The sequence below is a fragment of the Azonexus fungiphilus genome (assembly GCF_003634965.1).
Lineage (GTDB): Bacteria > Pseudomonadota > Gammaproteobacteria > Burkholderiales > Rhodocyclaceae > Azonexus > Azonexus fungiphilus.
The window spans coordinates 1-55,409 of sequence record NZ_RBXP01000005.1 but is presented as its reverse complement, the minus strand read 5'-3'; the positions used below and the strand labels follow the sequence as shown (position 1 = coordinate 55,409).

The following is a 55,409-nucleotide window of genomic DNA, read 5'->3' as shown; positions in this document are numbered from 1 at the left end:
GTTCGGCTTGCGGTTCTTCAGCCAGCGGTGCGTCAGCGTATAGCTCTTCGGATGCAGCCCGAAAACCCAGGGGGCATCGTGGCGCAGCATCTCGTTCATGCGGCGGATGATGCGCAGCCGCTCCGGCGTGTTCTCCATGTTCTTCATCTGCAGGAACAGCCGGTCGTACTCGGGATTCTCGTAGTTGGCCGAGTTGGCACCGCCCTGCAGGCGCCCTTCCGGACCGTGGAGCAGGAACAGGAAGTTATCGGGATCGGGATAATCGGCGTTCCAGCCCAGGTAGAAGAGCTGGAAGGCGCCCTTGCGCAGCTTTTCCTGGAAACGGTTGAAATCGGTCGTGCGCACCACCAGTTGGATGTCGATCTTGGCGAACTGCCGGGTCAGCCAGTCGAGGCGCGACTTGTCGCCCATGCCACCGCCCGTGGTGTCGAGATTGAGCACCAGCGGCTCGCCGGTCCTGGCGTCGCGGCCGTTCGGATAGCCGGCCTCGGCGAGCAGGCGGCGCGCCGTCTCGACCGGCTTGCGCACGGCCTTGCCGTCGATCCAGTCGTAAACCACGCGATTGATCCCGGCCTCGCCCTCCTCGTAGCCGAAGATGCCGGGCGGAATCGGCCCCTGCGCGGCGATCCCGCGGCCATTCTGGAAGATCGAGATGAACTCCTCCTGGTCGAGGGCGATCGACACCGCCTGGCGCAGCTTGGCCTGGCGCTCGGCGAGGCCGCCGACGACGCCGTCCTGCATGTTGAAGCCCATGTAGAAGGTGGAGGTGCGGACCGAGGTCAGCAGTTCGATGCCCTTGTCGCGCATTTCGTCGGAAAGGGCGACGTCGCCGCCGACGTTGACGCGTACCGCCTGATCGAAACTGTCGGAGGAAATCCCCGAGGCGTCGTAATAGCCTTGCAGGAACTTGTTCCAGTAAGGAATCGCCTCCTTCTCCCGGGTGAACACCGCCTGCTCGATGAACGGCAGCGGTTTGCCGCAATCGGCCAGCAGACCGGCCTCGGCATCGCCGGGGTCACCCTCGCAGGGATAGGTTTCGCCACGGAAGTTGGGATTGCGGCTGAGCACCATGCGCCGGTTCGGGTCGTTCTCGGTCAGCATGTAAGGCCCGGTACCGACCGGCCACCAGTCGAGCGTCAGGTTCTTCTCGCGCATCCCCGGCTGGGCGAAGAAGCGGTCGACCTCGCGCGGCACCGGCGCGAAGAAGGGCATCGCCAGCCAGTAGGCGAACTGGGGGTACTTGCCATGGATGCGGATGCGCCAGGTCAGCGCGTCGACGCGCTCGACGCCGCTCAGCGGATAATCGTCGAGATCGATCCAGGCGTCGTCGGGCAAGTCCTTGGCGACACTGCGCAGGCGGTCGCCGAGTTCCTTCAGGCCGACGATCTTCTCGGCCATCATGCCGTAGATCGGCGAATGCAGGCGCGGATGCGCCAGGCGCTTGATCTGGTAGAGGTAATCGTCGGCGCGCAGTTCGCGGCTGCCGGTGTGCGGAAAATCGGCAATCCGCTGGCGACCCTCGGCGGCATTTTTGCCCAGATACAGGGGTTGACCGTCAGCGCCCACGGCAAAAGCCGGGTGCGGCTGGTAAAGGATGCCCGGCTTCAGCCTGAGTTCGTAGACGCTTTCGGCGATCTGCCCGGCCGGCGCGTCGGCCGGCAGCTCGCGCCCGTCGGCGGCAAAGAAGCGCGGCTGCGGCAGCGCCTCGACGGTCGCCGGCACCAGCTGGTAGGGGCGCTTGAGGTAATGGTACTGGAGCGGCGGCTCGTAGATCTGGCCGGTGAAAGTGGCCTCGTCCTCGGTGTAGGACTGGGCCGGATCGAGATGCTTGGGGCGGTCGGTGAAGGCGGTGTAGAGGATGTCGCGCCCGGCGTCGCCAGCCGGATAGGGCGAGTTCCAGGTTTCGCCGCAGCCGGCGAGGCAGGCACAAAACGACAGGCAGGCGATGATTTTACGCATGGACGCGAGTTTAACAAAGGCTTGACCGGGCCAGCAGGCTCCGAACAAAATGGCCCGGAACCCACAACAGGAAGGCACCATGCTCGATACCAAGGTCCCCGACTTTTCCCTGCCCGCCACCGGCGGCCAGACCTTCCGGCTCGCCGAACAAGCCGGCAAGATCGTCGTCATCTACTTCTACCCCAAGGACAGCACGCCCGGCTGCACCACCGAGGGCCAGAACTTCCGCGACCTGCACGCCGACTTTCTGACGGTCGACGCCGTGATTCTGGGAATTTCCCGCGACAGCCTGAAAGCGCACGAGAACTTCAAGGCCAAGCAGTCCTTCCCCTTCGAGCTCGGCTCGGATGCCGACGAAGCGGTCTGCCAGCTGTTCGACGTGATCAAGCAGAAGATGATGTACGGCAAGCCCTGCCGCGGCATCGAGCGCAGCACCTTCGTCATCGACCGTGCCGGCGTGCTGCGGCGCGAATGGCGCGGCGTCAAGGTCGCCGGCCACGCCCAGGAAGTCCTCGATTTCGTCAGAACGCTGTAAACCTTCCCCACTCCCCACGCAAAGGCCCATCTCATGCCGCGCCAGCCAGCAGCCGCCAAGAAGCCCGCCGTCACCAAGATTTTCGTGCTCGACACCAATGTACTGATGCACGACCCGAGCTGCCTGTTCCGCTTCGAGGAACACGACATCTTCCTGCCGATCATGACGCTGGAAGAACTCGACAACCACAAGAAGGGCATGTCGGAAATCGCCCGCAACGCCCGCCAGGCGTCGCGCACGCTCGACGAGATGCTGGCCAGCGACAATGTTGACATCGACGAAGGCATCGACCTCTACGGGCCGTCGAGCAAGCTGGCCAGCGGCCGCCTCTACCTGCAGACCGAGGCGATCAGCGCCGAGCTGCCGCAGGGCCTGCCGACCTCGAAGGTCGACAACCAGATCCTCTCGGTAGTCATCCACCTGCAGAAGAAATTCCCCAAGCGGCCGGTGATCCTGGTCTCCAAGGACATCAACATGCGCATCAAGTCGCGCGCGTTGAACCTGCTCGCCGAGGACTACTTCAACGACAAGGTGCTCGAGGACACCGACATCCTCTACGCCGGCACCCGCGCCCTGCCCGACAATTTCTGGGACAAGCACGGCAAGGGCATGGAATCCTGGAAAAAGGACTCGAAGACCTACTACAAGGTCACCGGCCCGCTCTGCCCGCAGCTTCTGGTCAATGAGTTCGTCTGGCTGGAAAAGGACGGCTTCGCTGCGATCGTCAAGGAAACCGCCGGCAAGACCGCGGTACTCGAGACGCTGATCGACTACACGCACCCCAAGAATGCCGTCTGGGGCATCACGGCGCGCAACCGCGAACAGAACTTCGCGCTCAACCTGCTGATGAATCCGGACATCGATTTCGTCACCCTGCTCGGCCAGGCCGGCACCGGCAAGACGCTGCTGACGCTGGCTGCGGGCCTGACCCAGACGCTGGAGAGCAAGCAGTTCGCCGAGATCATCATGACCCGCGTCACCGTTCCGGTCGGCGAGGACATCGGCTTCCTGCCCGGTAGCGAGGAAGAAAAGATGGCCCCGTGGATGGGTGCGCTCGAGGACAACCTGGAAGTCCTCACCCACACCGACGACAGCAGCCCTTACGGCGGCGACTGGGGCAAGGCGGCAACGCACGACATCATCCGCTCGAAGATCAAGGTCAAGTCGCTCAACTTCATGCGCGGCCGAACCTTCCTCAAGAAGTATCTGATCATCGACGAAGCCCAGAACCTGACGCCGAAGCAGATGAAGACCCTGGTCACCCGCGCCGGCCCTGGAACCAAGGTGATCTGCCTGGGCAACATCGCGCAGATCGATACGCCCTATCTGACCGAAGGCAGCTCCGGCCTGACCTACGTCGTCGACCGTTTCAAGGGCTGGGCACATTCCGGGCACATCACGCTGCAACGCGGCGAACGCTCGCGTCTGGCCGACCACGCCGCCGACGTGCTATAGTCGTTTCGACGCAACAGGGCCGTGTCAGCGCGACACGGCCCTTTCTTTTCGACCCGACTCCTGACCGAGGACAGCCTTGAAACGCAGAGATTTTCTTGCCGCGTCCGCCCTGCTCTCCCTGTTCGCCGGCGAAGCCGCTGCCGCGCCGCAAAAGAAGGCGAGCACGACCAAGAAAAAAACCACCGCTGCCAAACCGAAACGCAGCACGAACACCCGCAGTAGCCGCAACGCCGTTCAGCAGTCATCGCGACCACCAGTCCACAGCGCCGCCACACCGCTGATCGACCACCCGCCGGAAGGCACTTCCGCCTCCCGCCTGCCGCCGGTCCGAGCCCCTGAATTGCCGAGCGAGTGGCGGACCTACGAAATCGTCACCACGCTGACGCTGAAGGCCGCCGGCCAGTCGCTCCGCTTCTGGCTGCCGCTACCGGCCAGCCAGGACAGCCTTTACCAACGCAACCTGGGCTACAGCTGGCAAGGCAATCCGGACAACGCCAGCATCGTCCGTCGCCCGGATGGGCAACTGGAGGCCCTGCATTGCGAATGGCGGGACGCCGCGAACGCCAGCCTGCGCCTGGTCACCCATGTCAGCACCGCCGACCGCCACTTCGACATTACCCGGCGCAGCGTCGCGCCCGACCGCGACGACATCCTCCGCCACAACCTGCAGGCCAGCACCCTGATCCCCAACGACGGCCTGGCCAAGCAACTGGGCGAACGCATCGTCGGCCGAATCAAGGACCCGGTCGCCCAGGTCAAGGCCATCTACGACTGGATCTGCGACAACACCATCTACGACCCGTCGCTGCCCGGCTGCGGCAACGGCAATGTGCACAAGCAACTGATCTCCGGTCAGTACGGCGGCCGCTCGGCCGACATCAACGGTCTGTTCGTTGCGATCTGTCGCAGCATCGGCATTCCGGCACGCTGTGTCTATGGACTGCGCATCGCACCATCGCGATTGTTCCGCAGCCTCGGCCTGCGCAGCAACGATGCGACCCAGGCCCAGCATGTCAGGGCCGAGTTCTACTTGCCCGGTTACGGCTGGATTCCGGCGGATCCGAGCGATGTGCGCCGCGCCGCATCCTACGAGTTGCTGCAGGAACAGGATAGCCGCCTGGCCTCGCTGAAACGCGTCCTCTTCGGTGTCTGGGAAATGAACTGGGTGGCCTGCCATGTCGGCAACGACCTCGATCTGCCCGGGCAAAGCGGACGGCGCCCGTTCTTCGTCATCCCGGAGATCGAGATCAACGGAAAGATCCAGGAAGAAAGACATCCGGCACAGATGCCCTACGCCATCAGCGCCCGCCAGATCGAGCTTTGACAGGCCCCGGCCAGGCGTCGAACGGCAGACCTAATCCCGCGCGTCCTGGAAGCCTCCGGACGCGAGGTTCTCGAAGCGCGTGTACTCGCCGAGGAAGGCAAGACGAACGGTGCCGGTTGGGCCGTTACGCTGCTTGCCGATGATGACTTCGGCCATCCCCTTGTTGTCCGGGCTTTCCTTGTTGTAGTACTCGTCGCGATACATCATCAGGATCACGTCGGCATCCTGCTCGATGGCGCCGGATTCGCGCAAGTCGGACATCATCGGACGCTTGTCGGTGCGCTCTTCGACCTTGCGCGACAACTGTGACAGGGCAACGATCGGCACCTGCAGTTCCTTGGCCAGCGACTTGATCGAACGCGAGATCTCGGAAACTTCCGTCGCCCGGTTCTCGCCGGCCTTGTTGCCGCTCATCAGCTGGATGTAGTCGATCACCAGCAGGCCGAGCTTGCCGCCGTACTGGCGGGCCAGGCGGCGGGCGCGGGCACGCAGGTTGGCCGGGCTGAGGCCGCCGGTCTCGTCGATGTAGATCGGCGCCTCGTGCAGCTTGCCAAGCGCGAACGAAAGCTTGGACCATTCTTCGTCGCTCATCCGGCCGGTACGCAAGCTCTGCGAATTGAGCCGACCGATCGAGGCCAGCATCCGGGTAGCCAGCTGGGCGCCGCCCATTTCCATCGAGAACACACCGACCGGCAAGCCCGTATCGACGGCGACGTTCTCGGCGATGTTAAGAGCGAAGGCCGTCTTGCCCATCGACGGTCGACCGGCCACGATGATCAAATCTCCGGGCTGGAAACCCGAGGTCTTCTGGTCGAGGTCGATGAAGCCAGTCGGAACGCCTGTGATGTCGGACGGGTTGTCACGGTCGTGCAGTTCCTGGATGCGCTCGACCACCTGCGTCAGCAACGGGTTGATGTGTACGAATCCCTCGCTGTGCCCGGCACCGGCTTCGGCAATGCGGAAAATCTTCGATTCAGCCTCGTCAAGCAGCGAAGCGGCATCGCGCCCGAGTGGATTGAGGGCATCGGCAGCGATTTCGTCGGCTGTCGCAACAAGCTGGCGCAGCACGGCACGCTCACGAACGATCTCGGCGTAGCGCCGGATATTTGCCGCCGAGGGTGTATTCGCCGCCAATTCGCCGAGATAGGCAAGACCACCGGTCTGCTCGCCCTCACCGGCGGCATCCAGGGCTTCGGCTACGGTAACGACGTCGGCCGGCTTGGCCTTTTCCAGCAGATTGCGGACCTGCCGGAAAATCCGCCGATGCTCGTCGCGATAAAAATCGGTTTCGGCGACCATGTCGCCGATCCTGTCCCAGGCCTGATTGTCGAGCAGCAAGCCGCCAAGGACCGACTGCTCCGCCTCAATCGAATGCGGCGGCACGCGCAGCCCGTCGAGTGAAGGGTCGGAAATCCTGGGCTTGTTCTGGCGCTGGTTCATGGTCACGTTCAAAGTAAAAAGGCCTCGCATTTGCGAGGCCTTGAAGCGTAAGTTAAAGCGACTTACTCGGCAACCACGGCCACCGAAATGTTGGCCACCACATCGGTATGCAGGGCAACATCGATCGGGAACTCGCCGAGTGCCTTGAGCGGACCTTCCGGCATGCGGATTGCCGACTTGTCGACATCGAAACCGGCGGCCTTGAGGGCATCGGCGATGTCGGCATTGCCAACCGAGCCGAACAGGCGGCCATCCATGCCGGCCTTGCGGGCGACGGAGACAGCGGTACCGTTCATCTTGTCGGCGACGCCCTGGGCGGCAGCCAGCTTTTCGGCAGCGGCCTTTTCCAGCTCGGCGCGACGAGCTTCGAATTCAGCCATGGCAGCCGGCGTGGCACGCTTGGCCATGCGTTGCGGGATCAGGAAGTTACGGGCGTAGCCATCCTTGACCTTGACCACGTCACCGAGATTACCCAGGTTGACAACCTTTTCGAGCAGAATGATTTGCATGTTTCGTCTCCCCGGAAATTATTGATGGTTGTCGGTGTAGGGCAGCAGGGCCAGGAAGCGGGCGCGCTTGATCGCGGTGCCCAGCTGGCGCTGATAGCCGGCCTTGGTGCCGGTCAGGCGAGCCGGCATGATCTTGGCGTTTTCCTGGATGTATTCCTTGAGGACGTCAACATCCTTGTAGTCGATCTGTTCGACCTTTTCCGCGGTGAAGCGGCAGAACTTGCGACGCTTGAACAGGCTGTTGCCGCGACGCTTTTTCTTGTCATCAACCTTCTTCTTGAAGAATCGTGCCATTTTCGTTTCCTTCCAAATATTCGATAGTGTTCGCGTGAATCACGGGGGTTCTGCTGTTTCGCCCCCTCGCGGCAACGAATCCTTCGATTCGTACCATGCCGCCGAGCGGAGCTGCTTCCAGCCAGCGCGCTGCGCTACCCAAGGCCAGGACTGCCATTTCAACTTCCACCTGTCGCTCGCTGCCGTTTTCGATCAGCGTCGAGTGGTGCTGCAGCCTGCCTTCGCTGACCGGGATACCCGCCGGGGTGTAGCGCAAGGGCTTGCGCTCAACCAGGCTACCCGACAGCGTGATGGTATTCAGTACGCGCTTTCCCGTGAAACCCGGATCAGGCAGCAGCGGTTTCGGCTGCGGCTTCGGTTTCGCCAGCCAGCAGCGACTTCGACTTTTCTTCCTTCATCATCGGGGAAGGCGTCGTCACGGCGGACTTCATCTTGACGGTCAGATGACGCAGAACCGCGTCATTGAACTTGAAGGAATGCTCGAGTTCGCCGAGGGTTTCGCCGTCGCATTCGATGTTCATGAGCACATAGTGTGCCTTGTGGATCTTCTGGATCGGGTAAGCCAGTTGACGGCGACCCCAGTCTTCCAGACGATGCACCGAACCACCCTTGGCGGTGACGATGGAACGATAGCGCTCGACCATGCCGGGCACTTGCTCGCTCTGGTCCGGATGGACGATGAAGCAGATTTCATAATGGCGCATGCAAACTCCTTTTGGGATAAACCCTCCGTCATGCGTTAGCGGTAGGGCAAGGTGGAAAAGCCCGCGACTATATCACAAATCGCGGGCTTTACGAAAACGCTGCAGCAGATTGGCAAATCTCAGGCTTGCGCTGCCTTTTCCTTTTCCATCCGGTTCGCCGTTTCCTTCAGTTCGATCAGGAAAAGAATTTCCTCGACCACCGGCAACGGGAAGCCAAGGCGCTGCCCTCCGCGGTTATCGCGCAACAACTGATACATGTAGGCGACGACATCCTCTGCTTCCCACATCCGGACGATGCTGGCCATGATACGCGGCATGTCCTCGACGCCCTGCGGCTTCTGCACCCCTGGCACAGCCTCGGGCTGCGGTTCGCCATCAAGCACCAGATCCACAGGCGCGGCCGGCACCTCCCACGGCTGAATCTCGACATTGAACTGTTGATTCAGGTTACGGGCGAGCACATCGAACTCCTCGCGCATGCCTGCCATCCGATAAACATCCATCAGGCGAAGCCAGGGCTGCAGGGCTTCCGAAGGATTGTTGTCGACATACTCCTGAAGCGCCTGGGCCGCCCCCTTGACCCGGCCAAACGACAGCATGATGTCGGCCAGCTCCATGACGGGATTGGCCTCAAAGTGCTCATCGAGGGTCGTTGCGTTGATCGACAGCACCGAATCGCCCGGACGTGCCTGGGCAACAGGCGGTGTGGCGGGCTCATTTCCGCCACCGTCCAGCTCAACATCGACCGATGGCGCGTTACCGACGGCCGAATGATCAAGATGGAGATCGACGGCTGCCGTTTCCTCGAGTTCTTCTCGCCGGGGAGCATCAACCACCGGCTCAGGCGACGCCGCAACAAACCCGGCATCTTCCTCTTCACGAACATGCTCGCGGCGATTGCGCCAGAACAACCAGCCAACCAAACCAAGCAGCACGCCCAGAAGGAGGCCGTACAAGCCCCACTCCGAGAGAAGAGAATCTTCTTGAGCAACCGTCGCCGGCACAGTCGCCACAGGCTGCTTGTCGACGACGGCGGGCGGAGTGGCAGCCAGACTGGCGTTGGCACTATCACTCAAGGCCAGCGCCCGCCCCTGAAGATCGCCCAGCGCCGACTCCATCTTGCGCAATTTTTCCGCAGCCTCCAATTGGCTACTGGCTTGCTCATGCAGCGCGGAAAGCATGCGGAATTCAAGGCGCAGAATCTCCCGCTGCGCCTCAGCCAACTCACTGGCCAGCATCTGTTCGCCAAGCACCGTCGCCAGTCTCAGCGACGATTCACCGGTTCCTTCGCCTGCCGACAAGAGCAGGCGATCGCCAACGGCGGCATCAACCGCGGCTGGCGCCACAGGCGCTTCTGTGGACTTTCGCGGAACCGGCTTGCGCACCGGCGCAGCAGCCTGGACGGACGGACGCCGCGGCGCCGTAGAAGCCGGCGCCTTCTCAACCCGGCGCGCAACCGGCTCGCCGGCGCTTGCCACCAGGCCCTGAGGCTCCTGGCCATCGATTCTTGGCGAGCCGAGCAAGACATACTCACGATAAACCTCATTGCCGCAGCCAAGTTGGACGGCAACCCGCATCACCGGCTCGCGCAGAATCATTGAAGATCCGACATGCAACTGCGGCGGCTGCCCTGGCCGCACCTGCAGATCAGCCTGCCTCAACCAGGGCAGATCATCTTCCGAGCGGGGCTTGACCAACCGAAAGCAACTCGCATCCGGTAAGGATTTGTCGACACCAAGGATTGCAACCGTCAGATCCAGGCGTTCCCCAAGAATGGCCTGCCCACGCAACTCTCCCAGCCCGGCAGGAAAAGCCGACGAGGAAATTGCCAAAGCCAACGCACCCAGCGTTACGCGAAACCCTAGTCGATTCAACGACGCCCCCTAATGACGTTCAAATATTCGGATTGTAGCGCTTATTTATCGGAAAGATAACGAGAATCGTCGAAAGATTCCACCCATTGCGGCCGATAGACGACAAAGAGTGTGATCACCATCCCGGACAGCCAAGCCTCGGCAAATGCCAGCAACAGATAATACGGAAAATGCTCGGAAAACAGGAACTCCCAAGCATAAGCCCCGGCGACGCCCAAGAGTACGGTCGACGCCAATCCGACGCCAAGAACCACCACCCCGCCGGCGATGAAGGCATTGACGAATATGTAGATGAAGAAATGGCGCGGCAGGATGCCGGAGACGATCCTAAACAGGCATTGGCTCAAAGCGGTTGCCAGCCCGGCAAGCAGCAGTGCATTCATGGCATAGGCAAGAATGCCGTCAGCACCATTGAGCGTCACTCCGAGCGTGACCAGCGACAAACCGACAAAAGCGAGATGCGGACCGAAAGCCAGCGTGAAGACGTTGGCACCGAGGAGATGCAGGGAAAGCCCCGGATTGACGCCGGCTTTCATGCTCCATACGAAAACCAGCAGAACGATCATACCCAGCCATAGATTCGACTGCTCCGAGTCCCTCAGGCGGCGCCAGGGAGCAAGCCAGACGCTGCGGGCGAAAAGCGGCAGCCAGGCAGCCCAAGCTACCCAGTACCACATTTCGCCCAGCAGATCGTCGGTGAGATTCACCCCGGCATTTTAGCCGAGTGCGCTCTCCAGTTGCGGCACGGTTTCAAACAAGTCGGCGACCAGGCCGTAATCAGCCACCTGGAAGATCGGCGCATCCGGATCCTTGTTGATGGCGACGATCACCTTGGAGTCCTTCATCCCGGCCAGATGCTGAATGGCACCGGAAATACCAACCGCTACATACAACTGCGGTGCCACCACCTTGCCGGTCTGGCCAACCTGATAGTCGTTCGGCACGAAACCGGCATCCACCGCCGCCCGGCTGGCGCCAAGCGCAGCGCCCAGCTTGTCGGCAAGCGGTTCGAGCAGCTTGTGGTAGTTCTCGCCGCTGCCCAGGCCACGACCACCGGAAACGATGATCTTGGCAGCACCCAGCTCAGGACGCTCGGACTTGGTCAGTTCGCGACCGAGCAACTGCGTCGCCCCGGACTCCGCAGCCGCGGCCAACGCCTCGACCGGGGCCGAATTGCCGCTGGCGACGGCATCGAAGGCCGTGGTCCGGACGGTGATGACCTTGACCGCATCGGCGCTCTGCACCGTCGCCATGGCGTTGCCAGCGTAAATCGGGCGGACGAAGGTATCGGCCGATTCGACGGCGGTGATTTCGGAAATCTGGGCGACGTCGAGCAGCGCGGCGACGCGCGGCAGGACGTTCTTGCCGAACGTGGTCGCCGGCGCAAGGATGTGCGAATAGCCACCGGCACTGGCAACCACCAGGGCAGCAAGGCTTTCGGCGGTCTGCGCAGCATACTGCGGAGCATCAACGACGAGCACCTTGGTCACGCCCTGCAGGGTCGCCGCCTGGGCAGCGGCGGCTGCACACGCCGCGCCGGCAACGAGCAGATGAATGTCGCCACCGATCTTGACGGCAGCAGCAACGGTGTTGAGCGTCGCCGACTTGAGGGTTTGCTGATCGTGCTCGGCAATTACGAGAATGGTCATGTCAGATCACCTTCGCTTCGTTCTTCAGTTTATTCACCAGTTCGGCCACATCGGCCACCTTGACGCCAGCCGAACGCTTGGCCGGCTCGACAACCTTGAGCGTTTTCAGTCGCGGCGCGACGTCGACCGCCAGATCCTCCGGCTTGACGGTATCAAGCGGCTTCTTCTTGGCCTTCATGATGTTCGGCAGGGTTGCGTAGCGCGGCTCGTTCAGGCGCAGGTCGGTGGTCACCACAGCCGGCAGCGGGAACTGCAGGGTTTCCAGGCCACCGTCGATTTCGCGGGTGACCGTCGCCTTGCCCTCGGCTACCACCACCTTGGAGGCGAAGGTCGCCTGCGGCCAACCGGCCAGCGCTGCCAGCATCTGCCCGGTCTGGTTGGCATCATCGTCGATCGCCTGCTTGCCACACACGACCAGTTGCGGCTGCTCCTTGTCGCAGAGCGCCTTGAGCAGCTTGGCCACGGCCAGCGGCTGCAGCTCGACATCGGTTTCAACGAGGATGCCGCGATCGGCACCGATGGCCATTGCCGTGCGCAGGGTTTCCTGGCATGCCGCCGGGCCGCAGGAGACCGCAACGACTTCGCTGGCGATCCCGGCTTCCTTGAGACGAACCGCTTCTTCGACGGCGATTTCGTCGAACGGGTTCATGCTCATCTTTACATTGGCCAGATCGACGCCGCTGCCATCGGCCTTGACCCGAACCTTGACGTTGTAGTCCACCACCCGTTTCACGGGAACGAGAATTTTCACTGGCATCTCCTTTTATCGATCGATGTTTTTCGAAACTGTCGCCGTTTGACAGACGACTTGGCAAACCGCACAATCACCATACTGTGTCGTATGGAAAAGAGCATACGGTAGTGTATGGAAAATAAAGCTGTCAAGCCCCAGACCGGAACCGGCGTCGTTCGCAGCCCCGGGAAGGCTGCCCCTGCGCGCAGCCAGCTTGATCCGGCACGCTGGGTCGACGCGGCAATCGACGTTCTTGCCAAGGACGGCATCGCCGGTCTGCGTGTCGAGCTCCTGGCCAAGCGTTGCGGTGTCACCAAAGGCAGTTTCTACTGGCACTTCAAGGATCGTCAAGCCCTGCTCGATGCCGTACTCGAACGCTGGCGCGAAGGCCGCATCCGTGATATCGAAAAAACCACCTCCGTCCAACCGGGCCAGGAGCGCCAGCAACTGCACTATGCAATCGAGGTGTACGGTGCCAGCCGCAACCGTAAAGGCATGTCGATCGAGCTTGCCGTCCGCGACTGGGCTCGTCACGACGCCCGCGCCGCCGCAGTGGTCGAAGCCGTCGATCTCTACCGGCTCGAATGCACCCGGCGGCTGTTCGTCAGTTCCGGCATGGACGATGCCGAGGCGCGTAGCCGCAGCCTGCTGCTATACGGCTGCGTATTCGGACTGTCGCTGATGCACTTCTCCCGTTTCGAGACCAACCCGGGCGACCTCAAGAAGCGCATCGCCGAACACATCGTTGCTGACTGACTCCTGCGTCAGCGCAGGGCACGGACGACAAACTCGCGGCCGATCTGCCGCCAGACAATGGTTTCCTCCCCCAGTGCTGCGGCAGTCCAGGGATTTTCCGCCAGCCATGCCTCAGGCAACTCGAGCAGGAAACCGCGTTCGGTAAGCGACACCCGCCACGCCGGCATTGCCCGATCGTCGCGGGTACGATGCAGCGAGACCGCCAGGCGCAGACAGAAAATCAGCGTCCAGATGCTGTCGACCGTGGGCACCCCACCCAGTTTCTCGAGCTTGCCGCGGTGCCCCAGAACCAGCATCGCCAGACGCGCCTGATCCTTCTTCGAGAAACCGGGCATGTCGGCATAAGTCAGGATGTAGGCACCGTGCTTGTGGTAGGCGTTGTGCGCCACTGAAATACCGATCTCGTGCAGACGGCAGGCCCAGGACAGGTACTGTAAGTCGACCTCATCGGGATCGCCAGCACTCAGCTGCGTCAGCGCCGACAGGGCGGCGGCCTCGACGCGTTCGACCTGATCGCGCTCGACCTGATAGCGCTTGCGGAAGCTGGCAACCGTCGCATCGCGCATGTCGTGATGATGGAAGCGGCCGAGCAGGTCATAGAGCACGCCCAGGCGCAACGCACCATCGGCGTAGGTCATCCGCTCGATGTCCAGTTCCTCGAACACCGCCGACATGATCGCGATGCCACCGGGCAGAACCGGCAAGCGATCACCCTTGACACCCCGCAACTCGAGCGCATCGGCCGACCCTGCCTTGACCAGCAGCGAGCACAGACGCTCCAGGCCGACCCGGGTGATGCCACTCTCGCCGCCGGGGTTCATTTCGTTCATTTCGAGAATATCGGCAATCGCCCTCGCCGACCCCGACGAACCGACTGCCTCCTTCCAACCCAGGCGCTGGTAATCGTGGGCGATCAGCTCGATTTCCTTGGCCGCGGCGACCTGGGCTTCGCGCAAGCGACGCTTGTCCACCTTGCCGCCCGGAAAATAGCGCATCGTGAAGCTGACGCAGCCCATGTACAGGGACTCCATCAACTGCGGATCGTGGCGCTTGCCGATGATGAATTCGGTCGAACCACCACCGATATCGACGACCAGGCGCTTGTGGCTTGCCGTCGGCAGCGAGTGCGAAGCACCGAGATAGATCAGGCGCGCTTCTTCGCGGCCGGCGATGACCTCGATCGGAAAGCCGAGAGCCTCCTCGGCCTGCGGCAGGAACTGCGATACGTTCTTGGCAACGCGCAGGGTGTTGGTCGCCACCGCTCGCACCGCGCCTGCATCGAGGCCGCGCAAGCGCTCGCCGAACCGTCTCAGTGCCGCCAGTGCCCGCGACTGGGCATCGGCATCAAGCAGCTTGTCGGCAGTCAGCCCGGATGCCAGGCGGACCGGCTCCTTCAGCGAATCAAGCGGATAAATCTGGTCGTCCACGACGCGACCGACCTGAAGGCGAAAGCTGTTTGACCCGAGGTCAACGGCGGCTACGGTTTCATAAATCATTGCTGTGGATCATCGCAGAAAGCGGGTGGGCAAGCATTTTAGCACCCGCCCCCGGCGCCGATTCTTACAACTGCGGGCATAAAAAAACCCGCCGCACTCAGGCGGCGGGTTTGATCCGGAATACCCGGCTCAGCCGGCGAGCAACTTCTTGATGTTTTCCAGCGTCGACGGATCCTCGATCGTCGTCAGATCGCCCGGATCACGGCCTTCGGCCAGCGCCTGCAGGGAACGGCGCAGCATCTTGCCGGAACGGGTCTTCGGCAGGCCAACGACGAAATGTACGCGGGCCGGACGGGCGATGGCACCAAGGATACCGTCAACGGTGGCGAAGACTTCCTTTTCCAGTGCCTTGACCAGCTCCGGCGTGGCGATCTTGGACGCATCCTTGACCACGGCGAAGGCCATCGGCATCTGGCCCTTCAACTTGTCCTCGACGCCGACCACGGCGACTTCAGCGATGGCGGCGTGATTCTGGATCGCTTCCTCGATTTCGCGAGTGCCCAGGCGATGGCCGGCGACGTTGATGACGTCGTCGGTACGACCGAGGATGGTGAAGTAGCCTTCGTCATCCTTGATCGCCCAGTCGTAGGACGAGTAGACCAGCGGTTCCTTGAACAGCGTGAAGTAGGTGGAAACGAAGCGGTCGTCCTGGCCCCAGACGGTGGACAGGCAGCCCGGCGGCAGCGGCGGCACGACGGCGGCGATGCCCTTCTCGTTCGGACCGCATTCCGAGCCGTCCTCGCGGAAGATCTTCAGGTTGTAGCCATAGACCGGGAAGGACGGCGAACCGAACTTGATCGGGGTCTTCTCGACGCCGTGCAGCGCGGCCAGCATCGGCCAGCCGGTTTCGGTCTGCCAGTAGTTGTCGATGACCGGCTTGCCGGTTTCGTTCTGGAACCACTCGTGCGTCGGCTGATCCAGCGGCTCGCCGGCCATGAAGATGTGCTTCAGCGACGACAGGTCGTATTTGTGCATGTACGCCGGGTCCTGCTTCTTCAGCACGCGGGCGGCGGTCGGCGCGGAGAACATCACGTTGACCTTGTACTTCTCGACGATCTGCCACCAGATGCCCGGGTCGGGGCGCAGCGGCGTGCCTTCGTACATGATCGTGGCCATGCCGGCGATCAGCGGGCCGTAGATGATGTAGGAGTGACCGACCACCCAGCCGATGTCGGAGGTGGAGAAATAGGTTTCGCCCTCGCCGCCGCAGTAGATGTGCTTCATCGACGAGGCCAGCGCCACGGCGTAGCCGCCGGTATCGCGCTGCACGCCCTTCGGCTTGCCGGTGGTGCCGGAGGTGTAGAGGATGTAGGACGGCTCGGAGGATTCCAGCCATTCGCACTCGACGCGAGCATTCAGGTGCTGTTCGCGCAGCGTCGCGTAATCGACGTCGCGACCTTCAACCTTGTTGAACCCCTTGTCGAGGCCGCGATCGACCATCAGCACCTTGGCCGGCTTGTGTTCGGCGATCTCGATCGCTTCGTCGAGCAGGTGCTTGTAAGGAACCGCCTTGCCGCCGCGCATGCCGGCGTCGGAAGAGACGATCAGGGTCGGCTTGGCATCGTCGATGCGCGTCGCCAGCGAACCGGAAGCAAAGCCGCCGAAAACCACCGAGTGGATCGCCCCGATACGGGCTGCCGCAAACATCGCGAATGCTGCCTGCGGGATCATCGGCATGTAGATCAGGACACGGTCGCCTTTCTTGACACCGAGACTCTTGTAGATCGCCGCCATGCGCTCGACCTCGGCCTGCAGTTCGGCGAAGGAATAGATCCTTTCCTCGTCGGTTTCGGTCGAAATGTAGATCAGCGCACGCCCATCCGGACGCTTGGCGGCGTGACGATCGATCGCGTTGTGACACAGGTTGGTCTTGCCGCCGACAAACCACTTGGCAAACGGTGGGCGCGAGAAATCGCAGACCTGGGTAAACGGTTCTTTCCAGTCGATCAGCCCGGCCTGTTCGGTCCAGAACGCATCGGGCTGCTCGATCGAATACTGGTGAAACTCCTTGTAAGTTGCCATAAAACTCCCTCTAGCTAATGGTTTCCTGCACTTCAAAAACGAAGGAACGGATTATTTTTGGCCTGCTTTCCGTTCTTCCAGATAACGCTCGATCTCCGCAACCGGGAGAGTCAAATCGAGTTTTTCGTCGATCAGGCTGAGCAGCGGCAGCAATTGCGCCAGCAAGGCATCCAGATGCGGCAACACCGGCCCCTGGCGATTGGCCCGCAGCAACTCCAGCGCATGCTGCAGCGAAATCGGCCGGGTTGCTGGCAGACTGCCCCCGGCTTCGGTGCGGTTGCCCCCCGCCTGCATCGCCTGCTGCATGCGCTGGGTCGCCAGATCGAGCAGCGCCCCGGCGGAGCTGACGACATCGGTCGGCACACTGGCCAAACCGATGCTGACGGTCAACGCCAGTGATTGCCCCTGAACCGACAGCCGGGACACCTCGACCGCCTGCCGCACGCGCTCGGCAAAACTGGCGCAGTAATTGGGCGCCGTCCCCGGCGAGACGACGGCAAACTGGCCTTCGGCAACGTGACCGAGACTGTCCTCCTGGCGCATCTTGCCAGCGAGCATCCGGGCGAAGCGGTTGCCAACCTCCTCGGCCAATTGCGGGCCAAGCCGGCGCGACAATTCGCCGTAGCCATCAAAACCCAGCACCATCAGACTGACATCGATTCCATGCCGGGCCGAATGCGACAGGGCCTGCGCCGCCTGCAATTCCAGATACTTGCGGGTGAACAGGCCGGTCGCCGGATTCTGGACCATCTGCTCGCGACCGTTGTCCAGATTTTCCTGAGCCTGCTGCAAGGCAAGAAGGTTGCCAAGACGAGTCAGTATCTCGATCGCGCCGCTGCCTTTGGTAATGAAGTCGGACGCGCCGAGACCGCGTGCCTTGCCGCGCTCCTCTTCGGTTTCCTCGCCGGAAACGAGGATGAAGGGCATCTGCTGCAAACGGCGCAGGCGCGAGGAGCGCAAGCGCTCAAGCAACTCGTAGCCGTTCATCTTGGGCATCTGCAGGTCGGAAACAACGGCCCTGATCGACTGGTCGAGAACCAGCGTCTGCCAGGCGGCATCGCCGTCGGCTTCCTCGCGGACCTCGTATTGCGACCGGATATGCTGGACCAGCGAGGCGCGCACCAGACGGGAGTCGTCAACAACCAGAACGCGCGGCAGATCGGACATGTCAGCCACCGGCAATATCGACGACGACGCGCCCCTTGGCGCGACCACCTATGTATTCATCGAAAGTTGCCGGCAGATCGGCAAACGGGATCGCGCGCGACATCTGCCCCAGATGCGGCGGCCGCAGATCGGTTGCCAGACGCTGCCAGACGCCGCTGCGGTAAGGCTCACCGATGTAACCCGAATCGATGCCAAGCAGCGAGACACCACGCAGGATGAACGGCGCCACCGTGGTCTTCAGCGACATGCTCGCGGCCAGACCGATGCTGGCGATGGTTCCACCCTGCTCCATCGTGCTGGCGATCCAGGCGAGAACATCGCCACCGAGGTTGTCCACCGCACCCGCCCAGCGCGCCCGATCAAGCGGACGAATCTTGCTCAGGTCGAGGCTCTGACGCAGCATCACCTCGGCAGCCCCCAGGTTGCGCAGGTAATCGGCTTCGCTCTCCTTGCCGGTCAGGGCGACGACGCGATAGCCGCGCTGGGCCAGCATGTCGACCGCCAGGCTGCCGACTCCGCCGGTTGCACCGGTGACAATGACCGGCCCCTTGTCCGGGGTAAGGCCATTCTCTTCCATGCGCACAACGCCGAGCGCGGCGGTAAACCCAGCAGTACCGAGTGCCATTGCCTCATGCAGGCTGAGACCGGCGGGCAAGGGGACGACCCAGTCGGCGGGTACGCGGGCGTATTCGGCATAACCGCCATGATGGGCGACGCCGATGTCGAAGCTGGTCGCAATGACCGGATCACCGGCCTTGAAACGGGCATCGGCGCTCGACACCACGGTCCCCGAGAGATCGATGCCGCCGACGCAGGGAAAACGGCGAATGATCTTGCCGGCGCCGGTCGCAGCCAGTGCGTCCTTATAGTTGATGCTCGAATAGGCGACCCGGATGACCACTTCACCGGCATCGAGATCATCGATGCCCATGTCGACAAAACGATGGCCAACCTTGCCTTCGTTTTCCTCGATCAGCAGTGCCTTGAAGGAATTCATCGTGGTCTTCTCCTCGCTCCTAGGGGGTGAAATTGTATTCATAATTACGGACTATGAACATAGTTACATCAGCTGTTGCCATTCGCATGAACACAGGACAACGACTTTACAGACAGATGAATTTCAAATAGATTACGCGCCCATGTCCCGTCGCATCGCTTCTTTCCTGGCCGCCTCCTGCATTGCCCTGTCCGCCTTCGGACCGGCTGATGCCGCTGAGACCCTGCGCCCGCTGGAAGCGCCGCTGTCCTTCGTCGAACGTTACACCAACGCCACGCAGGATGTCATCCTCGAAGGGCTGAAGCTGGTCGGGGTGCGCTACAAGATGGGTGGCAACAGTGCAGAAGCCGGTCTCGACTGCAGCAGCTTCGTGCAAACCGTGTTCAAGGAAAGCATTGGCGCCTATCTGCCGCGTACTGCGCGCGAACAGAGCCAGCTTGGCGAACAGGTGGATCTCAGCCAGCTGAAACCGGGCGACCTGGTGTTTTTCAACACCATGCGCCGGACCTTCTCGCATGTCGGCATCTATCTCGGCGATAACCATTTCCTGCACGCCCCGCGTGCCGGCGCCGAAGTCCGCGTCGAGAACATGAACAACAGCTACTGGATGAGCCGCTTCAACGGCGCCCGCCGGATCATCGAAGCCCGCTGACCCCGAAACGACCGCCCGGTCGTTTTTTATTGCCCGCTCGCAATAACCGTTCTCATTAACAAGTTTTTACTTTAGACTGGAATGGTTCTCATACAACCATGCACAGGAGTCCATCCATGAAGTTGAAAGCCACGCTCGTCGCGCTGTCGGTTGCTGCAGCCCTCCAGCCAGCCATCGCCCAGGAAAAGGTGCTGAATCTCTATTCAGCCCGTCATTACCAGACCGACGAAGCGCTGTACGCCGACTTCACCAAGCAGACCGGCATCAAGATCAACCGCATCGAAGGCAAGGAAGACGAACTGCTGGAGCGGATCCGCAACGAAGGCGCCAACAGCCCGGCCGACGTGCTGCTCACCGTCGACGCCTCGCGCCTGGCCAAGGCCCGCGAGCTTGGCCTGTTTGCACCGCTCAGCTCGCCGGTACTGGAAAAACGCATCCCGGCCCACCTGCGTACCGCCGAATGGGCATCGTTCTCGACCCGCGCCCGCGTCATCGTCTATAACAAGGCGCGCGTCCAGGCCAGCGATGTTCAGAACTACGCCGACCTCGCCGATCCGAAACTGAAGGGCAAGTTCTGCTCGCGCTCCGGCTCGCATCCGTACAACCTGTCGCTGCTCGCCTCGGTCATCGCCCACGAAGGCGAAGCCAAGGCCGAAGCCCTGGCCCGCGGCATGGTCGCCAACTTCGCCCGCGCACCGAAGGGCGGCGATACCGACCAGATCAAGGCAGTTGCCGCCGGCGAATGCGGCGTCGCAATTTCCAACAGCTACTACGTTGCCCGACTGATGCGGTCGACCAAGCCGGAAGACCAAAAAACGATGGAGCAGGTCGGCGTGGTCTGGCCGAACCAGGCGACCACCGGCACCCATATCAACGTTTCCGGCGGTGGCGTCCTCAAGCACGCACCGAACAAGGAAGCCGCGATCAAGTTCCTCGAATACCTGGCCTCCGATTCCGCCCAGCGCTACTTCGCCGACGGCAACAACGAATGGCCGGTGGTGGCCTCGGTCAAGGTCGACAATCCGGCGCTGAGCAAGCTCGGCAAGTTCAAGGCTGACCAGTTGCCGGTCAACAGCCTGGCGATGTACCAGGTCAAGGCGCAGATGATCTTCGACCGCGCCGGTTTCAAGTAAGCCAGCCTCTCGCCAAAGCGCTTGGCATCCCATAGAATCGTTGCCAATTCAGGGGAAACGAACCATGGGAACCAACCGCTTTGGCGCCAACGAACTGATCGAGGCAATCCGGGCCAACAGCCTGCACCGGGTTGTCGCCGCCCTCGACGACGGTGCCGACATCGAAGCCGCCGACATCCACGGCATCGCCGGCCTGCCGCTGCGTACGGCCTGCTTCACCGGCAACGTGCCGATCATCCGCGAACTGATCAACCGCGGCGCCGACATCAACGCCCCCACCACCGACGGTCCCGGCGCCCCCTTGCGCCTGGCGTTGCGCGCCGGACACACGGAGATCGCCGCACTGCTGCTCGCCCATCACGCGCAGATCCCCTTCGATCTCGACATTCCCCCGTCGATTTTCGAGCGCGCCAAGGAAATCTCTTCCGGCGGCGTCGAAACCCTGGATGTGCCGATGCTCGAGTTCGAGCGCCACGATTTCCCGACACCTGCGCCGGCCGCCTCGCAGCCTGCCGCCGAAGCGCACGGCAACGTGATCGAGTTCGTCAACGCCCTCCCCGAGGAAGCCATCGAGCAGGTGGACATGAAGGGTGTCTATGGCGTGGACACCAACATCCTGGCGGTCGATTTCGAACGCAACAGCGGCGCCTGGGAAAAGGTGGACAGCGCCACCGAAACAAAGAAACTCTGAGTCTCAGCCGCGCCGGGCGGCGCTGATCTGGCGTGACAGCAGGATCAACGGCAGCAGGCCGACGACGACGATGGCCAGCGCCGCGGTCGATGCTTCGGCCAGACGCTCGTCGGAAGCCAGCGTGTAGGCCTGGGTGGCCAGGGTATCGAAGTTGAACGGCCGCATGACCAGCGTCGCCGGCAACTCCTTCATGACATCGACGAAGACCAGCAGACCGGCGGTGAGCAGACTGCCGCGCAGCAAGGGCGCATGCACCCGGCGCAGCGTCTCGCCCTGGCCCAGTCCGAGGCTGCGGGCGGCGTCATCCATGCTCGGCGTGATCTTGGCCAGGCTTGATTCGACGGTATGCAGCGCCACCGCCAGGAAACGCACCAGATAGGCATAGATCAGCGCGGCCACGCCGCCGGTCAGCAGCAACCCCGGGTTGTGCCCGAACCAGGCGGCCCACTGCCCGGCCAGCCAGTGATCGAGCCGGGTCACCGGGATCAGCACCCCGACCGCGATCACCGCGCCGGGCACGGCGTAGCCGAGGCCGACCAGGCGATTGAGGCCGGCGGCGAAGGCGCCTTTCGAGAGGCGGGCACCATAGGCCAGGAGCAGGGCGATCAGCACGCCGCAGGCGGCGGTCACCCCGGCCAGCAGGAAGCTGTTGCGCGACAGCACCAGGAAGCGCTCGCCGAACTGGGCATCGCCCTCGGTCAGCGCCATCTTCAGCAAGAGCAGCGCCGGCAGCACGAAACCGAGCAGCAACGGCAAGGCACAGGCGCCGACGGCAGCCAGGGCAGCCGCGCCACGCAGCCGGGCACCGGCAAGCGGACGATTGCGACCGGTGGTGTTGTGATAGCGGGCACGACCGCGCGACACGCGCTCGGCCATCAACAGGAAGAGCACGAAGGCGAGCAGCATCGCCGCCAGCTGCGCCGCGGCAACCCGGTCGCCGAGCGAAAACCAGGCCCGGTAAATGCCGGTGGTGAAGGTGTTGACCGCGAAATACGCCACCGTGCCGTAGTCGGCCAGGGTTTCCATCAGCGCCAGGGCAACCCCGGCGACGATCGCCGGCCGCGCCAGCGGCAGCGAAACCGCGAAAAAGGCGCGCCACGGCCCCATGCCGAGCGTGCGCGCCGCCTCGAGCATGCCGCTGGCGCGCTCGAGGAAAGCGGTGCGGGCGAGCAGATAGACATAGGGATAGAGCACGCAGACGAACATCAGCACGGCACCGGGCAAAGTGCGGATGTCGGGAAACCAGTAATCGCCGAATTCCCAGCCGAAGGCGGCGCGCAAGGCGCTCTGCACCGGCCCGACGAACTGCAGGAAATCGGTATAGACGTAGGCCATGACGTAGGCCGGCACGGCCAGCGGCAGGACCAGCGCCCACTCGAAGAAGCGCCGCCCCGGGAAATCGTGCATCGCCGTCAGCCAGGCCGTCGCCACACCGACGACAGCCACCCCGAGACCGACGCCGAGGCAGAGCTTGAGCGAATTGGCGATGTACTCGGGCAGCACCGTCTGCGACAGGTGCGACCAGGTCTCGCTGGTGCCGCCGACGAACAGGTTGAGACCGACGCTGGCGACCGGCAGGCCGGCGAGCAAGGCGACGACGACGCCGACGACGAGAAGCGGGGAAGAAGTGTTTGCGCGCAGATGCATGGTCGCGAATTATAATCGGGCGCCATGACACAGCTCGAATTGAATGGCGTGATCCAGCGCTACGGCAGCCACACCGTCGTCGACGGCGTCGATTTCCGTCTGGCGCCCGGCCAGATCGCCTGCCTGCTCGGCCCCTCCGGTTGCGGCAAGACGACCCTGCTACGCTGCATCGCCGGCTTCGAGGAAATCGCCGGCGGCGAAATCCGCCTGCACGGCGAGCCGGTCAGCCGCCCCGGCAGCCGCGTCGCCCCGGAAAAACGCCGGATCGGCATGGTTTTCCAGGACTATGCGCTGTTTCCCCATCTCACCGTCGAACAGAACGTCGGCTTCGGCCTCGACCGCCGCCAGGCCGAGCACAACCACCTGCGCGTCCGCCAGCTGCTCGCCACCGTCGGCCTGGCCGGGCATGGCGACAAGTACCCGCACGAGCTGTCCGGCGGCCAGCAGCAGCGCGTCGCCCTGGCCCGCGCACTGGCCCCGCGACCGGCGCTGATCCTGCTCGACGAGCCCTTCTCCAACCTCGACGTCGGCCTGCGCGAGCGGCTCTCGGTCGAAGTCCGGGAAATCCTCAAGCGCGAGGGGTCGACCGCGATCATGGTCACCCACGACCAGAACGAGGCCTTCGCCATCGCCGACGAAATCGGCCTCATGCACCACGGCCGCATCCAGCAGTGGGACACGCCGTACAACCTGTACCACCGCCCGGCCAACCGCTTCGTCGCCGACTTCATCGGCCAGGGCGTGCTGCTCGCCGGCACGGTCGGCGACGACAACAGCGTGCACATGGAGCTCGGCACGCTGGTCTCCGACACCCCGGTCGAATGCAGCGAAAGCTGTACCGGCTGCGACTGCGGCTGCGCCGTCGACATCCTGCTGCGCCCCGACGACATCGTCCACGACGATGCCAGTCCGGTCCAGGCCGAAGTCCTGCACAAGGCCTTCCGCGGCGCCGACATCCTGTACACGCTGCGACTGGAAAGCGGCAGCGAGGTCCTCTCGCTGGTGCCCTCGCACCACAACCACGCACTCGGCGAGAAGATCGGCATCCGCCTCGACGCCGACCACGTGATCGCCTTCAAGAAGCACGCAGCCTGCGGCAACGACCCGGCCTGCGAAATCCGTCTCGAACAGCAGGCCGCACAACAGCAGCCAGGCCGGCACACCTGACCGCCGCCGGATGATTCCCTTTCTCGGACCGCTCGACCCCTTTCCGCCGGTCGCCACGGCCCGGCCCGAGCTCGGCGGCCTGCTCGCGGTCGGCGGCGCACTGCTGCCCGACCGCCTGCTCGACGCCTACCGGCGCGGCATCTTTCCCTGGGGCACGGTCGAAGGCCACCCCTTGTGGTACAGCCCGGACCCGCGCATGGTGCTGTTCCCCGAGGAATTCCGGCCGAGCCGGTCGCTGCGCAAAATTCTCCGCCACGGGCCGTTGACCGTCAGATTCGACGGCGACTTCGCCGGCGTCATCGACGGCTGTGCGGCAACGCCCCGCCCGGGTCAGGACGGCACCTGGATCACCGCCGACATGCGCGAGGCCTATCTGCGCCTGCATGAACTCGGCTGGGCGCATTCGGTCGAAACCTGGGCAGAAGGCGAACTGGTCGGCGGCCTGTACGGCCTGGCCATCGGCCGCATGTTCTACGGCGAGTCGATGTTTTCCCGGTCCGACAACGCGTCGAAGTTCGCCTTCGCCCACCTCGTCCGCTACCTGCAACACCACCAGTTCGGCATGATCGACTGCCAGATGTACACCGACCACCTCGCCTCGCTCGGCGCCCGCGAAATCCCGCGCCGGGAATTCCTCGAACGGCTGCACGCCCTGGCTGCCGGTGGCGCCCGCGCCGACTGGTCGGCAGCCGGACTGAGCGGGGACTGGTGACGCCATGGCCCTGCCCGACGACGCCGAGCTGCCCTTCTCGCTGCTCCAGTTCTACGCCACTTCGCCCTATCCCTGCAGCTACCTCGACGACCGCGAGGCCCGTTCGCAAGTGGCGACGCCGGCGCACCTGATCGACAGCGAGATCTACGGTTCGCTGGTCCGCGCCGGATTCCGGCGCAGCGGCATCTTCACCTACCGTCCGCACTGCGACCATTGCCGCGCCTGCGTCCCGGTCCGGCTGCCGGCCGCCGAACTGCAGCCCAACCGCAGCCAGCGGCGCGCCTGGAAACACCACGCCGGCCTGCTGGCGCGCGAGCTGCCGCTGCACTTCGACCCGGCGCATTTCGCGCTCTACGTCCGCTACCAGCGCAGCCGCCATCCCGGCGGCGGCATGGACGAGGACAGTCACGACCAGTACGCGCAATTCCTCCTGCAGAGCCACGTCGATACCCGGCTGATCGAGTTCTCGGAAAACGGCACGGTGCGCATGGTCAGCGTCATCGACGTTCTCGACGACGGCCTCTCGTCGGTGTACACCTTCTTCGACCCGGACGTTGCCGGCGCCAGCTACGGGGTTTACAACATCCTCTGGCAGGCCCGGCAGTGCGCGGCCCTCGGCCTGCCCTACCTGTACCTCGGCTACTGGATCGCGGAAAGCCCGAAGATGGCCTACAAGACCAATTTCCGCCCGATCGAGACCGGCCGCGACGGAATCTGGACACGGCTGCCCTAGCGCCGGCTGCGCAAATCCCGCGACGCCGATTATGATGACGGTCTGCCCCGTTACCGATCGCCGCCCGTGAACTTCCTCAGACGCCTGTTCGGCCGCCGCCCGGCCACCCCGCAACCCGTCGCCAGCGCATCGGCGCCGGCGGTGGCGCCGCCCCCGGCGCCGCGCCTGCTGCTCGCCTGGCAGGAGATGATCGACAGCAGCTCGCGCATCGCCGGCTACCGCCTGCAGATCAAGAGCTTCGGCGATGCCGGCAGTGACGCTACGGCGCTGGTCGATGCCTTGCAGCGCGAGGACGCCCGCGCCTTCGCCGAACGCCGGCTGCTGCTCGTGCCGCTCGCCGCCGGGCAGTGGCAAGCTGCCGATTTCACCCCGGTCATCGGCGCCCGCAGCTGTTTTCTGCTCGCCGCCGACGTCGACCGTGAACCTGCGGTTGCCGCCATCCGCGCCGCCGGCGGCAGCATCGGCCTGTGCCTCGAAGATGCCGACGCGGCGACGGCCGACCTGGTGTACTTCGACCTCCACGCCCAGCCGCTGGCCGAGCTCGAGCAACGCCTGCAGGCGTTGCGCCGCCAGCGCCCCGGGCTGCAACTGCTCGCCGAAGGCGTCGGCAGCTGGGCCGAACACCGGCTGTGCCTGCGCATCGGGGCCGACTTCAGTTGTGGCGGCTTCGCCGCCAGCCGCGACCAGGAAGCCGCCGGCAAACGGGCCGGCGCCAGCCGCCTGGCAGTCCTCGCGCTGCTCGACCAATTGCGCGCCGACGCCGACCTCAAGGAAATCGCCGCCACCGCGACCCGCGATCCGGCACTGGTCGTGCGCCTGCTCGAGATGGCCAATTCACCGCTCTACGGACTGTCGCGCCAGGTCGCCGGGATCGAGGAGGCGGTCACCCTGCTCGGCCGCGACGCCCTCTACCGCTGGCTGTCGATCGCCCTGTTCAGCCTCGATGCCGACGGCCACGACCAGACCCTGCTCGTCGTCGCGCTGTGCCGCGCCGCGCTGCTCGAGGCGCTGGTCCGTGACGGCGACCGGCGGGCCGCCGACGAACGCTTCCTGGTCGGCCTGCTGTCGCCGCTCGATGCGCTGCTCGAGATGCCGATGGCCGAGATCCTGGCCCGCATCCGCCTGCCGGCGAACGTCGCCGACGCCCTGCTCGACAACGCCGGGCCGCACGCCCGCTACCTCCAGCTCGCCCGCCTGCTCGAGCGCTGCCGGCTCGACCAGGCGGTGATCCTGGCCGGGGCACTCGAGATCGCGCCGGCAACGCTGATCGACAGTTATCGCCAGGCACTGGCCTGGGCCTGCGCCGAGCTCGACGTCTAGCTGCTATGCTGGCGACCGACAGTCACCGAGGAGTCATCGCATGCGCATCCGCATTTTTGCCCTGATCGCCCTGTTGACCGTAACCTTGTCCGGTTGCGGCTACAACCAGATCCAGATCAACGACGAAGGCGTCAACGCCGCCTGGTCGGAAGTCCTCAACCAGTACAAGCGGCGCGCCGACCTGGTGCCCAACCTGGTCGCCACCGTCCAAGGCTATGCCGCCCACGAGAAGGAAGTGCTGACCCGGGTGACCGAGGCGCGCGCGGCGGTCGGCGGCATCAACGCCACCCCGGCGCTGGTCAACGACCCGGCCGCCTTCGCCAAGTTCCAGGCGGCGCAGGCCGAGATGAGCAGCGCCCTGGCGCGCCTGCTGGTGGTCGCCGAGAACTACCCGCAGCTGAAGGCCGACGCCAACTTCCGCGACCTGCAGGCGCAGCTCGAAGGCACCGAGAACCGCGTCGCCGTCGCCCGCAACCGCTACATCGAGGCGGTGCGCCTGTACAACGTCTCGGTGCGCACCTTCCCCAACAACCTGACGGCAATGGTCATGGGCTGGCAGCCCAAGGCCAACTTCAGCGTGGACGACGAGAAGGCGATCGCCAATCCGCCGGCGGTCAAGTTCGACAGCAAGTAAGCCGCCCGTGCTGCGCCGCCTGTTCGCCAGCCTCGCACTCGCCCTCTGCGCCACGCTCGTGCTGGCCGCGCCGGTGGCGCTGCCGGCGCTGAGCGACCGGGTGGTCGACCTGAGCGCGACGCTGAGCCCGGCCGAGCAGGCCGACCTGGTCGGCCGGCTGGCCGCCCTTGAACGCGAGCGCGGCGCCCAGGTGGCGATCCTGCTGCTGCCGACGACGCAGCCGGAAAGCATCGAGCAGTTCGGCATCCGTCTCGCCGAACACTGGAAGATCGGCCGCCGCGGCGTCGACGACGGCGTCATCGTGATCGTCGCCAAGGACGACCGGCGGATGCGCATCGAAGTCGGCTACGGCCTCGAAGGCACGATTCCCGATGCGATCGCCCGGCGCATCATCGACGAGGAGATGGCACCGCGCTTTCGCCAAGGCGATTTTGCCGGCGGCTTGCGGTCGACCGTGGACCGCCTGGCCCGCCTGATCGGCGGCGAGGCTCTGCCGCCCCCGGCAGCGGCAAAGCCGGCGGCGGCGAGCAGCTTCGACAGCGACACCCTGCTCTTCATCGCCATCTTCGTCGCCAGCGTCGCCCGCGCACTGTTCGGCATCGCCGGCTCGCTGGCGGTGGCGGCGCTGGCCGGCTGGCTGGCCTGGCTCAGCTTCGGCACCCTGGCAGCAGCTGCGATTGCAGCCTTGATCACCTTCGTCGCCTCCTTCCTGCGCAGCGGCGGCGGCAGCTGGCACGGCGGCGGTGGTGGCGGCAGTCGCGGTGGCGGGTTTTCCGGCGGCGGCGGCAGTTTCGGCGGCGGCGGCGCCTCGGGGAGATGGTAACGATGCGGGCATGGCACATCCTCAAGCACCTGACGGCGCCCGGCTGGCTGCTCCGCCGCCACTTCGCCAAGGCCGACCTGGACGCGCTGACGGCGGCGATCGCCGCCGCCGAGCAGGGTCACGCTGGCGAGATCTGCGTCGTCATCGAGGCCACCCTGCCCTTCGCCGCACTGCGCCGCGGCCTCGACAGCCGCGCCCGGGCCGGCGAAATGTTCGCCCTTTACGGCGTCGACCGTACGCGTGCGGCAAGCGGCGTGCTCCTCTACGTGCAACTGCTCGACCGCCGCCTCGAAATCCTCGCCGACCGCGGCATCGCCGGCCGCGTGGCGCAGGCCGAGTGGGACGCGATCAGCGCCGCCTGCAGCCGGGATTTCGCCGCCGGCCGCCCGTGCGCCGGGCTGATCGACGCCGTCGGACGGATCGGCGCGCTGCTTGCCGAACACTTTCCGGCCGCCGGCGACAACCCCGACGAACTGGCCAACCGTCCGCGCCTGCGCTGACCGATTTAACCTGGATCAAGGCCGCGGCCCCGACGCCCCGGCAACAATCGGGACCGATCCGCAACCCGCGAGCCCGTCATGCGTCTTCCCCTTCTCCTCCTGTGCAGCTGCCTTTGCGCGCTGCCCGCCCTGGCCCAGTCGGTCGATGGCGACCGTCCGATCCACAACGCCGCCCGCCTGGGCAGCGGCGACGATGTCCGCCGCGTGCTTGCCGGCGATCCCGGCAGCCGCGACCAGCGCACCGCGCTCGGCTCGCAGCCGATCCACCTGGCCGCAATGAATCCCGACCTGAGTGCGCTGCGCGCGCTGCTCGCCGCCGGCGCCAACGTCAATGCCCGCGACGGCGAAGGCGCGACGCCGCTGCACATGGCCGCCTACGCCAGCCGCGCGACGCACGCCCGCGTTCTGCTCGAGGCCGGCGCCGACGCCCGCGCGACCACCGACAACGGTCGCGACCCGACGGCGATGGCGCGCAAGGTCAAGGCCGACGAGGCGGCCGGCGTGATCTCGCTGTGGATCCTCAAGGACTGCAAGGCGGGCAAGCCATGCTGAAGCGCCTCGCCTGCCTGCTCGCGCTGCTCGCCGGCCATGCCGCGGCCGGCGAACTGCCGCCGATCGCCGTGTACATGCCCAAGGTCTGCCTAGCCTGCATCGACTGGGCCGAGCACCTGCGCCAGAACGGCTTCACCGTCAAGGTGACGCAGACCGACGAGATGGACGCGGTCAAGCGCAAGCTGAAGGTCCCCAAGGATCTCGAGGCCGTGCCCAGCGCCAGCATCGCCGGCTATTTCATCGAAGGCCACGTGCACGCCGACCAGATCAAGGAACTGCTCGCCGAAAAGCCCCGGGCACGCGGCCTGTCGGTCCCCGGCCTGCCCCTCGGGGCGCCCGGGCGCGAGTATTCGAGCCCGATCTGCCAGACTGCGTGCACGGTGCTCGACACCGAAACGGCGGCGCCGCGCATCCGCCGCGAATTCTACGAAACGCTGCTGGTCCTGCCCGACGGCAGCACCAAGACCTGGGCCCGCCACTAGGCGCCAACGAGGCCTAGAGGAAGGCGGCGTAATGCGCCGCCGCCCAGGCCGCCGCCGCGGCCAGCGGGTCGGCCTGGCGCGCCTGACCATTCTCCTGCATCAGGAAGCCGTCGCCGCGCCGGCGATAGCGGACGTCGAGGCGGGTGCCCTGCAGCGGCGCCGGGCTGGTCAGCAGGTGGCAGACGCTGGCCAGCAGCTGCTCGCCGTCGCCGCCGCCGGCAATGCGTGCGGCGACGATGGCGCCCATCGCGGCGGCGACATGCCCGGTTTTCGGATAATGGCCGAACAGCGGCGAGACGACGCCGGCGGCATCGCCGATGATGAAAACGTTCGGATCGATCCGGCTGTGCAGGCCGAGCGCGTCCTGCGCGCCCCAGCCGTCCGGGCGGCCGTCGTTGGCATCGGCCCGGAGCAGCCCGGCCGGGCCGAGCAGGCCGGCGGCGCGCTGCGGCGGCGCGAGCAGCGCCAGATCGAAGCGGATGTCGTCGACATCGGTGGCCAGGCTGCGCCGCTCGAGGTCGATGCTGCGCACGCGGGCATGGTCGAGGTAGCTGACCTGGTCGCGGAAATCGTCGAGCAACGGCTTGCGGAAGGCCGGCATCAGCGGGTTCGGATCGACGATCACCAGGCGCCCGGGAATCCGCCGCGTCTTCAGCCACCAGGCGATCAGCAGCGCCCTTTCATAGGGCGCCGGCGGGCAGCGGTAGGGCAGCGGCGGTACGGTCAGCACCAGGTCGCCGCCGGTGAAGGCCTGCAGGCGTGCCTTGAGCGCCGGCAAGGCGGCGGCATGCAGCATGCCGCCGGAAAATTCGCGCTGCAGCCGGTCGACCGTCAGCGTCTCGTCGACGCCCCAGGCCGACCAGTCCTCGGCGATCCCCGGCGCCACCACCAGCCAGTCGTAGGGCAGGCTGCCGGCACTGGTTTCCAGACGCCGGGCGGTGCGATCGACGGCCAGCGCCTCGGCCTGCACGAAGCGGTAGCCGCGGGCCGCCGCCACCGCCGCGTAGTCGCGGCGCAACGGCGGCGCCGCGCCTTCGTGATCGACCAGCCAGCGGTTGCTGTCGGCGAAGCTGACGAAGGCCGGCTGGCGGTCGACCAGCGTCACGCTCAAGGCCGGCGCCAGGCGGCGCAACTGGGCGGCGGCACTGAGTCCGCCCCAGCCGCCGCCGACGATCAGCACGCGCCCGCCGCTGGCCGCCGCCGGCAGGGGCAGCAGCGGGGCAAGCATGGCGGCGAGCAGCAGGCGGCGGGTCGGGTCGGTCATCGGTCGGATCCTGGCAGAGACCGGCGCAGCATAATCCGACGGTCGACCCGGCCAATACCGGAAAAATCAAAAAACCGGCGCGCCGCCCCGGCTCACTGGTAGCGCAGCGCCTCGATCGGATCCAGGCGCGCCGCCTTCTGCGCCGGGTACCAGCCGAAGAAGATGCCGACGCCGGCAGCGACGGCGAAGGCGAGCAGCGCCGCGGTGCCGGAGATGACGACGACCATGCCGGTAAACAGGTTGATCGCCAGCGCGATGGCGATGCCGAGCAGCAGCCCGAGCAGGCAGCCGGCGAAGGAGATCATCACCGCCTCGAGCAGGAACTGGCTGAGGATGTCGCGCTGGCGGGCGCCGATCGCCATGCGGATGCCGATCTCGCGGGTCCGCTCGGTGACCGAGACGAGCATGATGTTCATGATGCCGATGCCGCCGACGACCAGCGAGATCGAGGCGATCGCGCCAAGCAGGATCGACATCGTCCGCGTCGTCGCCGCTTCCGATTCGGCCGCCGCCGACAGGTTGCGCATGAAGAAGTCGTCGGGCATGTCCTCGCGCAGCCGGTGCCGCTGGCGCAGCAGCGCGGTGGTCGCGGCCATCGTCCGCTCCATGGCCTCGGCCGAATCGGCCTGGACCATGATCATCCGCACCGAGCCCAGGAAAGGCGTGCCGAAGACCTTGCGCTGGGCGGTGCTGAGCGGAATGATCACGGTGTCGTCCTGGTCGCGGCCGTCGAGGTTCTGGCCCTTGGCGCCGAGCACGCCGACGACGAGGAAGGGACTTTGCTGGATGCGCAGCGTCTTGCCGACCGGGTCCTCGTCGCCGAACAGGTTCTCGGCGACGGTCTTGCCGATCACCGCCACGCGCGTCGCCGAACGCACGTCGGAATCGCCGAAGCCGGCGCCATTGACGATGCTCCAGGCACGCGCGTCGAGATAGGCCGGGGTCGTGCCGATGACCTGGCTGCTCCAGTTCTGCGCGCCGTACACCAGCTGCCGCGAGCCCTGGTGCGTCGGGGCGACGTTGGCGACACCGTCGAGTTCGGCGATCGCCTCGGCATCGCCGACGGTCAGGGTCGGCCCGCCGCCGCTGCCGCTGCGCACGCCCGAGGTGGTGAACGAGCCGGCGAGGACGATGAACAGGTTCGAGCCCATCGTGCTGATCGTCTGCTGCACCGCGTACTGCGCGCCCTGGCCGATGGCCAGCATGATGACCACGGCGCCGACGCCGATCACCATGCCGAGCATGGTCAGCGCCGTACGCAGACGGTTGGCGCCCATCGCCAGCCAGGCTTCGCCGAGCATCGGGCGGATCATGGCGCGGCTCCGGTGAGATGGTCGCTGATGATGCGGCCGTCGAGGAAGCGCACCTGGCGCTTGGCGTGTTCGGCGATGTCGGGCTCGTGGGTGACCAGGACGATGGTGATGCCGTCGCCGTTGAGTTCGCCGAACAGGCGCATGATCTCCTCGCTGGTATGGCTGTCGAGGTTGCCGGTCGGCTCGTCGGCGAGGATCAGCCGCGGCGCGTTGACCAGCGCCCGGGCAATCGCCACGCGCTGCTGCTGGCCGCCGGAAATGCGGTTGGGCAGCGATTCGGCATACTTGCCCAGGCCGACGCGTTCGAGCAGCACGCGCGCCCGCGCCCGCCGCGTCGCCTTGTCCACGCCGGCATAGACCAGCGGCAGCGCGACGTTGTCCTGCAGGCTCATCCGCGGCAGCAGGTTGAAGCCCTGGAAGACGAAGCCGAGGGTGCGGTTGCGCAGCACGGCGAGCGCGTCCTTGTCGAGCGTCGCGACGTTCTCGCCGGCCAGCCAGTAGTCGCCGGCGCTCGGCGTATCGAGGCAGCCGAGCAGGTTCATGAAGGTCGACTTGCCGGAACCGGACGGGCCCATGATCGCGATGTACTCGCCCGCCGCGATCGCCAGGTCGACGCCGCGCAAGGCCGGGAACTCGCCGGCCGCGGTCTGGTAGGACTTGCCCAGGCCGGCGACGCGGATGACGGCGTCGGCCATCAGAACATCCGCATGCCGACCGACGACGGCGGCTTGCTGCCGTTGCCGTTCTCGCCGACGACGACGCGGGCGCCGGCGCCCAGCTCGCCGCCGACGACCTCGCTGTTGCGGTTGTCGGTGATGCCGAGCTGCACCGCCACCGGGCGCAATTCCTGGCCGTCGAGGACGTAGACCGTCGCACTCTGGCCGTCGCGTTTCTTGCCCTTGCCGGCCGGCGGCGCGCCGTTGACGGTCGACGGCCCGCCGCCGCCATTTTCCGGACGGGCGGCATTGGCCGGCTTGAAACGCAAGGCTGCGTTCGGCACCAGCAGCGCGTCCTGGCGATGCTGCACGCCGATGCTGACGTAGGCGGTCATCCCCGGCAGCAGCAGGTGGTCGGGATTGGCCACCGAAATGCGCACGTTGTAGGTGACGACGTTCTGCTGGGTGGTCGGGTTGAGCCGGATCTGCTGCACGACGCCCTCGAATTGCCGGTCGGGAAAGGCGTCGACCGTGAACTTCGCCGGCAGGCCCTCGCGGATGCTGCCGATGTCGGCTTCGGCGAAGCTCGTGTCGATGCGCATCTCGGTCAGGTCCTTGGCGATCTTGATCAGCGTCGGCGTCTGGAAGCTGGCGGCGACGGTCTGGCCGAGATCGACGACGCGGTCGATGACGACGCCGTCGACCGGCGAGCGGATCACCGTGAAGCCGAGATTGGCCCGGTCGCGCGCGTTCTGCGCCTGCGCCTGGGCCAGTTGCGCGCGCGCCGACTTGAGCGCCTGCGCCGCCTGGTCGTATTCCTGCTTCGAGACATATTCGTCGGCAAGCAGGGCCTTCATCCGCAGCTCGCTGGCACTGGCCAGGTCGAGCGTCGCCTGCGCGTTGGCCACCGTTGCCGCGCTCTGGCGCTCGCTGGCCGAGACCAGCGCATCGTCGAGCTCGAGCAGCGGCTGGCCGGCCCTGACCTTGTCGTTGAAATCGACGTAGAGTTTCTTCACCGTCCCCGACACCTGGGTGCCGACACTGATCAGCACCACCGGGTTGAGCGTGCCGTTGGCCGAAACCGTCTGCGTCACGGCGCCGCGGCCGATGTCGACGGTGCGGTAGCGCTTGGCCGGGTCCTGTTCGCCGCGCCCGGCGACGTACCAGACTGCGGCGCCGGCCAAGCCGGCGACGACCAGCGCGCCGATCAGCAGCTTGCCTTTCCTGTTCATGGTCTTCCTTCCGCCGCCTGCAGCAGCGAGTAGTCGAGCGCCCCCATGGCCTGGGCCAGGGTGGCGCGATAGATGTTCCAGTCGAGTTCGGCACGGATCCGCTCGACGCGGGCCGCGGCCAGCGCACTCTGGGCGCTGAGCAGGTCGAGCACGGTGCCGACGCCGGCCTTGTAGCGCCCGAGCGCGACCCGCTCCGACTGCTCGGCGCTGGCGACCAGGTCGCGCGTCGTCTGCAGCGCCTCGGTCGCCGTCGTCAGCCCCTGATAGGCCTGCCAGACATCGAGCGCGACCTGGTTGCGCAGGCGTTCGCGCTGGGCCGCGCGGACCTCCTGCTGGGCCTCGGCGGCGCGCACCCGGTAGGTGTTCTCGAAGCCGGTGAACAGCGGCACGTTGAGCGTCAGGCCGAGCGTGCCGCCGCGGCTGGTGTCACCGTCGAGGCGCTGCCAGCTCGGGCCGGCCCCCAGCGTCAGCGTCGGCCGGCCCTGGGCACGGGCGACGGCGACCGAGGCTTCGGCAGCGCGCAGCTGGGCTTCGGCCGCCTTCAGGTCGGGCCGGCGGTCGACGGCGGCGGCGATCAACGCCTCGACATCGCGGCGAAAAGCCGCCGTCTCGCCGGGCGCCGGCGCCGCGGCCAGGGTCAGCGGCGTCTGCGCCGGGAAACCGAGGGCATTGGCCAGGGCGCCGAGCGCGTTGCGCGCCTCGCCGTCGGCCCGCTGCCGGTTGAGCCGGGCCTGCGAGGCGGCGGTCTGCGCCTGCAGCCGGTCGGCCGGCGTGGCGACGCCGACCCGGTAACGCAATTCGGCCGCCGCCAGGCTCTCGCTGGCGGCGCGCTCGGCCTCGCCGGCGGCACGCACCGCCGCCTGCGCCGCCTGGGCCCCGTAATAGGCCTGCAGGGCGCCGAGGAACAAGGTCTGCACGGTTGCGTCGCGCGTCGCCAGGGCGGCGTCGAGCAGGCGCGCCGCATTGTCCAGCGTCGCCTGCCGCTGGCCGGCGTCGAACAGCAGCCAGGACAGCGTCAGCGAAGCCGTGCCCTGGTTGGTCCGGGCGTCCTCGCTGAAATTGCGGTTCACGCCGACGCGGCCGTCCAGCGACGGCAGCCAGCCGGCGCGGGCGACGCCGACCTGGGCCGCCTGCAGCCGGGCCGAGGCCCAGACTTCGCGCGTCTGCGGGTGCTTGCACAAGGCCAGGTCGACGGCGTCGAGCGCGCTCAGCGGCGTCGCCGGCAACTGTTCGGCGCAGGGCAGTTCGCCGACCCGGGCGGCCAGCGCGGTGGCACTGCGCAACGGCAGCAGCGCCTCGGTGGCCAGCGGATCGTCGCCGGCGGCGAGCGCGCCGGCACTGACGGTCAACAGCAGGAAAAGCGGAAAAATGCGGGTCGGAAATGGCATGGCCGACAGTTTAGCGTCGTCGGCCACTGCTGCGCTGTTACAAATTGTTGGCCGACTGTTGTATCTTCGCGGCCATGCCGCAGTCCGCCACCTCCGCCCTCGTCGCCGGCGCCCGCGAGGGTTTCGCCGCTTTCCTGCCGTTCTCGGTCGGCCTGGTGCCGTGGGCGCTGGTCATGGGCATGGCGATGACCAGCGCCGGTTTCTCGCCGCTCGAGGCGATGGGCATGAACCTGATCGTCTTCGCCGGCACCGCCCAGCTCGGCACCCTGCCGCTGATCGCGGCGCAGGCGCCGCTGTGGTTGATCGTCGTCACCGCGCTGGCGCTCAACCTGCGCTTCGTCATCTTCAGCGCCGCCATCGCCCCCGGCTTCCGCGGCATCGGCCAGCCGGCCCGCTGGTTGTGCGGCCACCTGCTCACCGACGGCGTCTTCGCCACCTGCGCCGAGCGCATGCAGCAGGTGGACGACACCCGCTGGCGGCTCGGCTACTACCTGGCGCCGTCGCTGTGGTCCTGGCTGCTCTGGCAGAGCTTCACGCTGCTCGGCATCTTCGCCGCCGGCGTCGTGCCGCGCGGCTGGTCGCTGGAGTTCATGGCGACGATCGCGCTGATCGTGCTCCTGGTGCCGATGGCGCGGATCCGCCCGATGCTCGTCGCGGCAATCGCCGGCGGCCTCGCCGCGACGCTGCTGCGCGACCTGCCGCTGCGCCTGGGCACGGTCGTCGCGATCGTCATCGGCATCGCGGCCGGCTTCGTCGCCGAACATCTCGAACACCGGAGCCGCCAGTCATGAACGACCTCTCGCTGTGGCTGACCTTCCTGCTGATCGGGCTGGCGACGACGCTGCCGCGTGCCGGCTTCATCGTCCTCGGCAGCCGCGTCGTCCTGCCGCCGACGCTGCAGCGCGCACTGCGCTATGCCCCGGCGGCGGCCCTGGCGGCGATCGTCGTCCCCGATCTGCTGGTCGTCGACGGCAGCGTCGCAGTGATCAACGCCAAGCTCGCCGGCGGCATCGCCGCAGTCGGCGCCGCACTGGCCTCGCGCAACCCGTGGCTGCCCTTCATCGCCGGCATGGCGACGCTGCTGGCGCTGCGCCACTTCGCCGGCTAAGGGTTATCCACAGCGGCGCGCGACGGCCGGCGCGGGCCGGCGCAAATGCGTTAAAATGCCGGCCACCATGCTCTATCCGCTCATCCGCAAATTCTTCTTCGCGCTGGACGCCGAAAAGGCGCACGGCATCGGCCTCGCCGGCATGTCCTTCCTGGAATCCGCCGGCCTCCTCGGACTCCTCGCCAAGCCGGCGCCGGCCTGCCCGGTCGAGGTCATGGGCCTGCGCTTCCCGAACCCGATCGGCATCGCCGCCGGCCTCGACAAGAACGGCGCCCACATCGACGCGCTCGCCGGCCTCGGTTTCGGCTTCATCGAGATCGGCACGATCACGCCACGCCCCCAGGAGGGCAACCCGAAGCCGCGCCTGTTCCGCATCCCGGAAGCGCAGGCCATCGTCAACCGGATGGGCTTCAACAACGCCGGCGTCGACGCGCTGCTGCGCAACGTGCGCGCGGCGAAATTCCCGAAATGCGGCGGCATCCTCGGCATCAACATCGGCAAGAACGCGACGACGCCGATCGAGAAGGCGGCCGACGACTACCTGATCTGCCTCGACAAGGTGTACAACGACGCCAGCTACGTCACCGTGAACATCTCGTCGCCGAACACCAAGAACCTGCGCGAGCTGCAGAAGGACGAGGCGCTCGACGACCTGCTCGCGCAACTCAAGGCGCGCCAGCAGCAGCTGGCCGACCGCCACGGCCGCTACGTGCCGCTGGCCCTGAAGATCGCCCCCGATCTCGACGACAGCCAGATCGCCGCGATCGCCGAGGCGCTGCGCCGGCATCGCTTCGACGGCGTCATCGCCACCAACACGACGCTGTCGCGCGACGGCGTCGAGCATCTGGCCAACGGTGGCGAGGCCGGCGGCCTCTCCGGCGCGCCGGTCCGCGGCAAAGCCACCGCCGTCCAGCGCAAGCTGGCGGCAGCGCTGGCCGGCGAGGTGCCGATCATCGGCGTCGGCGGCATCCTCAACGGTGCCGACGCCGCCGAAAAGATCCGCGCCGGCGCCAGCCTGGTCCAGGTGTACAGCGGCTTCATCTACCGCGGTCCGGAGCTGGTCGGCGAAATGGGCCATGCCGTCGCCGCCGCACTGAAAGAGAAAGGCCTATAAGCGCATAAACGGCCGTAGTTGCCGGTCATCGGCCGGCACCCGATAATGGCGGCCTTCGCTCTTTCCCCGACCCATGAGCCACTACATCTTCCTTCTCGTCGGCGCGGTGCTGGTCAACAACGTCGTGCTGGTGAAAATCCTCGGCCTGTGCCCGTTCATGGGCGTTTCCAAGAAACTGGAAACGGCCTACGGCATGGGTGCCGCGACGACCTTCGTGCTGACTCTGGCGACCGGATCGAGCTACATCATCGACCATTTCCTGCTCATTCCCTTCGGGCTGGAATACCTGCGCACGCTGTCCTTCATCGTCACCATCGCGGCCATTGTCCAGCTCACCGAGATGGTCATCGCCAAGACTTCACCGACGCTGCAGCAGACGCTGGGCATCTACCTGCCGCTGATCACCACCAACTGCGCCGTGCTCGGCGTACCTTTGATCAACATCGCCTACGGCTACGACTTCGTCGAATCGCTGCTCTTCGGCGCCGGCAGCGCGATCGGCTTCTCCGGCGTGCTGATCCTCTTCGCCGGCATCCGTGAACGCATCGAGGGCGCCGACGTGCCGCAGCATTTCCGCGGCTCGGCCATCGCGATGATCACCGCCGGCCTGATGGCCCTGGCCTTCATGGGCTTCGCCGGCCTCGACAAGTACCAGTAATGGATATCCTGCTCGCCATCGCCATCATGGCCCTCGGCGCCGTCGTCCTCGGCGCAGCGCTCGGCTTCGCCTCGATCAAGTTCAAGGTCGAAGGCGATCCGCTGGTCGAGAAAATCGAGGCCATCCTGCCGCAGACGCAGTGCGGCCAGTGCGGTTACCCCGGCTGCAAGCCCTACGCCGAAGCCATCGCCAAGGGCGAATGCGACATCAACCTGTGCCCGCCGGGCGGCATGGAAGGCGTGCAGCGCCTGGCCGACCTGCTCGGCCGCGAGGTCAAGCCGCTGGAAGCCGAGGAAAAACCGAAGCAGGTGGCGATCATCGACGAGAACACCTGCATCGGCTGCACGCTGTGCATCCAGGCCTGCCCGGTCGATGCCATCGTCGGCGCCGCCAAGCAGATGCACACCATCATCGCCCAGCAATGCACCGGCTGCGAGTTGTGTCTGCCGCCCTGCCCGGTCGAGTGCATCCGCATGGAAGTCATCCCGGAAACCCTGGACAACTGGAAATGGAAGTTTCCGGTGATCGAGATCAAGGCAGCGCCTGCCCAGGCCGCCGCGGAGATCGTCTGATGCTGATGAACCTGTTCAAGTTCAAGGGCGGCGTCAAGCCGCCGACCAACAAGACGCAATCGACCGGCCGGCCGATCGCCGCCGCGCCGCTTCCCTCGCACCTCGCCGTGCCCCTGCACCAGAGCATCGGCGGCACGCCGCGCCCGGTCGTCGCGGTCGGCGACAAGGTGCTCAAGGGGCAGTTGATCGGCGAGGCCGACGGCTGGATTTCCGCCGCCGTGCATGCCCCGACTTCGGGCACCGTGGTCGCCGTCGGTCCCGGCAAGCAGCCGCACCCCTCCGGCCTCGACGCCGACTGCGTGTTCATCGAGCCGGACGGCCGCGACGAATGGATTGCCCGGCAGCCCTTCGACCTCGTCAATGCGACCCCGGACGCGGTCCGCCACTACCTCCAGCAGTCCGGCGTGGTCGGTCTCGGCGGTGCGGTTTTCCCGACCCACGGCAAGCTGACCCCGGCAAAGACGGTGCCGATGCAGGAACTGGTGATCAACGGCGCCGAATGCGAGCCCTTCATCACCTGCGACGACCTGCTGATGCGCGAGCGGGCGATCGACATCGTCCGCGGCATCGGCGTCTTCCGCGACCTGCTGCAGCCGCAGAAGGTGCTGATCGGGATCGAGGACAACAAGCCGGAAGCCGCTGCCGCCATGCGCGCCGCGGTCGAGGCCTGTGGCGAGGACTTCGTCGTCGTCCAGGTGCCGACGCTGTACCCGGCCGGCGGCGCCAAGCAGCTGATCCGCGTCCTCACCGGCAAGGAAGTCCCGGCCGCCAAGCGCTCAACCGACCTCGGCGTGCAGTGCTTCAACGTCGCCACCGCCTACACCGCCTGGCGCGCCATCGCCCACGGCGAACCGGTCGTCTCGCGCATCGTCACGCTCACCGGCAATGTCCGCCAGCCGGGCAATTACGAAGTCCTGATCGGCACGCCGATGGACGAACTGCTGCAACTGGCGCAGCCCAACCCGGACACCGACGGCATCGTCATGGGTGGCCCGATGATGGGTTTCCTGGTCCCCGAGCCGGCGGTTCCGGTGATCAAGGCGACCAACTGCCTGATCGCCCATTCGGAACGCCTGTTCCCGCCCAAGGCGCCGGAAATGCCGTGCATCCGCTGCGGCGCCTGCGCCCAGGCCTGCCCGCACGAGCTGCAGCCGTTCGAACTGTACTGGCACGCCCGCGCCAAGGATTTCGGCAAGACCCAGCAGTACCACATCTTCGACTGCATCGAGTGCGGTTGCTGCTCCTTCGTCTGCCCGTCGCGGATTCCGCTGGTCCAGTACTTCCGTTTCGCGAAGAGCGAGATCTGGGCGCGCGAGAAGGAAAAGAAGGCGGCCGACGAGGCGAAGACGCGCTTCGAGTTCAAGCAGTTCCGCGAGGAACGCGAAAAGGCCGAGAAGGCCGAGAAGCTGGCCAAGGCCGCCGCCGCCCAGGCCGCCAAGAAAGCGGCGGAAGCCGCCGCCGCAGCTGCCGCCGGGGACGCCCCGGCGGTCGCCGTCGCTGAAAAACCCGCGGATTTGACGGTCGACCCTGCCGAAGCGGCAAAAAAGGCCGCGATTGCCGCCGCCATGGCCCGCGCCAAGGCCCAGCGCGAAGCCGCCCAGCCGAAGAACACCGACGCCCTGACCCCGGAACAGGCCCGGGACATGGCCGAGATCGAGGCCCGCCGCGTCCAGGCCGGCATCGCCGACGCCCCGGCCGAGGCAGCGGCCGCGCCTACCGCAACCAAGACCGAGGAATGATGTTCGCCCCCGCCCCCTTCCTGCTCAAGGACGCCAGCGTCAGCCAGGTGATGACCCAGGTCTGCCTGGCGCTGGTGCCCGGCATCGCCGCCTACGCCTGGCTGGTCGGCCCGGCGATCCTGGTCCAGCTGGTGATCGCCTCGCTTGCTGCCGTCGCCGCCGAGGCGGCGATGCTCAAGCTGCGCGGCAAACCGCTGGCGATGTTCCTGGCCGACGGTTCGGCGATCGTCACCGCCTGGCTGATCGCACTCACCTTCCCGCCGCTGGCGCCGTGGTGGCTGGTGGTCACCGGCACGGTGTTCGCCATCGTCGTCGCCAAGCACCTCTACGGCGGCCTCGGCCAGAACCCGTTCAACCCGGCGATGGTCGCCTTCGCCGTCTGCATCGTCTCCTTCCCGGCATTGATGTCGCAGTGGCCGAGCGTCGGCCTGAAGATGCCGCTGCTCGAGCAGCTCGACATCATCCTCGGCCTGATGCCGCGCGCCGATGCGCTCACCGGCGCCACCCCGCTCGACGCGATGAAGACCGCGCTCAAGCTCGGCGACGGCCAGATCGACGTCGCCCAACTGCTGGCCAACCAGGACATCTACGGCAACTTCGCCGGACGCGGCTGGGAATGGGTCGCCGCCGGCTACCTGCTCGGCGGCCTGTGGCTGTGGCAGCGCAAGCTGATCACCTGGCACGCGCCGTTCGCCTTCATCGCCGCCATCGTCGCGATTTCCGGCGGACTCTGGCTGTATCGCCCGGACGCCTTCGCCAGCCCGCTCTTCCACCTGCTCTCCGGTGGCACCCTGCTCGGCGCCTTCTTCATCGTCACCGACCCGGTTTCCGGCTGCACGACGCCGCGCGGCAAGCTGATCTTCGGTTTTTCCGCCGGCCTGCTCGCCTACATCATCCGCGTCTTCGGCGGCTATCCCGACGGCGTCGCCTTTGCCGTGCTGCTGATGAACCTGTCGGCACCGCTGATCGACCAGCTGACCCAGCCGCGCATCTTCGGCATGAAGGGCAAGCAGCCATGACCAGCACTCCGCGCGAATTCACCGCTTCCGGCATGGCCGTGCGCACGGCGGCGATCCTCTTCGTCTTCGTGATCGCCTTCACCGCGCTGCTCTCCGCAGCCTACCTGTGGACCCGGCCGGCGATCGAGGCCTCGGCGCTGGCCGAGAAGATGAAGCTGCTCAACGACGTGCTGCCCGCCGCCGACTACGACAACCGCCTGCTCGAGGACACGCTGCAACTGCCGCCGACGCCGGAACTCGGCCTCAAGGAAGCCAGCACGCTCTACCGTGCGCGCCAGGGCGGCCGGCCGGCGGCGCTGGTCTTCGAGGCCGTCGCCGCCGACGGCTACGCCGGCAACATCCGCCTGCTCGTCGCGATCCGTGCCGACGGCACGGTCGCCGGCGTGCGCGTCACCCAGCACAAGGAAACGCCGGGGCTGGGCGACTACATCGAACCGAAGAAGGACAAGAACAAGACGCAGCCGTGGATCGGCCAGTTTGTCGGGCGTTCGCTGGCGAACACCGCGGAAAAGGCCTGGCGCGTGCGCAAGGACGGCGGCGAGATCGAGTACCGGGCCGGCGCCACGGTGACGCCGCGCGCCGTGACCAAGGCGGTACACAATGCCGTGCGCTGGGCCGACAGCCGGCGCGACCAGCTGTTTGCGGAAGGAACCGGACAATGACCCGCGACGAATTCACGACCATCGCCGGCAACGGCCTGTGGAAGCAGAACACCGCGCTGGCCCAGTTGCTCGGCCTGTGCCCGCTGCTGGCGGTGAGCACCAACATCGTCAATGGCGTGATGCTGTCGCTGGCGACGATCATCGTCATGGCCCTGGCCAACGTCGCCGTTGCCATGCTGCGCAACCTGATCCCGCACGAGATCCGCATTCCGGTCTTCATCCTCATCGTCGCCGCGCTGGTCACCGTCGTCGACCTGCTGTTCAACGCCCAGCTGCACGAACTCTACGTCGTCCTCGGCATCTTCATCCCGCTGATCGTCACCAACTGCATCGTGCTCGCCCGCGTCGAAGCCTTCGCCGCCAAGAATCCGCCGCTCAACGCAACCGTGGACGGCATCTTCATGGGCCTCGGGCTGCTGTGGACGCTGGCCGTGCTTGGCGCGATGCGCGAGCTGCTCGGCAGCGGCACCCTGTTCGGCGGCATCGACATGGTCTTTCCCGGTCTCGCACCGATCCAGGTACTGCCGGAATCCTATCCCGGGTTCCTGCTCGGCCTGCTGCCGCCGGGTGCTTTCATCCTGCTTGGCTGCATGATTGCCTGGAAGAACTGGATGGACGCGCGCGCCGCCGAGCGCGCCCGCCGCCAGGCCCCGCCGCCGGTGGCGCCGGCCGAAGCCGCCGGCGTCTGAACCCGGCATGCAACTGGCTGCCATTCGCCAGGCGCTGCGGGCGCTCGGCGCCAAGCCGGCGCACGAGGAACGCATGCTGCGCGCCTGGTTGCAGGCGAAGCCACTGGACAGCGGCACCCGCCGACAGGCGGCCGAGAATTTCCTGCCGCTGGCGATCCGCGAGGCGCTGCCCGAACTGAACCGGCAACTGGCCGGACTCGCCCGCGTCGTTTCCGAGCACCCCGGCGACGACGGCACCCGGCTGCTGGTCGAGCTGGCCGACGGCCAGACGGTCGAGAGCGTGCTGCTGCCGCGCGACGGCGTCTGCATCTCGACGCAGATCGGTTGCGCGGTCGGCTGCACCTTCTGCATGACCGGCCGCGACGGCCTGTTGCGCCAGGTCGGCAGCGCCGAAATGGTCGCCCAGGTGGTCCTCGCCCGCGCCCGCCGGCCGCTGCGCCGGGTCGTCTTCATGGGCATGGGCGAACCCTCGCACAACCTCGACAATGTGCTCGAGGCGATCGATCTGCTCGGCACTGCCGGCGGTTTCGGCCACAAGAACCTGGTCTTCTCGACCGTCGGCGACCCGCGCGTCTTCGAACGCCTGCCGCAACAGCGCGTGGTACCGGCGCTGGCGCTGTCGCTGCATACCACCGATGCCGGCCTGCGCGCCCGACTGCTGCCGCGGGCGCCGCGGATGAGCCCGCAGGAACTGGTCGAGCAGGCGGAAATCTATGCCCGGCGCAGCAGCTACCCGATCCAGTACCAATGGACGCTGCTCGAGGGAATCAACGACAGCTTCGAGGAAATGGACGGCATCGTCGACCTGCTCGCCGGCAAGTACGCGATCATGAACCTGATTCCGTACAACACCACCGCCGCGCTCGATTTCCGCCGCCCGAGCCAGGCGCGCGTCAGCGAACTGGCCCACTACCTGCACGCCCGCGGCATCCGCACGACGGTGCGCCAGTCGGCAGGACAGGACGTTGACGGCGGTTGCGGGCAGTTGCGGGCGCGCAGCCGTGACGGCAGCCCGGTCGAGATCCGCCGGCGGCGGCCGGCCTCAGGCGGAAGCCAGCTGCCGCTCGGCGAGTAGCGCGCCAAACGCCGCCGCCGTTTGCGGTCGACCGTACAAATAGCCCTGAAACTGGTCGCAACCGTGTTCGGCCAGGTAGCGCGCCTGGATCTCGTTTTCGACGCCTTCGGCGATCACCGTCAGGTCGAGCTCGTGGGCCATCGCGATGATCGCCGAGGCGAGGCGCACCGGTTCGCCATGCTCGCCGATCTGGCAGACGAAGCTGCGGTCGATCTTCAGCGACTGGACCGGGAACTGGCGCAGGTAGCTGAGCGACGAATAGCCGGTGCCGAAGTCGTCGATCGCCACCTGCACGTGCATCCGCCGCAGTGTCTGCAGCACTGCCGCGGCGCGCGCCGAGTTGCGCATCAGCAGCGACTCGGTCAGCTCGAGCTCGAGCAGCTGCGGCGGCAGGCCGTATTCGGCAAGGGCGTGCGCGAGCATGTTCGGCAGGTCCTGCTGGGCGAACTGGTGGGCCGAGATGTTCACCGCCACCGGCACGACGAGCAGGCCGGCGTCGAGCCAGGCGCGCTGCTGGGCGCAGACGGCACGGATTGCCCATTCGCCGAAGGCGTTGATCAGGCCGTTCTCCTCGGCCAGCGGGATGAACTGTTCCGGCGAGATCAGCCCGCGCTCGCGGTGGTGCCAGCGCATCAGCGCCTCGGCGGCGACGATCTCGCCGCTCGCGGCATCGACCTTGGGCTGGTAGTGCAGCAGCAGCTCGCCGCGTTCGAGGGCGCCGAACAGGTCGTTCTCGAGCAGCAGTTCGCCGAGCGTCGCGGTGCTGATCTCGGCCGAGAAATAGCAGAAGGTGTTGCGCCCCTCCTCCTTGGCCCGGTACATCGCCGCGTCGGCCTTGCGCAGCAGCTCGGAGGCGGTTTCGCCGTCTTCCGGGTAGATCGCGATGCCGGCGCTGCCGCTGACCGTCAGTTCGTGGCCGGCGAGCAGGTAGGGCTGGCACAGCGCGGCGAGCAGCTTGCCGCAGACATGGGCGGCATCCTGGCGGTTTTCGAGTTCGGGAAGGACGACGACGAATTCGTCGCCGCCCTGGCGGCACAGCGTATCGGTCTCGCGCAGCACGCGCAGGCCGCGCTCGGCAGCCTGGACCAGGAGGTCGTCGCCGACCGCGTGGCCGAGCGTGTCGTTGATGTTCTTGAAGCGGTCGAGGTCGATGAAGATGATCCCCATCTGGCGCTGGCTCCGCTTCGAATTGAGCAGTGCCTGGCCGATCCGGTCCTCGAGCAGCAGCCGGTTGGGCAGGCCGGTGAGCGCGTCGTGGTGGGCCAGGTGGTGGATGCGCGCCTCGCTCTGCTTGCGCTCGGAGATGTCGGTGAACACCCCGATGTAGTGGCCGGCCCCGCCATGTTCGTCGCTCACCGCGGCGATCGACAGCCACTCGGGGAAGATCCCGCCGTCCTTGCGCCGGTTCCAGATTTCCCCCTGCCACTGGCCGGTTTCCTTCAGCGAGCGCCACATCTCGCGGTAGAAGGCCTCGTCCTGGCGGCCGGAGTTGAGCACCGCCGGCGTCCGCCCGATGACTTCCGCCGGCGTGTAGCCGGTTATTGCGCAAAAAGCCGGGTTGACCGCGACAATCCGCGATTCGCCGTCGGTGATCGTCATCCCTTCGGCGGCGTGGGTGAATACCGTGCCGTACAGGCGCAATTCCGCCTCGGCCCGGCGCTGCGCCTCGTAGCGCTCGGCCAGGTCGGCGTGGGCGAGGAGCAGTGCGCGGCGGTCACGCTCGATGCGGAACAGCGCGTAGAGCGCGTAGCCGACGAGCAGCATGGCGATCGCGTAGAGCAGCGTGCGGTGATAGGTGGCATCGGCCACCGCCGTCTGGTAGGCAGCGAGGTAGCCGTGCGTCAGTTTTTCGTGCCGGCCGGCGGTCGGCGCCCGGACAATGCGTTCGACCAGATGCCCGACCTCCGGCCCGCGCTCCATGATGATCGCCGCGTGCACCAGCACCGGCTGCATGTCCACCGTCCCCCGCGCCTGGCGCAGGCGGAGCAGTTCGTTGCGCAGGCGGGCGCGTTCGGCATCGTCGAGGGTGCGGGTGAGGCCAAAGCCGATCAGGCGCCGGATGAAATCCTCGAAGGCATCGTAGTGCGGCCAGTCCGGCTGGGCAAGCAGGGCATCGGCAGCCTGCGGCAGGTAGAGCATCGAGTTGCGCAGGACCGCGTTGGCGCGCTGGAAGCGATCGACGTCGCGCGCCTTTTCCTGCTGCGCCTCGACCAGCGCGCGCACCTCGGCGGCCAGCTGCTGGCGGGCGCCGGACTCGATCCAAGGCGGCAGCTCGGCCAGGGCCTCGCCGCTCTGGCGCAGCCGCGCCAGGTAATGCGCAGTCGCGTCGTAGTTCTGGACCAGGCCGGAATAGCTGGCGACGACGCGCGAATTGAGCTCGGCGTCGTACTGCTGGAACAACCGCAGTTGCTGGGTATAGGCGTCGTGGCTGCCGGGCGAGACCTCGCCGGCCTTGACGAAGAGCCAGGTGAGCAGCGCCGTGAGCACCGCGACCAGCATGAATTTCCACGATCGCCGGGCGCGCAGGCCGGCCAGCCAGGCCTTCATCGACGCGGCTCCGGAAGCTTGCCGGTGAGCGTGCCGAGGAAGGCGACGATGGCCTCGACATCGTCCGGCTGCAGGTCGCGGCCGAGCTGGTAGCGGCCCATCACCGCCACCGCCGTCGCCAGCGTCGCCGCCGAGCCGTCGTGGAAATACGGGGCGGTCAGCGCGACGTTGCGCAAGCCGGGGACCTTGAACACGTGCCGGTCCTCGTCGCGGCCGGTGACGTTGTAGCGCCCGAGGTCGCCCGGGTTGAGCGGGCGGCCGGCGAAATAATCGCCGAGCACGCCGAACTTCTGGAACATGTTGCCGCCGAGCAGCACGCCCTGATGGCAGCTGATGCAGCCGAAATCGCGGAAACGGTGATAGCCCTTGAGTTCGAGTTCGCCGATGGCCTCGCGCTCGCCGCGCAAAAACCGGTCGAAAGGCGCGTCGACCGTGACCAGCGACTGTTCGAAGCTGGCGATCGCGTCGGCGATGTTGGCGGCGTTCAGGCCATCCGGGTAGGCGCGGGCGAAATCCCGGCGGATCTCCGCGTCGGCCTGCAGGCGCTCGATCACCTGCGGCCACGACGAGGCCATCTCGACCGGATTGTGCAGCGGCCCGGCGACCTGTTCGCGCAGGTCGCGGGCACGGCCGTCCCAGAACTGGGCGAACTGCAGGCCGCTGTTGAACACCGTCGGCGCGTTCACCGCCCCGGCGGCGCCGCCGACACCGAGCGAGACGACACGGCCGTCGGCGCCGCCGAGATCGAAGCGGTGGCAGGAGACGCAGGCCAGCGACTGATCGGCCGACAGGCGTGGATCGCTGAACAGACGCTCACCCAATGCCACCCGTTCGGGCGGCAGACTGGGTGGTGGTGGCAGCGGGCGGATCGCATCCAGGCCCTCGCCTTCGGCCAGCGGCAGCAACGGTGCCAGCGCCGCGACCGGCGCCCGGTCGGGTCGGGAAAACCACGCCGCGCCAAGGATCAGCGCGAGCAAGGACAGGAAACCGAAAAACTTCTTCATCCGCAGCCTAGACCTCGACGACACAGTTCTTGCCGCGCCGCTTGGCGGCATAGACCGCCTCACCGAAGGCGGGAAAGAAATCCTCGGCCTCGCAGGCGCCGTCGATCAGTTGCGCCAGCGCAATCTTTCCCACGTTCGTCGTGAGGTACATAAACGCCGTGCTTTCTCCGTCGGTTAGAATTCCCTTGCTTGCAATATCGCCCATTCCCGGGCCACTGACAATCCCTCGAAGCCCCGCCAGCCGTGAAAAAAGCCGACGTCCAGCAGTTCTACCAGCGCCTGCGCGACAACAACCCGGCGCCGACCACCGAGCTCGACTACGCAACGCCTTTCCAGTTGCTGATCGCGGTGATCCTGTCGGCCCAGGCCACCGATGTCGGCGTCAACAAGGCGACCGCCCGCCTCTTTCCGGCGGCGCCGACGCCGGCCGCCATGCTCGCGCTCGGCGAAGCCGGCGTCGCCGAATACATCAAGACGATCGGCCTGTACAAGACCAAGGCCAGGAATGTCGTCGCCACCTGCCGCATCCTCATCGAGCAGCATGGCGGCGAAGTCCCGGCCGAACGCGAGGCACTCGAGGCGTTGCCCGGCGTCGGCCGCAAGACTGCCAACGTCGTTCTCAACACTGCCTTCGGCCAGCCGACCATCGCCGTCGACACCCACATCTTCCGCCTCGGCAACCGCACCGGCCTGGCGCCGGGCAAGACCGTGCTCGAGGTCGAGAACAAGCTGCTCCGGGTCACGCCCCGCGAGTTCCTCAAGGACGCCCACCACTGGCTGATCCTGCACGGCCGCTACGTGTGCAAGGCGCGCAAGCCCGACTGCGCGCACTGCTGCGTTTTCGACGTCTGCGGTTTCCGGGGCAAGAGCGCATGATCGTCGCCAGCGGCCAGGCCAGCGGACCGTCTGCCGTTCCCGAACTGGCCGAGCAGGCGGTCCGCGCCGCGTTGGCGCGGGCCGGACTGGCACGCGCCGAACGGGTGCTGCTGCTGCTCAGCCGCGATTTCGCCCGTCACCCGCAGCCGGCCCTGCGCGCCGCGGCCGGCGCCGCGGCCTGCCTGCAGATCGCCGGAGGCACGGCCAGCGGCCTGTTCACCGAGGACGGCTGGTTGATCGACCAGGCGGCGGCCGCCGCCCTGGTCTTCGCCGAATTGCCGGCGACCGGCGGTGACGAGGCGCCGCTGCTGTCGTTCAGCGGCCAGGGCCGGCTGCCCTGGGACTGGCCACAGGACCGTCAGCGCGTCGGCCTGGTCGATAGCGACGGCGGCGCCTGGCAACAGGCGCGAGAATGTGCCGACGCGCGCAGCGCGCTGGCGCTGCCCGGCCTGCGTCCGCAGCTGCTGCTGTCGCGCGGCCTGCAGCGGCTTGGCGCGGCACAGCCGGTCACCGCCGCCGACGCCCACGAACTGCGCCAGCTCGCCGGCAGCGCGGCGCTCGACAACCTGCGCCGGCATCTGCCCGGCGAGCTGCGCGCCAGGCCGCCGCTGCACCAGCTGTGCCTGCTGCGTGCCGAGGAGCAGCCCGGTATCGCCATCCTCTCGGCCAACAGCGACGGTTCGCTGACGCTGGCAGCACCGCTGCAACCAGGCGATGAAGTGTTCTGGGGTATCCGCCAGCCGCTCGCCGCCGAGCAGGAAATCCGCCACCAGCTCGATGTCACGGTCAACCGCGGTATTTGCCCGAAATTCGCCTTGATGTTCTCGTGCATCGGCCGCGGCCCGCTGTTCTACGGCGACGACGACCGCGACCTCTGCGCCTTCCGCGCCGCCTTTCCCGGCGTACCGCTGCTCGGCGCCTACGGGACCGGCCAGATCGTTCCCGGCAGCGACGGCAACCGCATGTTCAACAACGCCCTTCTCACCCTGCTCTACGAAAGCGCCGATGTTCAACCCCACCCGTGACCAGGTCCGCCAGTTCTTCTGCAGCGCCTGGCAGAAACACCGCGACCGGCTGCCGCTGGTCGGCGCCGAAGTCGCCGCCGCCGACATTGCTGCCCGTCACCCGGAATACCGCGAACTGCTCGACCATCCGGATCTTGCGGTCAACCAGGACTGGACGCCGGAAACCGGGCAGATGAGCCCTTTCCTGCATCTCTCCCTGCACCTGGCCATCCACGAGCAGACGAGCATCGACCAGCCGCCGGGAATCCGCGCCGCCTATGCCCAACTGTGCACGCGGATGGACGCCCACGCCGCCGAGCACGTGCTGCTCGAATGCCTGGGCGAAACGATCTGGCGGGCGCAGCGCGAAGGCAGTCAGATGGACGCGCTGGCCTATCTCGAAGCGATCCGCCGCGAAAGCAGTCGCCGCTAGTCGCTCAGCGCGGCAGCTGGTAGTTGTTCTGGGTCATCAGGTCGACGCCGCATTCGACGCCCTCGACCCAGGCGATGAAATCGGCGACCGCCTGCTTGCCGACGAAGCGCGAACCGTGCTGCGGGACGATCTGGTCGATGTCGAGCTGGCGGACCATGTTGGCCCAGAAGCGGCAGACCTTGCGCGAGACGATGTAGCGCCGGTGGAAGGCTTCCATGTAGCGCAGGTGGCCGTGGAAGTCGGTCACCGGCTCGGCCGCCTGTTCGTGCGGCACCAGCGAGGTACCGAGGTCGCCCGAGAAGAGGATGCGCGCGACCGGATCGTAGAACTGGAAATTGCCTTCGGCATGCATGAAATGCGCCGGCAGCGCGATCAGGTTGCACTCGCCGAGGCGGATGACCGCGCCCTGGTCGGGAATGCCGAGGATACGGTCGGAAACGTCCTTGCCGGTGGTGAAGTGGGGCACGAAGCGGGTCCACAACGCCGAGATCATCACCTTGCAGTGCGAGGCGACGAACCATTTGTTGACCGAGGCGATGATGTCCGGATCGGGGTGCGAGGCGAGGATGTAGTCGAGGTCCTTCGACGAGAAGTACTTCTGCATGTCCATCAGCAGCCCGGTGTAGGTCATGTTGCCGCCGGGATCGATCAGTGCGCCGTGACCGTTATCGACCACCAGGAACTGGTTGCACTGGACGGCGCCACCGGGCGAATCGTCCACCAGGTCGTAAAAGGCGTGGACGATGTGCTTGCCGTCGTTGAACAGTTCAACTGCCATATAACCCCCTTGAACAAGGGGTCAAATTATCCTCTCACCACGCCTTGGTGACTAGTCCGGAATAGGTAGGAAAAACCTTGCCTCAACTGTCTTCGGCCGGCGGCACCTGCTTGATCAGTTCCTCGATCGTGGTCAGTCCCTGGGCCACCTTGAGCGCCCCTGACACCCGCAACGGCCGGGTCCCTTCGCGGAAGGCCTGGTCGCGGACGCGGGCGATCTCGGCGTCGGGCCGGATCTGCCGGCGCACCTCGGGCGAGTTGAGGAGGATCTCGTAGACGCCGATGCGACCGCTGTAGCCGGTCATCCGGCATTCCAGACAGCCGACCGCATGGTAAACGCTGGCCGGCTCGGCGGCCTTCCAGGGATGCACCAGCATCCGCCAGGCGGCACGCTCCTCCTCGGTGATCGGCGCGCTCTTCTTGCAATGCGGACAGAGCGTGCGCACCAGGCGCTGGGCCATGATCCCGAGCAGGGTCGAATTGATCAGGTAGGCCGGCACGCCGAGGTCGAGCAGGCGGGTGATCGCCGATGGCGCATCGTTGGTATGCAGCGTCGACAGCACGAGGTGACCGGTCAGCGCTGCCTGGATCGCCATTTCCGCGGTCTCCAGGTCGCGGATCTCGCCGATCATGATGATGTCCGGATCCTGCCGCATCAAGGCGCGGACCCCGTCGGCAAAGCCCAGTTCGATGGCGTTGTTGACCTGCATCTGGTTGAAGGCCGACTCGACCATCTCGATCGGGTCCTCGATCGTGCACACATTGACCTCGGGGGTCGCCAGCTGCTTGAGCGTGGTGTACAAGGTCGTCGTCTTGCCCGAGCCGGTCGGTCCGGTCACCAGGACGATGCCGTTCGGCGTCGTCGTCATCTGCTGCCAGCGCGCCTGGTCTTCCTGCGAGAAACCGAGCGAGCGGAAATCGCGAACCAGCACCTCGGGATCGAAAATCCGCATCACCAGCTTCTCGCCGAATGCCGTCGGCAGCGTCGACAGGCGCAGCTCGACTTCCTGGCCGCCCGGCGTCCGCGTCTTGATCCGGCCGTCCTGCGGCCGCCGCTTCTCGATCACGTCCATCCGCCCGAGCAGCTTGATCCGGCTGGTCATCGCGTTCATCACCGCCATCGGGATCTGGTACACCTGATGCAGGACGCCGTCGATGCGGAAGCGGACGATGCCGATGTCGCGCCGCGGCTCGATGTGGATGTCCGAGGCACGCTGGTCGAAGGCGTACTGCCACAGCCAGTCGACGATATGGACGATGTGCTGGTCGTTGGCGTCGTACTGGCGGTTGGTCTTGCCCAGCTCGACCAGTTGCTCGAAGCTCGACAGGCCGGAAGTGATCTCGCCCTTGGCGGCAGCCTTCTTGACCGATTTGGCCAGATTGAAGAACTCGACCAGGTAACGGGCGATGTCTTCCGGATTGGCCATCACCCGGCGGATGTCCTTGCGCAGGATCTGGCGCAGCTCGCCTTCCCATTCGCGGACATGGGGCTCGGCGGTGGCGATCACGACCTCGCGGGTCGTCACCTGCACCGGCAGGATGCCGAAACGCGCAGCGTAGGCGCTGGACATGACCTCGGCGACACCGGTGAAGTCGATCTTGAGTGGATCGATGTGGAAATAATCGAGACCGCAGCGAGCCGCCAGCCATTCGGTCAGCAGGTCGAGCCCGAGCAGCTTCTGCGGCGGCTGCCGGCTGCGCCATTTCTGGTCGGCGATGACGATCAGCGGGTGAACCTTGTCGCCGTGCAGGCGACGCTCGGCTTTCAGGGCGGTCGCATCGGCAGCATCAACCAGCCCGTCGCCAACCGCCATGTCGAGAATTTCTGCGAGCGTCAGACGATGCTCATGTACTGCGCTGTCTTGCGAGGAAACCATACGCGGGGCCTGCCCAAGCCGGAAAACAGCTGCCGACTATAACGCAAAAAAACGCCGCCAAAACCGCTTTTGCCGCGGCTTTAGCGGTTTTTACGCAAGGGCGCGAGCAGTGCGCCGAGATTGTTGTGATCGATCTCGTACATCAACGCCAGCAAGCGGCCGAGCTCGCCGCGCGGAAACCCCTCGCGGGCGAACCAGCCGAGGTAGTTCCCGGGCAGGTCGGCAATCGCCCTGCCCTTGTACTTGCCATATGGCATGCTGACATCGAGCAGCCGCTGCAAATCTTCTGCTTGCACGAGCAATGGAAACGGGGCCGCAGCCCCGTCTTCCCTACTTGGCCGACAAGGCCAGCATCAGGTCGTTGATACGCTTGACGAAGCCGGCCGGATCGTCGAGCTGGCCGCCTTCGGACAGCGTCGCTTGCTCGAAGAGCAGTGCGGCCCAGTCGTCGAAGCGGCTTTCCTCGTACTTCAGCCGCATCACCGCCGGGTGCTGCGGGTTGATTTCGAGGATGGGCCTGGTTTCCGGCGCTTTCTGCCCGGCGGCCTTGAGCAGGCGGGCAAGGTTGCCGGAGGGATCGTGCTCGTCGGCAACCAGGCAGGACGGCGAATCGGTCAGGCGGTGGGTGATGCGCACATCCTTGACCTTCTCGCCGAGCGCCGTCTTCACCTTTTCCAGCAGTTCCTTGTACTCGTCGGCAGCCTTTTCGGCTTCCTTCTTCTCGGCTTCATCCTCCAGCGAGCCGAGGTCGAGACCGCCCTTGGCGACGGATTGCAGCGGCTTGCCGTCGAATTCGGTGAGGTGGCCGACCACCCATTCATCGACACGATCGGAGAGGAGCAGCACCTCGATGCCCTTCTTCTTGAAGATTTCGAGGTGAGGGCTGTTCCGGGCCGCATTGAAGGTATCGGCGGTGACGTAGTAGATCTTTTCCTGGCCTTCTTTCATCCGGCCGATGTAGTCGGCCAGCGAGACGATCTGCTTGTCACCGTCGCCATGCGTCGAGGCAAAGCGCAACAGGCCGGCGATCTTGTCCTTGTTGGCGAAGTCTTCGCCGACGCCTTCCTTGAGCACGGCACCGAAGGCTTCCCAGAATTTTGCGTAATTTTCACGGTCGACCGTCACATCCGAGTTGGCCATGCTTTCGAGCATCGCCAGCACCTTGCGCGTGCAGCCGCTGCGGATGTTGTCGATATCCTTGGACTCCTGCAGGATCTCGCGCGAGACGTTGAGCGGCAGGTCGGCCGAATCGACCACGCCACGGACGAAGCGCAGGTAAAGCGGCATCAGCTTTTCGGCGTCGTCCATGATGAAGACGCGGCGCACGTAAAGCTTGATGCCGTGGCGGGCGTTGCGGTCCCACAGATCGAACGGCGCGCGCGCCGGAATGTAGAGCAGCTGGGTGTATTCCTGCTTACCTTCGACCTTAGCGTGGGTCCAGCAGAGCGGATCCTCGAAATCGTGGGCGACGTGCTTGTAGAACTCCTTGTACTGGGCTTCGTCGATCTCCGACTTGCTGCGCGCCCACAGCGCATTGGCCTGATTGACGGTCTCGTCCTCGTCGCTGACGACCTGTTCGCCATCCTTCCATTCTTCCTTCTTCATCACGATGGGCAAGGTGATGTGATCGGAATACTTGCGGATGATCGACTTCAGTTTCCAGCCGGACAGGAAATCGTCCTCGCCTTCGCGCAGGTGCAGGATGACGTCGGTACCGCGGCTCGCCTTGCTGACGATCTCGACGGTGTAGTCCCCCTCGCCGGCGGACTCCCAGCACACCGCCTGGTCGGCCGGCAGGCCAGCGCGCCGCGAAACGACGGTAACCTTGTCGGCGATGATGAACGAAGAATAGAAACCAACCCCGAACTGCCCGATCAGATGCGCATCCTTGGCCTGATCGCCGGTCAGTGCGGAAAAGAATTCGCGGGTACCCGACTTGGCAATGGTCCCGAGGTGCTGGACTGCCTCCTCGCGCGACAGGCCGATGCCATTGTCGGAAATGGTGATCGTGCGCGCCGCCTTGTCGAAGGCGACACGGATCTTAAGATCGCTGTCATCGCCGTAGAGCGCGGCATTGTTCAGGGCCTCGAAGCGCAGTTTGTCACAGGCATCGGAGGCATTGGAAACCAGTTCTCGCAGGAAAATCTCCTTGTTGCTGTACAAGGAGTGGATCATCAACTGCAGCAGTTGCTTGACTTCGGCCTGGAAGCCGAGAGTTTCACGGCTCGCGGTAGCGGATTCGGACATGTATTCAACTCCAGAGAAAGCGACGCATACGGAGATGGGGATGCCCGGCCTGATTTCAAGCCTCCAGCAAGGAAATTTGCTGTTTCCTTCGCTGGTTTTGGTAAACGGCCAAACCCCCTGGCACTGGGTGCGAGGGGGTTTGAGAAATGGGAGCCTGGCGGTGACCTACTTTCGCGAGCGAGGTGCTCACTATCA

At 66.0% G+C, this 55,409-nt stretch carries 56 protein-coding genes (1 of these 56 running past the window's edge); 29 read left to right on the top strand and 27 right to left on the bottom strand.

Annotation, left to right across the window (positions count from 1 at the left end; genetic code table 11):
* Window positions 1-1,959, bottom strand: partial view of an ABC transporter substrate-binding protein gene (locus tag DFR40_RS02550; RefSeq protein ID WP_211329709.1) — the 5' portion only. The gene continues 186 nt to the left of window position 1, outside the view; 1,959 of the gene's 2,145 nt are visible here — the first part of the coding sequence; it begins with the start codon at window positions 1,957-1,959; its stop codon lies off the left edge, out of view.
* 79 nt (window positions 1,960-2,038) lie between these two features.
* On the opposite strand from DFR40_RS02550, the gene DFR40_RS02545 reads away from it, so the two are divergent.
* From DFR40_RS02545 to DFR40_RS02535, 3 genes are all read left to right on the top strand, one after another.
* Window positions 2,039-2,494 carry a peroxiredoxin gene (locus tag DFR40_RS02545; RefSeq protein ID WP_121456929.1) on the top strand — a complete coding sequence of 152 codons (456 nt, stop codon included), beginning with the start codon at window positions 2,039-2,041 and terminating at the stop codon, window positions 2,492-2,494.
* Window positions 2,495-2,527: 33 nt separating this feature from the next.
* Window positions 2,528-3,949, top strand: a complete 1,422-nt coding sequence (locus tag DFR40_RS02540) for a PhoH family protein (RefSeq protein WP_121456928.1) — start codon at window positions 2,528-2,530, stop codon at window positions 3,947-3,949.
* 76 nt (window positions 3,950-4,025) lie between these two features.
* A complete protein-coding gene (locus DFR40_RS02535; protein ID WP_121456927.1) occupies window positions 4,026-5,273 on the top strand; it encodes a transglutaminase-like domain-containing protein in 1,248 nt (415 codons plus the stop codon).
* 30 nt (window positions 5,274-5,303) lie between these two features.
* On the opposite strand, the gene dnaB is transcribed toward DFR40_RS02535, so the two are convergent.
* The 9 genes from dnaB to DFR40_RS02490 all read right to left on the bottom strand — a co-directional run bounded on the left by dnaB (window position 5,304) and on the right by DFR40_RS02490 (window position 12,494).
* Window positions 5,304-6,713, bottom strand: a complete 1,410-nt coding sequence (dnaB, locus tag DFR40_RS02530; RefSeq protein ID WP_121456926.1) for a replicative DNA helicase — start codon at window positions 6,711-6,713, stop codon at window positions 5,304-5,306.
* 62 nt (window positions 6,714-6,775) lie between these two features.
* Complete coding sequence (gene rplI, locus DFR40_RS02525; RefSeq protein ID WP_121456925.1) at window positions 6,776-7,222, bottom strand: 50S ribosomal protein L9; 447 nt, start codon at window positions 7,220-7,222, stop codon at window positions 6,776-6,778.
* Window positions 7,223-7,240: 18 nt separating this feature from the next.
* Complete coding sequence (rpsR, locus tag DFR40_RS02520) at window positions 7,241-7,516, bottom strand: 30S ribosomal protein S18 (protein ID WP_076092669.1); 276 nt, start codon at window positions 7,514-7,516, stop codon at window positions 7,241-7,243.
* Entirely contained in the window at window positions 7,488-7,802 is a 315-nt protein-coding gene (priB, locus tag DFR40_RS02515; protein ID WP_211329710.1) for a primosomal replication protein N, read from the bottom strand. The genes rpsR and priB overlap by 29 nt, the downstream gene beginning before the upstream one ends.
* Before the next feature lie 40 nt (window positions 7,803-7,842).
* On the bottom strand, window positions 7,843-8,220 hold the full coding sequence (rpsF, locus tag DFR40_RS02510) for a 30S ribosomal protein S6 (protein ID WP_121456923.1): 378 nt from the start codon (window positions 8,218-8,220) through the stop codon (window positions 7,843-7,845).
* A gap of 119 nt (window positions 8,221-8,339) precedes the next feature.
* Window positions 8,340-10,094, bottom strand: coding sequence for a type IV pilus assembly protein FimV (locus DFR40_RS02505; protein ID WP_147431274.1), 1,755 nt, complete (start codon window positions 10,092-10,094; stop codon window positions 8,340-8,342).
* Window positions 10,095-10,135: 41 nt separating this feature from the next.
* On the bottom strand, window positions 10,136-10,801 hold the full coding sequence (locus DFR40_RS02500) for an energy-coupling factor ABC transporter permease (protein ID WP_121456921.1): 666 nt from the start codon (window positions 10,799-10,801) through the stop codon (window positions 10,136-10,138).
* 9 nt (window positions 10,802-10,810) lie between these two features.
* Window positions 10,811-11,743, bottom strand: a complete 933-nt coding sequence (locus tag DFR40_RS02495; protein WP_121456920.1) for an electron transfer flavoprotein subunit alpha/FixB family protein — start codon at window positions 11,741-11,743, stop codon at window positions 10,811-10,813.
* 1 nt (window position 11,744) lies between these two features.
* Window positions 11,745-12,494: an electron transfer flavoprotein subunit beta/FixA family protein gene (locus tag DFR40_RS02490; RefSeq protein WP_121456919.1), complete on the bottom strand. Its 750-nt coding sequence runs from the start codon at window positions 12,492-12,494 to the stop codon at window positions 11,745-11,747.
* A 114-nt stretch (window positions 12,495-12,608) separates the two neighbouring features.
* Between DFR40_RS02490 and DFR40_RS02485 the strand changes: the two genes are divergently transcribed.
* Window positions 12,609-13,232, top strand: coding sequence for a TetR/AcrR family transcriptional regulator (locus DFR40_RS02485; protein ID WP_121456918.1), 624 nt, complete (start codon window positions 12,609-12,611; stop codon window positions 13,230-13,232).
* Between the two features lie 8 nt (window positions 13,233-13,240).
* Here DFR40_RS02485 and ppx read toward each other — a convergent pair whose 3' ends face one another.
* From ppx to DFR40_RS02465, 4 genes are all read right to left on the bottom strand, one after another.
* On the bottom strand, window positions 13,241-14,728 hold the full coding sequence (ppx, locus tag DFR40_RS02480; RefSeq protein WP_121456917.1) for an exopolyphosphatase: 1,488 nt from the start codon (window positions 14,726-14,728) through the stop codon (window positions 13,241-13,243).
* A gap of 129 nt (window positions 14,729-14,857) precedes the next feature.
* Entirely contained in the window at window positions 14,858-16,750 is a 1,893-nt protein-coding gene (locus DFR40_RS02475) for a propionate--CoA ligase (RefSeq protein WP_121456916.1), read from the bottom strand.
* A 51-nt stretch (window positions 16,751-16,801) separates the two neighbouring features.
* On the bottom strand, window positions 16,802-17,917 hold the full coding sequence (locus DFR40_RS02470; protein ID WP_121456915.1) for a GGDEF domain-containing response regulator: 1,116 nt from the start codon (window positions 17,915-17,917) through the stop codon (window positions 16,802-16,804).
* A gap of 1 nt (window position 17,918) precedes the next feature.
* Window positions 17,919-18,914, bottom strand: coding sequence for an oxidoreductase (locus tag DFR40_RS02465; protein ID WP_121456914.1), 996 nt, complete (start codon window positions 18,912-18,914; stop codon window positions 17,919-17,921).
* Window positions 18,915-19,056: 142 nt separating this feature from the next.
* On the opposite strand from DFR40_RS02465, the gene DFR40_RS02460 reads away from it, so the two are divergent.
* The 3 genes from DFR40_RS02460 (at window position 19,057) to DFR40_RS02450 (ending at window position 21,390) form a co-directional block, all read left to right on the top strand.
* On the top strand, window positions 19,057-19,566 hold the full coding sequence (locus tag DFR40_RS02460; protein WP_121456913.1) for a C40 family peptidase: 510 nt from the start codon (window positions 19,057-19,059) through the stop codon (window positions 19,564-19,566).
* A 116-nt stretch (window positions 19,567-19,682) separates the two neighbouring features.
* Window positions 19,683-20,699, top strand: coding sequence for a Fe(3+) ABC transporter substrate-binding protein (locus DFR40_RS02455; protein ID WP_121456912.1), 1,017 nt, complete (start codon window positions 19,683-19,685; stop codon window positions 20,697-20,699).
* A 64-nt stretch (window positions 20,700-20,763) separates the two neighbouring features.
* On the top strand, window positions 20,764-21,390 hold the full coding sequence (locus tag DFR40_RS02450) for an ankyrin repeat domain-containing protein (protein ID WP_121456911.1): 627 nt from the start codon (window positions 20,764-20,766) through the stop codon (window positions 21,388-21,390).
* A 3-nt stretch (window positions 21,391-21,393) separates the two neighbouring features.
* On the opposite strand, the gene DFR40_RS02445 is transcribed toward DFR40_RS02450, so the two are convergent.
* A complete protein-coding gene (locus tag DFR40_RS02445) occupies window positions 21,394-23,037 on the bottom strand; it encodes an ABC transporter permease (protein ID WP_121456910.1) in 1,644 nt (547 codons plus the stop codon).
* Window positions 23,038-23,061: 24 nt separating this feature from the next.
* Between DFR40_RS02445 and DFR40_RS02440 the strand changes: the two genes are divergently transcribed.
* The 9 genes from DFR40_RS02440 (at window position 23,062) to DFR40_RS02400 (ending at window position 29,960) form a co-directional block, all read left to right on the top strand.
* Entirely contained in the window at window positions 23,062-24,204 is a 1,143-nt protein-coding gene (locus DFR40_RS02440; protein ID WP_121456909.1) for an ABC transporter ATP-binding protein, read from the top strand.
* A gap of 10 nt (window positions 24,205-24,214) precedes the next feature.
* Window positions 24,215-24,916, top strand: coding sequence for a leucyl/phenylalanyl-tRNA--protein transferase (gene aat / locus DFR40_RS02435; RefSeq protein WP_121456908.1), 702 nt, complete (start codon window positions 24,215-24,217; stop codon window positions 24,914-24,916).
* 4 nt (window positions 24,917-24,920) lie between these two features.
* On the top strand, window positions 24,921-25,649 hold the full coding sequence (locus tag DFR40_RS02430; RefSeq protein ID WP_121456907.1) for an arginyltransferase: 729 nt from the start codon (window positions 24,921-24,923) through the stop codon (window positions 25,647-25,649).
* Between the two features lie 66 nt (window positions 25,650-25,715).
* On the top strand, window positions 25,716-26,969 hold the full coding sequence (locus tag DFR40_RS02425) for an EAL and HDOD domain-containing protein (RefSeq protein WP_121456906.1): 1,254 nt from the start codon (window positions 25,716-25,718) through the stop codon (window positions 26,967-26,969).
* A 40-nt stretch (window positions 26,970-27,009) separates the two neighbouring features.
* Window positions 27,010-27,603 carry a LemA family protein gene (locus tag DFR40_RS02420; RefSeq protein ID WP_121456905.1) on the top strand — a complete coding sequence of 198 codons (594 nt, stop codon included), beginning with the start codon at window positions 27,010-27,012 and terminating at the stop codon, window positions 27,601-27,603.
* Window positions 27,604-27,610: 7 nt separating this feature from the next.
* Window positions 27,611-28,426, top strand: a complete 816-nt coding sequence (locus DFR40_RS02415; RefSeq protein WP_245985581.1) for a TPM domain-containing protein — start codon at window positions 27,611-27,613, stop codon at window positions 28,424-28,426.
* Window positions 28,427-28,428: 2 nt separating this feature from the next.
* Window positions 28,429-28,926 (top strand): TPM domain-containing protein, encoded by a 498-nt coding sequence (locus tag DFR40_RS02410; protein WP_245985580.1) that lies wholly within the window; start codon window positions 28,429-28,431, stop codon window positions 28,924-28,926.
* A 78-nt stretch (window positions 28,927-29,004) separates the two neighbouring features.
* Window positions 29,005-29,478, top strand: coding sequence for an ankyrin repeat domain-containing protein (locus DFR40_RS02405; protein WP_121456903.1), 474 nt, complete (start codon window positions 29,005-29,007; stop codon window positions 29,476-29,478).
* Window positions 29,472-29,960, top strand: a complete 489-nt coding sequence (locus tag DFR40_RS02400) for a DUF411 domain-containing protein (RefSeq protein WP_121456902.1) — start codon at window positions 29,472-29,474, stop codon at window positions 29,958-29,960. Before DFR40_RS02405 ends, DFR40_RS02400 begins: the two co-directional genes overlap by 7 nt.
* Window positions 29,961-29,973: 13 nt before the next feature.
* Here the strand turns inward: DFR40_RS02400 and DFR40_RS02395 are convergent, their stop codons facing one another.
* From DFR40_RS02395 to DFR40_RS02375, 5 genes are all read right to left on the bottom strand, one after another.
* Window positions 29,974-31,224 carry an FAD-dependent oxidoreductase gene (locus DFR40_RS02395; RefSeq protein WP_121456901.1) on the bottom strand — a complete coding sequence of 417 codons (1,251 nt, stop codon included), beginning with the start codon at window positions 31,222-31,224 and terminating at the stop codon, window positions 29,974-29,976.
* Between the two features lie 92 nt (window positions 31,225-31,316).
* The gene (locus tag DFR40_RS02390; RefSeq protein WP_121456900.1) at window positions 31,317-32,537 is read right to left on the bottom strand and encodes an ABC transporter permease; all 1,221 of its coding nucleotides are present in this window, start codon (window positions 32,535-32,537) and stop codon (window positions 31,317-31,319) included.
* Window positions 32,534-33,232, bottom strand: coding sequence for an ABC transporter ATP-binding protein (locus DFR40_RS02385; protein WP_121456899.1), 699 nt, complete (start codon window positions 33,230-33,232; stop codon window positions 32,534-32,536). The genes DFR40_RS02390 and DFR40_RS02385 overlap by 4 nt, the downstream gene beginning before the upstream one ends.
* Window positions 33,232-34,425, bottom strand: coding sequence for an efflux RND transporter periplasmic adaptor subunit (locus tag DFR40_RS02380; protein WP_121456898.1), 1,194 nt, complete (start codon window positions 34,423-34,425; stop codon window positions 33,232-33,234). Before DFR40_RS02380 ends, DFR40_RS02385 begins: the two co-directional genes overlap by 1 nt.
* Window positions 34,422-35,813, bottom strand: coding sequence for a TolC family protein (locus tag DFR40_RS02375; protein WP_121456936.1), 1,392 nt, complete (start codon window positions 35,811-35,813; stop codon window positions 34,422-34,424). Before DFR40_RS02375 ends, DFR40_RS02380 begins: the two co-directional genes overlap by 4 nt.
* Before the next feature lie 74 nt (window positions 35,814-35,887).
* Between DFR40_RS02375 and DFR40_RS02370 the strand changes: the two genes are divergently transcribed.
* From DFR40_RS02370 to DFR40_RS02325, 10 genes are all read left to right on the top strand, one after another.
* A complete protein-coding gene (locus tag DFR40_RS02370; RefSeq protein WP_121456897.1) occupies window positions 35,888-36,604 on the top strand; it encodes an AzlC family ABC transporter permease in 717 nt (238 codons plus the stop codon).
* Window positions 36,601-36,921: an AzlD domain-containing protein gene (locus tag DFR40_RS02365; RefSeq protein WP_121456896.1), complete on the top strand. Its 321-nt coding sequence runs from the start codon at window positions 36,601-36,603 to the stop codon at window positions 36,919-36,921. The genes DFR40_RS02370 and DFR40_RS02365 overlap by 4 nt, the downstream gene beginning before the upstream one ends.
* A 67-nt stretch (window positions 36,922-36,988) precedes the next feature.
* The gene (locus DFR40_RS02360) at window positions 36,989-38,035 is read left to right on the top strand and encodes a quinone-dependent dihydroorotate dehydrogenase (RefSeq protein ID WP_121456935.1); all 1,047 of its coding nucleotides are present in this window, start codon (window positions 36,989-36,991) and stop codon (window positions 38,033-38,035) included.
* Window positions 38,036-38,108: 73 nt separating this feature from the next.
* Window positions 38,109-38,693, top strand: a complete 585-nt coding sequence (gene rsxA / locus DFR40_RS02355; protein WP_121456895.1) for an electron transport complex subunit RsxA — start codon at window positions 38,109-38,111, stop codon at window positions 38,691-38,693.
* A complete protein-coding gene (rsxB, locus tag DFR40_RS02350; protein WP_425453925.1) occupies window positions 38,693-39,265 on the top strand; it encodes an electron transport complex subunit RsxB in 573 nt (190 codons plus the stop codon). Before rsxA ends, rsxB begins: the two co-directional genes overlap by 1 nt.
* Entirely contained in the window at window positions 39,265-41,004 is a 1,740-nt protein-coding gene (gene rsxC / locus DFR40_RS02345) for an electron transport complex subunit RsxC (RefSeq protein ID WP_121456894.1), read from the top strand. The genes rsxB and rsxC overlap by 1 nt, the downstream gene beginning before the upstream one ends.
* Window positions 41,001-42,023: an RnfABCDGE type electron transport complex subunit D gene (locus DFR40_RS02340; RefSeq protein ID WP_121456893.1), complete on the top strand. Its 1,023-nt coding sequence runs from the start codon at window positions 41,001-41,003 to the stop codon at window positions 42,021-42,023. The genes rsxC and DFR40_RS02340 overlap by 4 nt, the downstream gene beginning before the upstream one ends.
* Entirely contained in the window at window positions 42,020-42,685 is a 666-nt protein-coding gene (gene rsxG / locus DFR40_RS02335) for an electron transport complex subunit RsxG (protein WP_121456892.1), read from the top strand. The genes DFR40_RS02340 and rsxG overlap by 4 nt, the downstream gene beginning before the upstream one ends.
* Window positions 42,682-43,374 (top strand): electron transport complex subunit E, encoded by a 693-nt coding sequence (locus tag DFR40_RS02330; protein ID WP_121456891.1) that lies wholly within the window; start codon window positions 42,682-42,684, stop codon window positions 43,372-43,374. Before rsxG ends, DFR40_RS02330 begins: the two co-directional genes overlap by 4 nt.
* A gap of 7 nt (window positions 43,375-43,381) precedes the next feature.
* On the top strand, window positions 43,382-44,449 hold the full coding sequence (locus tag DFR40_RS02325; RefSeq protein ID WP_121456890.1) for an RNA methyltransferase: 1,068 nt from the start codon (window positions 43,382-43,384) through the stop codon (window positions 44,447-44,449).
* Here DFR40_RS02325 and DFR40_RS02320 read toward each other — a convergent pair.
* From DFR40_RS02320 to DFR40_RS17450, 3 genes are read right to left on the bottom strand one after another with little or no spacing between them, the layout of a single operon-like run.
* Complete coding sequence (locus tag DFR40_RS02320; RefSeq protein WP_121456889.1) at window positions 44,417-46,996, bottom strand: EAL domain-containing protein; 2,580 nt, start codon at window positions 46,994-46,996, stop codon at window positions 44,417-44,419. The two genes, DFR40_RS02325 and DFR40_RS02320, sit on opposite strands and share 33 nt — an antisense overlap.
* Window positions 46,993-48,000, bottom strand: coding sequence for a cytochrome-c peroxidase (locus DFR40_RS02315; protein ID WP_170160139.1), 1,008 nt, complete (start codon window positions 47,998-48,000; stop codon window positions 46,993-46,995). Before DFR40_RS02315 ends, DFR40_RS02320 begins: the two co-directional genes overlap by 4 nt.
* A gap of 7 nt (window positions 48,001-48,007) precedes the next feature.
* Window positions 48,008-48,133 carry a hypothetical protein gene (locus DFR40_RS17450; protein ID WP_281270048.1) on the bottom strand — a complete coding sequence of 42 codons (126 nt, stop codon included), beginning with the start codon at window positions 48,131-48,133 and terminating at the stop codon, window positions 48,008-48,010.
* Between the two features lie 110 nt (window positions 48,134-48,243).
* On the opposite strand from DFR40_RS17450, the gene nth reads away from it, so the two are divergent.
* Genes nth through DFR40_RS02300 form a run of 3 tightly spaced genes read left to right on the top strand, consistent with a single transcriptional unit; the run spans window position 48,244 to window position 50,313 of the window.
* Entirely contained in the window at window positions 48,244-48,876 is a 633-nt protein-coding gene (gene nth, locus DFR40_RS02310) for an endonuclease III (RefSeq protein WP_121456887.1), read from the top strand.
* The gene (locus tag DFR40_RS02305) at window positions 48,873-49,901 is read left to right on the top strand and encodes an FIST C-terminal domain-containing protein (RefSeq protein WP_121456886.1); all 1,029 of its coding nucleotides are present in this window, start codon (window positions 48,873-48,875) and stop codon (window positions 49,899-49,901) included. The genes nth and DFR40_RS02305 overlap by 4 nt, the downstream gene beginning before the upstream one ends.
* The gene (locus DFR40_RS02300; protein WP_121456885.1) at window positions 49,882-50,313 is read left to right on the top strand and encodes a DUF1841 family protein; all 432 of its coding nucleotides are present in this window, start codon (window positions 49,882-49,884) and stop codon (window positions 50,311-50,313) included. The genes DFR40_RS02305 and DFR40_RS02300 overlap by 20 nt, the downstream gene beginning before the upstream one ends.
* 4 nt (window positions 50,314-50,317) lie before the next feature.
* On the opposite strand, the gene DFR40_RS02295 is transcribed toward DFR40_RS02300, so the two are convergent.
* The 4 genes from DFR40_RS02295 to htpG all read right to left on the bottom strand — a co-directional run bounded on the left by DFR40_RS02295 (window position 50,318) and on the right by htpG (window position 55,214).
* On the bottom strand, window positions 50,318-51,091 hold the full coding sequence (locus tag DFR40_RS02295; RefSeq protein ID WP_121456884.1) for an oxygen-binding di-iron domain-containing protein: 774 nt from the start codon (window positions 51,089-51,091) through the stop codon (window positions 50,318-50,320).
* 82 nt (window positions 51,092-51,173) lie between these two features.
* Window positions 51,174-52,967, bottom strand: coding sequence for a type IV pilus assembly ATPase TfpB (gene tfpB, locus DFR40_RS02290; protein WP_121456883.1), 1,794 nt, complete (start codon window positions 52,965-52,967; stop codon window positions 51,174-51,176).
* Between the two features lie 80 nt (window positions 52,968-53,047).
* The gene (locus tag DFR40_RS02285) at window positions 53,048-53,263 is read right to left on the bottom strand and encodes a DUF3820 family protein (RefSeq protein ID WP_121456933.1); all 216 of its coding nucleotides are present in this window, start codon (window positions 53,261-53,263) and stop codon (window positions 53,048-53,050) included.
* A 34-nt stretch (window positions 53,264-53,297) separates the two neighbouring features.
* Window positions 53,298-55,214 (bottom strand): molecular chaperone HtpG, encoded by a 1,917-nt coding sequence (htpG, locus tag DFR40_RS02280; RefSeq protein ID WP_121456882.1) that lies wholly within the window; start codon window positions 55,212-55,214, stop codon window positions 53,298-53,300.
* Window positions 55,215-55,409 lie beyond the last annotated feature (195 nt).

Bases quoted from the DNA above. Each gene is read 5' to 3' on its own strand.
- DFR40_RS02545 (WP_121456929.1), top strand. From the start codon at position 2,039: ATGCTCGATACCAAGGTCCCCGACTTTTCCCTGCCCGCCACCGGCGGC.
- DFR40_RS02540 (WP_121456928.1), top strand. From the start codon at position 2,528: ATGCCGCGCCAGCCAGCAGCCGCCAAGAAGCCCGCCGTCACCAAGATT.
- dnaB (WP_121456926.1), bottom strand. From the start codon at position 6,713: ATGAACCAGCGCCAGAACAAGCCCAGGATTTCCGACCCTTCACTCGAC.
- rplI (WP_121456925.1), bottom strand. From the start codon at position 7,222: ATGCAAATCATTCTGCTCGAAAAGGTTGTCAACCTGGGTAATCTCGGT.
- rpsR (WP_076092669.1), bottom strand. From the start codon at position 7,516: ATGGCACGATTCTTCAAGAAGAAGGTTGATGACAAGAAAAAGCGTCGC.
- rpsF (WP_121456923.1), bottom strand. From the start codon at position 8,220: ATGCGCCATTATGAAATCTGCTTCATCGTCCATCCGGACCAGAGCGAG.
- DFR40_RS02495 (WP_121456920.1), bottom strand. From the start codon at position 11,743: ATGACCATTCTCGTAATTGCCGAGCACGATCAGCAAACCCTCAAGTCG.
- DFR40_RS02485 (WP_121456918.1), top strand. From the start codon at position 12,609: ATGGAAAATAAAGCTGTCAAGCCCCAGACCGGAACCGGCGTCGTTCGC.
- ppx (WP_121456917.1), bottom strand. From the start codon at position 14,728: ATGATTTATGAAACCGTAGCCGCCGTTGACCTCGGGTCAAACAGCTTT.
- DFR40_RS02475 (WP_121456916.1), bottom strand. From the start codon at position 16,750: ATGGCAACTTACAAGGAGTTTCACCAGTATTCGATCGAGCAGCCCGAT.
- DFR40_RS02470 (WP_121456915.1), bottom strand. From the start codon at position 17,917: ATGTCCGATCTGCCGCGCGTTCTGGTTGTTGACGACTCCCGTCTGGTG.
- DFR40_RS02465 (WP_121456914.1), bottom strand. From the start codon at position 18,914: ATGAATTCCTTCAAGGCACTGCTGATCGAGGAAAACGAAGGCAAGGTT.
- DFR40_RS02460 (WP_121456913.1), top strand. From the start codon at position 19,057: ATGTCCCGTCGCATCGCTTCTTTCCTGGCCGCCTCCTGCATTGCCCTG.
- DFR40_RS02455 (WP_121456912.1), top strand. From the start codon at position 19,683: ATGAAGTTGAAAGCCACGCTCGTCGCGCTGTCGGTTGCTGCAGCCCTC.
- DFR40_RS02450 (WP_121456911.1), top strand. From the start codon at position 20,764: ATGGGAACCAACCGCTTTGGCGCCAACGAACTGATCGAGGCAATCCGG.
- DFR40_RS02445 (WP_121456910.1), bottom strand. From the start codon at position 23,037: ATGCATCTGCGCGCAAACACTTCTTCCCCGCTTCTCGTCGTCGGCGTC.
- DFR40_RS02440 (WP_121456909.1), top strand. From the start codon at position 23,062: ATGACACAGCTCGAATTGAATGGCGTGATCCAGCGCTACGGCAGCCAC.
- aat (WP_121456908.1), top strand. From the start codon at position 24,215: ATGATTCCCTTTCTCGGACCGCTCGACCCCTTTCCGCCGGTCGCCACG.
- DFR40_RS02430 (WP_121456907.1), top strand. From the start codon at position 24,921: ATGGCCCTGCCCGACGACGCCGAGCTGCCCTTCTCGCTGCTCCAGTTC.
- DFR40_RS02420 (WP_121456905.1), top strand. From the start codon at position 27,010: ATGCGCATCCGCATTTTTGCCCTGATCGCCCTGTTGACCGTAACCTTG.
- DFR40_RS02410 (WP_245985580.1), top strand. From the start codon at position 28,429: ATGCGGGCATGGCACATCCTCAAGCACCTGACGGCGCCCGGCTGGCTG.
- DFR40_RS02405 (WP_121456903.1), top strand. From the start codon at position 29,005: ATGCGTCTTCCCCTTCTCCTCCTGTGCAGCTGCCTTTGCGCGCTGCCC.
- DFR40_RS02400 (WP_121456902.1), top strand. From the start codon at position 29,472: ATGCTGAAGCGCCTCGCCTGCCTGCTCGCGCTGCTCGCCGGCCATGCC.
- DFR40_RS02395 (WP_121456901.1), bottom strand. From the start codon at position 31,224: ATGACCGACCCGACCCGCCGCCTGCTGCTCGCCGCCATGCTTGCCCCG.
- DFR40_RS02390 (WP_121456900.1), bottom strand. From the start codon at position 32,537: ATGATCCGCCCGATGCTCGGCGAAGCCTGGCTGGCGATGGGCGCCAAC.
- DFR40_RS02385 (WP_121456899.1), bottom strand. From the start codon at position 33,232: ATGGCCGACGCCGTCATCCGCGTCGCCGGCCTGGGCAAGTCCTACCAG.
- DFR40_RS02380 (WP_121456898.1), bottom strand. From the start codon at position 34,425: ATGAACAGGAAAGGCAAGCTGCTGATCGGCGCGCTGGTCGTCGCCGGC.
- DFR40_RS02375 (WP_121456936.1), bottom strand. From the start codon at position 35,813: ATGCCATTTCCGACCCGCATTTTTCCGCTTTTCCTGCTGTTGACCGTC.
- DFR40_RS02370 (WP_121456897.1), top strand. From the start codon at position 35,888: ATGCCGCAGTCCGCCACCTCCGCCCTCGTCGCCGGCGCCCGCGAGGGT.
- DFR40_RS02365 (WP_121456896.1), top strand. From the start codon at position 36,601: ATGAACGACCTCTCGCTGTGGCTGACCTTCCTGCTGATCGGGCTGGCG.
- DFR40_RS02360 (WP_121456935.1), top strand. From the start codon at position 36,989: ATGCTCTATCCGCTCATCCGCAAATTCTTCTTCGCGCTGGACGCCGAA.
- rsxA (WP_121456895.1), top strand. From the start codon at position 38,109: ATGAGCCACTACATCTTCCTTCTCGTCGGCGCGGTGCTGGTCAACAAC.
- rsxB (WP_425453925.1), top strand. From the start codon at position 38,693: ATGGATATCCTGCTCGCCATCGCCATCATGGCCCTCGGCGCCGTCGTC.
- rsxC (WP_121456894.1), top strand. From the start codon at position 39,265: ATGCTGATGAACCTGTTCAAGTTCAAGGGCGGCGTCAAGCCGCCGACC.
- DFR40_RS02340 (WP_121456893.1), top strand. From the start codon at position 41,001: ATGATGTTCGCCCCCGCCCCCTTCCTGCTCAAGGACGCCAGCGTCAGC.
- rsxG (WP_121456892.1), top strand. From the start codon at position 42,020: ATGACCAGCACTCCGCGCGAATTCACCGCTTCCGGCATGGCCGTGCGC.
- DFR40_RS02330 (WP_121456891.1), top strand. From the start codon at position 42,682: ATGACCCGCGACGAATTCACGACCATCGCCGGCAACGGCCTGTGGAAG.
- DFR40_RS02325 (WP_121456890.1), top strand. From the start codon at position 43,382: ATGCAACTGGCTGCCATTCGCCAGGCGCTGCGGGCGCTCGGCGCCAAG.
- DFR40_RS02320 (WP_121456889.1), bottom strand. From the start codon at position 46,996: ATGAAGGCCTGGCTGGCCGGCCTGCGCGCCCGGCGATCGTGGAAATTC.
- DFR40_RS02315 (WP_170160139.1), bottom strand. From the start codon at position 48,000: ATGAAGAAGTTTTTCGGTTTCCTGTCCTTGCTCGCGCTGATCCTTGGC.
- DFR40_RS02305 (WP_121456886.1), top strand. From the start codon at position 48,873: ATGATCGTCGCCAGCGGCCAGGCCAGCGGACCGTCTGCCGTTCCCGAA.
- DFR40_RS02300 (WP_121456885.1), top strand. From the start codon at position 49,882: ATGTTCAACCCCACCCGTGACCAGGTCCGCCAGTTCTTCTGCAGCGCC.
- DFR40_RS02295 (WP_121456884.1), bottom strand. From the start codon at position 51,091: ATGGCAGTTGAACTGTTCAACGACGGCAAGCACATCGTCCACGCCTTT.
- tfpB (WP_121456883.1), bottom strand. From the start codon at position 52,967: ATGGTTTCCTCGCAAGACAGCGCAGTACATGAGCATCGTCTGACGCTC.
- htpG (WP_121456882.1), bottom strand. From the start codon at position 55,214: ATGTCCGAATCCGCTACCGCGAGCCGTGAAACTCTCGGCTTCCAGGCC.